At 60.2% G+C, this 56,093-nt stretch carries 60 protein-coding genes (2 of these 60 running past the window's edge); 21 read left to right on the top strand and 39 right to left on the bottom strand.

The genetic code is table 11. The annotated features are described in order from the left end of the window. Window positions 1-1,419 carry the 3' portion of a methyl-accepting chemotaxis protein gene (locus HGP16_RS08790; RefSeq protein ID WP_168839616.1) on the top strand. Its footprint begins 510 nt before the window's first position, so the window shows 1,419 of its 1,929 coding nt (coding positions 511-1,929); the start codon falls outside the window, past its left edge; the stop codon is at window positions 1,417-1,419. A gap of 242 nt (window positions 1,420-1,661) precedes the next feature. Here HGP16_RS08790 and HGP16_RS08785 read toward each other — a convergent pair whose 3' ends face one another. Beyond that, the gene (locus HGP16_RS08785) at window positions 1,662-2,039 is read right to left on the bottom strand and encodes a VOC family protein (protein ID WP_168839615.1); all 378 of its coding nucleotides are present in this window, start codon (window positions 2,037-2,039) and stop codon (window positions 1,662-1,664) included. A 130-nt stretch (window positions 2,040-2,169) separates the two neighbouring features. Between HGP16_RS08785 and HGP16_RS08780 the strand changes: the two genes are divergently transcribed. Further along, window positions 2,170-2,673 carry an NUDIX hydrolase gene (locus HGP16_RS08780; RefSeq protein ID WP_168839614.1) on the top strand — a complete coding sequence of 168 codons (504 nt, stop codon included), beginning with the start codon at window positions 2,170-2,172 and terminating at the stop codon, window positions 2,671-2,673. A 93-nt stretch (window positions 2,674-2,766) separates the two neighbouring features. After that, the gene (locus tag HGP16_RS08775; protein ID WP_168839613.1) at window positions 2,767-3,282 is read left to right on the top strand and encodes an adenylate kinase; all 516 of its coding nucleotides are present in this window, start codon (window positions 2,767-2,769) and stop codon (window positions 3,280-3,282) included. Window positions 3,283-3,385: 103 nt separating this feature from the next. Here HGP16_RS08775 and HGP16_RS08770 read toward each other — a convergent pair whose 3' ends face one another. Continuing rightward, complete coding sequence (locus HGP16_RS08770; protein ID WP_168839612.1) at window positions 3,386-3,706, bottom strand: 2Fe-2S iron-sulfur cluster-binding protein; 321 nt, start codon at window positions 3,704-3,706, stop codon at window positions 3,386-3,388. 29 nt (window positions 3,707-3,735) lie between these two features. Then, window positions 3,736-4,986 (bottom strand): cytochrome P450, encoded by a 1,251-nt coding sequence (locus HGP16_RS08765; RefSeq protein WP_409526820.1) that lies wholly within the window; start codon window positions 4,984-4,986, stop codon window positions 3,736-3,738. A gap of 104 nt (window positions 4,987-5,090) precedes the next feature. Here HGP16_RS08765 and HGP16_RS08760 point away from each other — a divergent pair, with 104 nt between their 5' ends. Next, window positions 5,091-5,972 carry a helix-turn-helix domain-containing protein gene (locus HGP16_RS08760; protein ID WP_246703276.1) on the top strand — a complete coding sequence of 294 codons (882 nt, stop codon included), beginning with the start codon at window positions 5,091-5,093 and terminating at the stop codon, window positions 5,970-5,972. A 152-nt stretch (window positions 5,973-6,124) separates the two neighbouring features. Next, window positions 6,125-7,051, top strand: coding sequence for a cation diffusion facilitator family transporter (locus HGP16_RS08755; protein WP_168839611.1), 927 nt, complete (start codon window positions 6,125-6,127; stop codon window positions 7,049-7,051). 184 nt (window positions 7,052-7,235) lie between these two features. Here HGP16_RS08755 and HGP16_RS08750 read toward each other — a convergent pair whose 3' ends face one another. The 3 genes from HGP16_RS08750 to HGP16_RS08740 form a co-directional block, all read right to left on the bottom strand. Continuing rightward, window positions 7,236-8,399 carry an acyltransferase gene (locus HGP16_RS08750; RefSeq protein WP_312862858.1) on the bottom strand — a complete coding sequence of 388 codons (1,164 nt, stop codon included), beginning with the start codon at window positions 8,397-8,399 and terminating at the stop codon, window positions 7,236-7,238. 254 nt (window positions 8,400-8,653) lie between these two features. Continuing rightward, on the bottom strand, window positions 8,654-10,030 hold the full coding sequence (locus HGP16_RS08745) for a sensor histidine kinase (protein ID WP_168839610.1): 1,377 nt from the start codon (window positions 10,028-10,030) through the stop codon (window positions 8,654-8,656). Next, on the bottom strand, window positions 10,030-10,704 hold the full coding sequence (locus HGP16_RS08740) for a response regulator transcription factor (RefSeq protein ID WP_168839609.1): 675 nt from the start codon (window positions 10,702-10,704) through the stop codon (window positions 10,030-10,032). The genes HGP16_RS08745 and HGP16_RS08740 overlap by 1 nt, the downstream gene beginning before the upstream one ends. Before the next feature lie 264 nt (window positions 10,705-10,968). Between HGP16_RS08740 and HGP16_RS08735 the strand changes: the two genes are divergently transcribed. Together HGP16_RS08735 and HGP16_RS08730 are read left to right on the top strand one after the other, a co-directional pair. Next, entirely contained in the window at window positions 10,969-11,586 is a 618-nt protein-coding gene (locus HGP16_RS08735; RefSeq protein ID WP_168839608.1) for a class I SAM-dependent methyltransferase, read from the top strand. Further along, a complete protein-coding gene (locus tag HGP16_RS08730) occupies window positions 11,583-12,206 on the top strand; it encodes a DedA family protein (RefSeq protein WP_168839607.1) in 624 nt (207 codons plus the stop codon). The genes HGP16_RS08735 and HGP16_RS08730 overlap by 4 nt, the downstream gene beginning before the upstream one ends. A 157-nt stretch (window positions 12,207-12,363) precedes the next feature. Here the strand turns inward: HGP16_RS08730 and HGP16_RS08725 are convergent, their stop codons facing one another. Then, window positions 12,364-13,176, bottom strand: a complete 813-nt coding sequence (locus HGP16_RS08725; RefSeq protein ID WP_168839606.1) for a class I SAM-dependent methyltransferase — start codon at window positions 13,174-13,176, stop codon at window positions 12,364-12,366. Window positions 13,177-13,278: 102 nt separating this feature from the next. After that, window positions 13,279-14,037 (bottom strand): phosphonate metabolism transcriptional regulator PhnF, encoded by a 759-nt coding sequence (phnF, locus tag HGP16_RS08720; protein WP_168839605.1) that lies wholly within the window; start codon window positions 14,035-14,037, stop codon window positions 13,279-13,281. Window positions 14,038-14,258: 221 nt separating this feature from the next. Here phnF and HGP16_RS08715 point away from each other — a divergent pair, with 221 nt between their 5' ends. The 4 genes from HGP16_RS08715 to HGP16_RS08700 all read left to right on the top strand — a co-directional run bounded on the left by HGP16_RS08715 (window position 14,259) and on the right by HGP16_RS08700 (window position 16,737). Next, a complete protein-coding gene (locus tag HGP16_RS08715) occupies window positions 14,259-14,438 on the top strand; it encodes a hypothetical protein (protein WP_205926370.1) in 180 nt (59 codons plus the stop codon). Between the two features lie 7 nt (window positions 14,439-14,445). Further along, window positions 14,446-15,246 carry a PfkB family carbohydrate kinase gene (locus tag HGP16_RS08710; protein ID WP_168839604.1) on the top strand — a complete coding sequence of 267 codons (801 nt, stop codon included), beginning with the start codon at window positions 14,446-14,448 and terminating at the stop codon, window positions 15,244-15,246. A gap of 131 nt (window positions 15,247-15,377) precedes the next feature. Beyond that, a complete protein-coding gene (locus HGP16_RS33910) occupies window positions 15,378-15,539 on the top strand; it encodes a hypothetical protein (RefSeq protein WP_168839603.1) in 162 nt (53 codons plus the stop codon). Continuing rightward, on the top strand, window positions 15,535-16,737 hold the full coding sequence (locus HGP16_RS08700; RefSeq protein ID WP_312862866.1) for an alpha-D-ribose 1-methylphosphonate 5-triphosphate diphosphatase: 1,203 nt from the start codon (window positions 15,535-15,537) through the stop codon (window positions 16,735-16,737). Before HGP16_RS33910 ends, HGP16_RS08700 begins: the two co-directional genes overlap by 5 nt. A gap of 88 nt (window positions 16,738-16,825) precedes the next feature. Here the strand turns inward: HGP16_RS08700 and HGP16_RS08695 are convergent, their stop codons facing one another. Beyond that, entirely contained in the window at window positions 16,826-17,635 is an 810-nt protein-coding gene (locus HGP16_RS08695; protein ID WP_168839601.1) for an SDR family oxidoreductase, read from the bottom strand. 7 nt (window positions 17,636-17,642) lie between these two features. After that, the gene (locus HGP16_RS08690; protein ID WP_168839600.1) at window positions 17,643-18,836 is read right to left on the bottom strand and encodes a phytanoyl-CoA dioxygenase family protein; all 1,194 of its coding nucleotides are present in this window, start codon (window positions 18,834-18,836) and stop codon (window positions 17,643-17,645) included. A 108-nt stretch (window positions 18,837-18,944) separates the two neighbouring features. On the opposite strand from HGP16_RS08690, the gene HGP16_RS08685 reads away from it, so the two are divergent. Continuing rightward, window positions 18,945-19,964: a LacI family DNA-binding transcriptional regulator gene (locus HGP16_RS08685; protein ID WP_168839599.1), complete on the top strand. Its 1,020-nt coding sequence runs from the start codon at window positions 18,945-18,947 to the stop codon at window positions 19,962-19,964. 32 nt (window positions 19,965-19,996) lie between these two features. Here HGP16_RS08685 and greA read toward each other — a convergent pair whose 3' ends face one another. Continuing rightward, window positions 19,997-20,479 carry a transcription elongation factor GreA gene (gene greA / locus HGP16_RS08680; RefSeq protein WP_168839598.1) on the bottom strand — a complete coding sequence of 161 codons (483 nt, stop codon included), beginning with the start codon at window positions 20,477-20,479 and terminating at the stop codon, window positions 19,997-19,999. 132 nt (window positions 20,480-20,611) lie between these two features. Between greA and HGP16_RS08675 the strand changes: the two genes are divergently transcribed. Next, entirely contained in the window at window positions 20,612-21,064 is a 453-nt protein-coding gene (locus HGP16_RS08675; protein WP_246703277.1) for a DUF1801 domain-containing protein, read from the top strand. Between the two features lie 195 nt (window positions 21,065-21,259). After that, entirely contained in the window at window positions 21,260-21,886 is a 627-nt protein-coding gene (locus HGP16_RS08670; protein WP_168839597.1) for a LysE family translocator, read from the top strand. Between the two features lie 348 nt (window positions 21,887-22,234). Here the strand turns inward: HGP16_RS08670 and HGP16_RS08665 are convergent, their stop codons facing one another. From HGP16_RS08665 to HGP16_RS08605, 13 genes are all read right to left on the bottom strand, one after another. Next, entirely contained in the window at window positions 22,235-23,071 is an 837-nt protein-coding gene (locus tag HGP16_RS08665; protein WP_168839596.1) for a bifunctional allantoicase/(S)-ureidoglycine aminohydrolase, read from the bottom strand. A gap of 90 nt (window positions 23,072-23,161) precedes the next feature. Further along, window positions 23,162-23,752 carry an ankyrin repeat domain-containing protein gene (locus tag HGP16_RS08660; protein ID WP_246703299.1) on the bottom strand — a complete coding sequence of 197 codons (591 nt, stop codon included), beginning with the start codon at window positions 23,750-23,752 and terminating at the stop codon, window positions 23,162-23,164. A 208-nt stretch (window positions 23,753-23,960) separates the two neighbouring features. Continuing rightward, window positions 23,961-25,412 carry a sensor histidine kinase gene (locus HGP16_RS08655; RefSeq protein ID WP_168839594.1) on the bottom strand — a complete coding sequence of 484 codons (1,452 nt, stop codon included), beginning with the start codon at window positions 25,410-25,412 and terminating at the stop codon, window positions 23,961-23,963. Further along, window positions 25,409-26,083: a response regulator transcription factor gene (locus tag HGP16_RS08650; protein ID WP_168839593.1), complete on the bottom strand. Its 675-nt coding sequence runs from the start codon at window positions 26,081-26,083 to the stop codon at window positions 25,409-25,411. The genes HGP16_RS08655 and HGP16_RS08650 overlap by 4 nt, the downstream gene beginning before the upstream one ends. 146 nt (window positions 26,084-26,229) lie before the next feature. After that, window positions 26,230-26,574 carry a type II toxin-antitoxin system RelE/ParE family toxin gene (locus tag HGP16_RS08645; protein WP_168839592.1) on the bottom strand — a complete coding sequence of 115 codons (345 nt, stop codon included), beginning with the start codon at window positions 26,572-26,574 and terminating at the stop codon, window positions 26,230-26,232. Continuing rightward, on the bottom strand, window positions 26,561-26,836 hold the full coding sequence (locus tag HGP16_RS08640; protein WP_168839591.1) for a type II toxin-antitoxin system ParD family antitoxin: 276 nt from the start codon (window positions 26,834-26,836) through the stop codon (window positions 26,561-26,563). Before HGP16_RS08640 ends, HGP16_RS08645 begins: the two co-directional genes overlap by 14 nt. 83 nt (window positions 26,837-26,919) lie before the next feature. After that, entirely contained in the window at window positions 26,920-27,576 is a 657-nt protein-coding gene (locus tag HGP16_RS08635; protein ID WP_168839661.1) for a class II aldolase/adducin family protein, read from the bottom strand. 32 nt (window positions 27,577-27,608) lie between these two features. Then, a complete protein-coding gene (locus tag HGP16_RS08630) occupies window positions 27,609-28,997 on the bottom strand; it encodes an FGGY-family carbohydrate kinase (RefSeq protein WP_168839590.1) in 1,389 nt (462 codons plus the stop codon). Further along, window positions 28,994-29,875 (bottom strand): ABC transporter permease, encoded by an 882-nt coding sequence (locus HGP16_RS08625; protein WP_409526824.1) that lies wholly within the window; start codon window positions 29,873-29,875, stop codon window positions 28,994-28,996. Before HGP16_RS08625 ends, HGP16_RS08630 begins: the two co-directional genes overlap by 4 nt. Before the next feature lie 169 nt (window positions 29,876-30,044). Further along, window positions 30,045-31,079, bottom strand: a complete 1,035-nt coding sequence (locus HGP16_RS08620; protein ID WP_168839588.1) for an ABC transporter permease — start codon at window positions 31,077-31,079, stop codon at window positions 30,045-30,047. Continuing rightward, a complete protein-coding gene (locus tag HGP16_RS08615) occupies window positions 31,072-32,565 on the bottom strand; it encodes a sugar ABC transporter ATP-binding protein (protein ID WP_168839587.1) in 1,494 nt (497 codons plus the stop codon). Before HGP16_RS08615 ends, HGP16_RS08620 begins: the two co-directional genes overlap by 8 nt. 72 nt (window positions 32,566-32,637) lie before the next feature. Further along, the gene (locus HGP16_RS08610; protein ID WP_168839586.1) at window positions 32,638-33,645 is read right to left on the bottom strand and encodes a substrate-binding domain-containing protein; all 1,008 of its coding nucleotides are present in this window, start codon (window positions 33,643-33,645) and stop codon (window positions 32,638-32,640) included. Next, window positions 33,609-34,679 carry a LacI family DNA-binding transcriptional regulator gene (locus HGP16_RS08605; protein ID WP_312862860.1) on the bottom strand — a complete coding sequence of 357 codons (1,071 nt, stop codon included), beginning with the start codon at window positions 34,677-34,679 and terminating at the stop codon, window positions 33,609-33,611. Before HGP16_RS08605 ends, HGP16_RS08610 begins: the two co-directional genes overlap by 37 nt. A 178-nt stretch (window positions 34,680-34,857) precedes the next feature. Between HGP16_RS08605 and HGP16_RS08600 the strand changes: the two genes are divergently transcribed. Next, on the top strand, window positions 34,858-35,754 hold the full coding sequence (locus HGP16_RS08600; RefSeq protein ID WP_168839585.1) for a sugar phosphate isomerase/epimerase: 897 nt from the start codon (window positions 34,858-34,860) through the stop codon (window positions 35,752-35,754). Window positions 35,755-35,821: 67 nt separating this feature from the next. On the opposite strand, the gene HGP16_RS08595 is transcribed toward HGP16_RS08600, so the two are convergent. The 8 genes from HGP16_RS08595 to HGP16_RS08560 form a co-directional block, all read right to left on the bottom strand. Beyond that, complete coding sequence (locus HGP16_RS08595; protein WP_168839584.1) at window positions 35,822-36,589, bottom strand: L,D-transpeptidase; 768 nt, start codon at window positions 36,587-36,589, stop codon at window positions 35,822-35,824. Between the two features lie 271 nt (window positions 36,590-36,860). Next, the gene (locus tag HGP16_RS08590) at window positions 36,861-38,201 is read right to left on the bottom strand and encodes a cyclopropane-fatty-acyl-phospholipid synthase family protein (protein ID WP_168839583.1); all 1,341 of its coding nucleotides are present in this window, start codon (window positions 38,199-38,201) and stop codon (window positions 36,861-36,863) included. 505 nt (window positions 38,202-38,706) lie between these two features. After that, entirely contained in the window at window positions 38,707-39,480 is a 774-nt protein-coding gene (locus tag HGP16_RS08585) for an SDR family NAD(P)-dependent oxidoreductase (protein WP_168839582.1), read from the bottom strand. 11 nt (window positions 39,481-39,491) lie between these two features. Continuing rightward, on the bottom strand, window positions 39,492-40,217 hold the full coding sequence (locus HGP16_RS08580; RefSeq protein WP_168839581.1) for an SDR family oxidoreductase: 726 nt from the start codon (window positions 40,215-40,217) through the stop codon (window positions 39,492-39,494). A gap of 18 nt (window positions 40,218-40,235) precedes the next feature. Beyond that, window positions 40,236-41,507, bottom strand: coding sequence for a class II D-tagatose-bisphosphate aldolase, non-catalytic subunit (locus tag HGP16_RS08575; protein WP_168839580.1), 1,272 nt, complete (start codon window positions 41,505-41,507; stop codon window positions 40,236-40,238). Next, the gene (locus HGP16_RS08570; protein ID WP_168839579.1) at window positions 41,507-42,484 is read right to left on the bottom strand and encodes a sugar kinase; all 978 of its coding nucleotides are present in this window, start codon (window positions 42,482-42,484) and stop codon (window positions 41,507-41,509) included. The genes HGP16_RS08575 and HGP16_RS08570 overlap by 1 nt, the downstream gene beginning before the upstream one ends. 29 nt (window positions 42,485-42,513) lie before the next feature. Beyond that, window positions 42,514-43,722, bottom strand: coding sequence for an ROK family transcriptional regulator (locus HGP16_RS08565; RefSeq protein WP_168839578.1), 1,209 nt, complete (start codon window positions 43,720-43,722; stop codon window positions 42,514-42,516). A 65-nt stretch (window positions 43,723-43,787) separates the two neighbouring features. Beyond that, window positions 43,788-44,672 carry a sugar phosphate isomerase/epimerase gene (locus HGP16_RS08560; protein ID WP_168839577.1) on the bottom strand — a complete coding sequence of 295 codons (885 nt, stop codon included), beginning with the start codon at window positions 44,670-44,672 and terminating at the stop codon, window positions 43,788-43,790. 292 nt (window positions 44,673-44,964) lie between these two features. On the opposite strand from HGP16_RS08560, the gene HGP16_RS08555 reads away from it, so the two are divergent. From HGP16_RS08555 to HGP16_RS08530, 6 genes are all read left to right on the top strand, one after another. Next, window positions 44,965-46,395, top strand: a complete 1,431-nt coding sequence (locus HGP16_RS08555) for an ABC transporter substrate-binding protein (protein ID WP_168839576.1) — start codon at window positions 44,965-44,967, stop codon at window positions 46,393-46,395. Window positions 46,396-46,491: 96 nt separating this feature from the next. Then, complete coding sequence (locus HGP16_RS08550; protein WP_168839575.1) at window positions 46,492-47,367, top strand: carbohydrate ABC transporter permease; 876 nt, start codon at window positions 46,492-46,494, stop codon at window positions 47,365-47,367. Between the two features lie 4 nt (window positions 47,368-47,371). Continuing rightward, entirely contained in the window at window positions 47,372-48,208 is an 837-nt protein-coding gene (locus HGP16_RS08545) for a carbohydrate ABC transporter permease (RefSeq protein ID WP_168839574.1), read from the top strand. A gap of 4 nt (window positions 48,209-48,212) precedes the next feature. After that, window positions 48,213-48,419, top strand: coding sequence for a DUF2160 family membrane protein (locus HGP16_RS08540; protein ID WP_168839573.1), 207 nt, complete (start codon window positions 48,213-48,215; stop codon window positions 48,417-48,419). 64 nt (window positions 48,420-48,483) lie between these two features. Continuing rightward, on the top strand, window positions 48,484-49,545 hold the full coding sequence (locus tag HGP16_RS08535; protein ID WP_281408209.1) for a sn-glycerol-3-phosphate ABC transporter ATP-binding protein UgpC: 1,062 nt from the start codon (window positions 48,484-48,486) through the stop codon (window positions 49,543-49,545). Between the two features lie 12 nt (window positions 49,546-49,557). Next, window positions 49,558-50,283: an SDR family oxidoreductase gene (locus tag HGP16_RS08530; protein WP_168839571.1), complete on the top strand. Its 726-nt coding sequence runs from the start codon at window positions 49,558-49,560 to the stop codon at window positions 50,281-50,283. Between the two features lie 77 nt (window positions 50,284-50,360). Here the strand turns inward: HGP16_RS08530 and HGP16_RS08525 are convergent, their stop codons facing one another. From HGP16_RS08525 to bhcA, 7 genes are all read right to left on the bottom strand, one after another. Continuing rightward, the gene (locus HGP16_RS08525) at window positions 50,361-50,600 is read right to left on the bottom strand and encodes a hypothetical protein (protein ID WP_168839570.1); all 240 of its coding nucleotides are present in this window, start codon (window positions 50,598-50,600) and stop codon (window positions 50,361-50,363) included. A 183-nt stretch (window positions 50,601-50,783) separates the two neighbouring features. Next, window positions 50,784-51,554, bottom strand: coding sequence for a 2-keto-4-pentenoate hydratase (locus HGP16_RS08520; RefSeq protein ID WP_168839569.1), 771 nt, complete (start codon window positions 51,552-51,554; stop codon window positions 50,784-50,786). A gap of 221 nt (window positions 51,555-51,775) precedes the next feature. Then, window positions 51,776-52,774, bottom strand: a complete 999-nt coding sequence (locus HGP16_RS08515) for a type I glyceraldehyde-3-phosphate dehydrogenase (RefSeq protein ID WP_168839568.1) — start codon at window positions 52,772-52,774, stop codon at window positions 51,776-51,778. A 76-nt stretch (window positions 52,775-52,850) separates the two neighbouring features. After that, window positions 52,851-53,816, bottom strand: coding sequence for an iminosuccinate reductase BhcD (bhcD, locus tag HGP16_RS08510; protein WP_168839567.1), 966 nt, complete (start codon window positions 53,814-53,816; stop codon window positions 52,851-52,853). A gap of 44 nt (window positions 53,817-53,860) precedes the next feature. Further along, a complete protein-coding gene (gene bhcC / locus HGP16_RS08505) occupies window positions 53,861-55,024 on the bottom strand; it encodes a 3-hydroxy-D-aspartate aldolase BhcC (protein WP_168839566.1) in 1,164 nt (387 codons plus the stop codon). 13 nt (window positions 55,025-55,037) lie between these two features. Beyond that, a complete protein-coding gene (bhcB, locus tag HGP16_RS08500) occupies window positions 55,038-55,985 on the bottom strand; it encodes a beta-hydroxyaspartate dehydratase BhcB (RefSeq protein WP_168839565.1) in 948 nt (315 codons plus the stop codon). Window positions 55,986-55,996: 11 nt separating this feature from the next. Beyond that, window positions 55,997-56,093, bottom strand: the end of a protein-coding gene (bhcA, locus tag HGP16_RS08495) for an L-aspartate--glyoxylate aminotransferase BhcA (protein WP_168839564.1). 1,094 nt of this gene lie beyond the right edge of the window; 97 of the gene's 1,191 nt are visible here — the last part of the coding sequence; its start codon lies beyond the right edge, outside the window; the stop codon is at window positions 55,997-55,999.

The following is a 56,093-nucleotide window of genomic DNA, read 5'->3' as shown; positions in this document are numbered from 1 at the left end:
AAATTTATCGACTACCAGGAAGCCTTGAACAAATCCATCGGCGGCGAAGTTCGAGACGCGGCCGGCGGGTTCAAATCGCTTGCGCTGACTGCGCTTGCAGTTGCGATCCTGTTGGCCACCATGGCCGCTGCCTTGACCGCCCGCTCCATTATCGGACCATTGGCCAAACTCCAGACATCGTTGAAGTCGATGGCCGAAGGAAACATGGCTGGCGATCGCACGCTGGAAAGACGTGGGGACGAAATCGGCATGCTGGCCCGGGCGGTTGCCGCACTCCGTGACGCAATCTCAGCCAAGGCGGCACGCGATGCGGATACGGAGGCGAAGCGAGCTATCGAAGAACGCGAGAGACTTGAGGCGGAGGCCACGGAACGCGAGGCTCTGGCTGGGCAAACCAATACAGCCGTCGCTCAGTTGGCTGAGGCCCTGCGAGAACTGGCCGACGGCGACCTTACCCGCCAGATTGCCGGCCCCTTCATTCCATCGCTGGATCCGTTGCGGGTCGATTTCAACCATGCCGTGGAGAAGTTGCGATTGACGCTGCAGAACGTCGCCGAGAACGCCAGCGCCATCGCATCGGGCGCACAGGAAATTCGGTCGGCATCCGACGACCTTGCAAAGCGGACTGAGCAGCAAGCTGCTTCGGTGGAAGAGACGGCGGCGGCGCTTGAGGAAATCACCATAACGGTTTCGGGGTCCAGTGCCCGTGCGCAAGAGGCCGGCCATCTCGTGCGCAGGACCAAAGAAAATGCCGAACACTCCGGACGTGTCGTCCGCAGCGCCGTCGAAGCCATGGACAAAATCGAGGCGTCTGCGACCGAGATCGGCAATATTATCGGTGTGATCGATGAAATCGCCTTCCAGACCAATCTTCTCGCCTTGAATGCCGGCGTCGAGGCTGCACGCGCCGGCGAGGCCGGTAAGGGCTTCGCAGTCGTAGCGCAGGAAGTACGAGAACTTGCTCAGCGGTCTGCAAAGGCGGCAAAAGAAATCAAAGATCTCATCAACACTTCAAATAGCCATGTAAGAAACGGCGTCTCGCTGGTTGGCGAGACGGGCAAGGCCTTGGAAGAGATCGTCGTCCAGGTTCAACAGGTCGATGGCAATGTCGGGGCCATCGTTGAAGCCTCCAGGGAACAGGCAACGGGCCTGAAGGAAATCAACACCTCCGTAAACACCATGGACCAGGGCACTCAGCAAAACGCCGCGATGGTCGAGCAGGCCACCGCCGCGGCTCATAGTCTGGCATCAGAATCCGAAGCACTGTTCCAACTGCTATCGCAGTTTAAAATAGGCAATCAAACCCAATCCCGTCCCGACAGACGGGCTTTGATTTCAGCCGCCAGCCCGACATCCAAAGCCTTGGCGTCACCGGCAAGGCAGCTTACGGCAAAACTGGCAACTGCGCTGCGCGGCTAGTCCGCCGCGTCGGCGGGATCGCGGGAGGAGTTTTGATAATGCTGCCTCCACGGCCGCATTGTGATTGTCGATCGGTCCACCGTCGAGATCGTCTGCATCATTGATGCCTAGCCGTCGTCTCAATGCCGGTACCGCGCCTGCGCGATACCGGCAATCCCGCCGAATATTTTCGATGGGCACAATCATCCTCTCACGCTCAAGCAGGTCTGAGCGCAAACATCCAATCAGGCTATCAATGGCGCTTAGCCGATCGATTGCGGCTCACCGATCTCCACCGCATGGCCATCGGGATCATAAAAGCGGAACACCCGCTGCCCCCATTCCTGCTGTTCGACGGGATGGATGAGATCGACATGCGGGGCTATCTTGGCGAAGGCCGCATCCACATCGTCATGTTCGAAATAAAGAAGCATGTTTCGGCGCCCATACGGCTCTGAAGTTTCGGCGGCTTTCTTCCAGACCGTTTGCTCCAGCGCTTTTCCGTCATGAATTGCAAAGCCGGTTTCAAAGAGCACGAAACTCCCGAAATCGTGCAGGATCTTGAGACCCAGCAAGCCGCTGTAGAAGGTCCTCGAGCGAGCGATGTCGCCGACGAAAGGAATTGGATTTACGAAACGCATCGTCAAAGCCGGTTTGGTAAGAGGATGAACCGAGAAAGAAACAATCTTCAAACGATTTCAATACATCTCGGGGCAAATATCGATAATCCTGACCACCGACTCCATCTCAGGCGAACTGGAGGGCCGATCCATGACAGAAACCCAGCGAACCATGATCGTCATGGATTCGGGAGAATCTCGCTTCCAGTTACGCGCAGGCGCGTTGATCCGGTCGAACAATCATATCCTCATTCATCGCGCGCTCGGAGATAAGCTCTGGTCCTTGCCCGGCGGCCGCGTGGAGTTTCATGAGGCAGGCGCCGCGACGCTCGCCCGCGAGATCGAAGAGGAAATCGGCTGCACGGCCACCGTCGGCCCCTTGCGCTTCATCATCGAAAACTTCTTCGAACTTTCCGGCCGGCGCGTTCACGAAGTCGGCTTTTACTACGAAGCGGAACTCTCGCGGCCGCTTCCGTTTCATGAAACTGATATCGTGCATCGGGTGAAGGACGGCAGCGCCGAGCTCGAGTTTCGCTGGGCTCCATCCACGAGAGCTGGGCTCGACCAATATGAGCTGGTGCCGCCGACCTTGCGCGATCTCATCGAGACTATTCCGACCGGCATTCGACATTTCGTGCGCCGGGACGCTGTCTGAGCGACAGCGATTGACGTACATTGCAACGACAACGGAATAGTTCATGAACGTGCGGGCATCTCTGCCAGGCTCAAATCTTCAGGTCTCCATTCGATGTCGCGCATCGCCATTCTCGGAAATGCAGGCGGTGGAAAATCCACCCTCGCTCGCAAATTGAGCGAGAGACACGCAATTCCCCATTTCGAGATCGACAGGCTCCTTTGGCAAGAAGGCTGGGTCCCGGCGCCAGTTGAGACCTACACCGAACAGCACGAACGGATCATCGCCGGCGAGAACTGGGTTATCGATGGATTGGGGCACCGGAATTCGATTTCGGCGCGGATAGATCGCGCGACCGAGATCATTCTCATCGACATGCCCCTCTGGATGCATTTCTGGCTCGCCACAGAGAGGCAGATGGCCTGGCAATCAGACAAGCTTGAGCACGCTCCCGGCGGATTTTCGACTATGCCGCCGACACGGGATCTGTTCCGGACCATATGGGAAATCGAGCAGGACTGGATGCCCGACATCCGCCGACTGTGCGCTGAAGCGCAGGATGCCGGCAAGACACTGACGCTGATCCCGAGCGTCGACGAATTGAATGCGCTCATGGAAGAGGCTGGGTGAACCCGTAGGTTCCAGGACCTTCATCCGAACGATCAGCCACGGCCGGTTGAGGGGCAGGTTTTCAACAAGGTGATTATATCGGTCATCTTGTCGGTGTTGGGGCTCAGTGCTGGCTATCCGGCACGACGACACGCATGCCGTCGACGACGCTGCTTGCCAGGATCTGACAGCTGAGGCGGCTGTTGGCGGTCGGCTCCATGACGAACTCGATCATCGTCGCTTCTTCTTCTGAGGGCGGCGGCAGCAGATCGAGATGAGGCTGCTCGATATAGCAATGACAGGTGCCGCAGGCCAAGGCGCCGCCACATTGCGCCACGATGCCATCGATGCCGCTCCTGACGGCGGCCGCCATCACCGTCTCGCCATCCTCGGCCCGCACACGGGTTTCGCGGCCGGCGGAATCGATAAACACGATTTCACACATTGTATTCTCCATGCTTTCGGCAAAACCGATCATGCGGCAACAAGCCTGATATCAAGGCATTTCGGGCCGCGCACCGACAGCCCGCGCTTGTAGGCGGGGTTTTCATCCAGCAGTTCGATGGAACGCGTCCGCTGCAAGAGCGTCGAAAAGATGATCTCCATATCCAGCCGGGCAAGGTGATTGCCAAGACAGAAATGGGCACCGCCACCGAATGCCAGATGGCGATTGGGAGTGCGCTCGACATTGAACCGATCGGGCGCCTCGAATTGTTCGGGATCGCGATTGGCCGCACCATACAGCAGGCCGACCTTCGTGCCTTTCGGTAGACGCTCGCCGGCAATTGTCTTTTCCTCGGTCAGGTAGCGATGAAAGAACGGCAGCGGCGACTCGAAACGGAACATCTCCTGGATGGCGGTCGACATGATGCCAGGCGTTTCCCTGAGCTTGGCGAGCGCGTCGGGATATTGCATGAGGGCATGCATGCCGCTGCCGAGCACGTCGATGGTCGAACCATGGCCGGCCATCAGGATCAGCATGCAGGTGGAAACAAGCTCGTCTTCGGTCAGCTCACCGGCGACATGCGCCTCGGTCAGCCGACAGAGCAGGTCTTCGCGCGGACTGCGCATGCGGTCGGCGATCAGCTCCTTGAGCAGTTCGTAGAATTCCGTTGTGGCACGTTCGGCGGTCGCCTTGCGCTCCGCGCTGCGATCGACGTCGAAATATTGCACGACCTCTTCCGACCACCTGCGCAGCTGCCCGGCATATTCCGCCGGTACGCCGAGAACCGAGCCGATGATGTGGCCCGGAACCCGCGACGCAAGATCCTCGACGAAATCGAACGTGCCGGCTTGCAGGAGACGATCGAGCAGCCGATCGACAAAATCCTGTATCATCCCTCTCTGGCGAGCGACGAGGGCGGGCGTGAATTCACGAAACACCTTGCGGCGCAACCGGTCATGGGTTTCGCCATCGGAATCCAAAAGGCTGAACTGCACAAAGCGCGAATGGTTCGGCATGTCGTGCCAGTTCTGCCGAACCTTCTGTTCCCGTATCTCTTCCGGGGAGAGAAAAAATTCGAGGGAGCGCACGAGCGTTTTGTCACCGGCGGCAGCGGCGACATCCTGATAGCGCGACAGCAGCCACATGTCGAAATGCTCGTAATAGACCGGGCCTGGACGGGCGCGCAGCTCGCGGTAGGAGGCATAGGGGTCGTCCGTGAACGCCTGAGAGAGCGGATCAAATACCGGGGTTGCCATCGCCATGATCAGGACCTCGTCCATTCTGGTTCATCGCCCACAGATTACAGCCTCGAACGGCGAAAAGACATGGATGCGAACCGCAGCTATATGGATAAAACTCTCATCTCCGGATAAGGCCTGACGATATGACCGATGAAGCAATCCCGGACGATATTTCCCCTGTGGACGACGTCTTCTTTCAGACGCCGGGCAAGCTGTCCCGCGCCCTCCCCTATACGCTTCTCGCAGCCGGGCGGCGCATCTGCACGCCTGCGGAAATGCCGATCGCCCATCGTTTCAACCAGCACACCCTCGTCCTCACCCTCAGCGGAAAAGGACTGTTGCAGGTCAACGGTCTCTCAAGCCTCTTGCATGAAGGGACAATCACCTGGCTGGATTCCTCGATACTGTATTCGCATCGCTGTGAACCCCACCATTCGCACTGGTCCTATCTCTGGCTGGGGTTCGCCGGACACGGGCTCGATACGCTGTTCGACAGCCTGGGCGTGATCGCCAATCCGGTCTTTGGCATTTCAAAACAGCGCGATCCGGAGGCGCTGTTCGAAGCCATCCTCCGGGACGTGGAGACGGGCAGTTTCCTCTCGGACAGCCGGTGTTTTGCCCTGCTTGCGCAATTGATCTCGCTTCTGGTTTCCGAGCGCGCGGAACATGGTGAACTGAGCGGCGCGGTCCAACGATTACAGCGGGTGATGGAATTGGTCCGCGCCGACCTCACGCGTTCCTGGACTGTGGGCGAACTTGCCATCGCCGCCAACCTGAGTCAGGCGCAGCTTTTTCGCCGTTTCCGTCAGAGAATGGGGACGACACCTCTCGATTGGCTGCGGCACGAGCGCGTGAACGCCGCGAAGCGATTGCTTGTTATAACCGATGAGCAGGTCGGCAAGATCGCCACCCAATGCGGCTATCCCGACCCCTTCCACTTCGCCCGCGACTTCAAGAGGCTTGTCGGCGTCACGCCGAGCGAATTCAGGCGGCAGGGTCGGAGCGCTCGGCCGCGCGCACCCTGATCGAACAACGCATTTTGCCTTCGCATAAGGAAGAAGCTCTCTTGCTATCGTCGGCCCCCCGGATTGGCTCGGCTTACATGACACGATAAAAGTCTGACCTGCATGCAAAATCATCTGAAACGCATACAGCGTCTCTCTCTGGAGATTGAAAAGTGACAACCGAACAAAGCGTCCTGCGCATCTCCACTATCGTGACCTTCGTTCTGGCGGTCGCCGGCATTGTCTTCGGTCTTCTCTCCGGCTCCTACGCGATCGTCTTTGACGGCGTCTATGCGCTCACGGATGCGAGCATGACGATCGTTGCACTGATCGTCTCCAGTCTGATCGTATCCTCCGCGACGAACACGGCGTCCGGCGGCAGATTCGCCAAGCATTTCACCATGGGCTTCTGGCATCTCGAACCCATGGTGCTCGGCCTCAACGGCGTCCTGCTGACTGGGGCCGCGGTCTATGCCCTGATCAACGCGATCGGCAGCATCATGGCCGGCGGCCGGCATCTCTCGTTCGATCAAGCCATCATCTATGCAGTGCTGACCATGATCATCGCCTTTCTGATGGCCGCCTATGGCAGGCGGGCGAACGAAACGCTGAGATCCAGTTTCATTGCACTCGACGCAAAAGCCTGGGTGATGACGGGCTGCCTGAGCGGGGCGCTGCTGCTCGCCTTCATCTTCGGCTTTTTCATTCAGGGGACGAGCCTGGAATGGATGTCGCCCTATGTCGACCCAGTCGCGCTCGCTCTGGTCTGCCTCATCGTCATTCCCATGCCGATCGGCACGATCAAGCAGGCCTTTGCCGATATTCTGCTGGTGACGCCTTCCGATCTGCGTGAACATGTCGATCGCGTCGCCACCGACATCGTTGGGCGCTATGAATTCGAATCCTACCGCTCCTATGTCGCCCGCGTCGGCCGCGGCAAGCAGATCGAGCTCTACTTCATCGTGCCACCGGACGGACCAGCGAAGAGGCTGGAGGAATGGGACCATATTCGCGACGAGATCGGCGAGGCGATCGGTGACGAGGGGCCAGACCGTTGGCTGACGATCGCCTTCACGACCGATCCGGAATGGGCCGACTGAGCGATAGGGCGGATATTGCGGCAGGATGGTCAGCCTAGAGCGGTTCAGCGATTCCATGGAAAGCTGAACCGCTCTATCTCTTTGTTTTCTCGCAATTCCGGACGGAAAACCGCTTGCGCACTTTTCCTGGAATAGCTCTAGCAGGCGAACCACTCCCGCTCTTCGAACCGATGCCGAACTTTGATTAGGCGCTCTCGGTGTCCGCCGCCGGGAGGGTGCCGGTCGATACGCGCTTCCGCCCTGGGCGAAGCATGAGGCTCTGGACGCGGCTGGTAAGCGGCTTCTCAACGGCTCTGAAGAGCAGCAGGGCAAACAGGACAGCCGCGAGCGTTGCGAAGATAACGAACAGGCCGAGAGGAAGAGCTCCGCCGAGCGTTTTTGCCCAGACGGCTCGCATCGGCCGCAGAATAAAGGGATGGGCGAGATAGAGGCTATAGGAGGCATCCCCCAGGGCGACACCCCATAGGACGAGCCTTCCTTGAGGCAGGACGGGGCCGATTGCGGCCGCAAGAACGAATAGCGCGGCGGGCAGGCCGCTTCGCAGGAATTGCGGCAAGGCCGCATCGTCCCAGGGCGCAGAGATGCGTACGAAGCCCAGAAGGCCGATGGCCATGAGCCCGAGCGCCGCTGCGCCACCGATCCTGATGCCGCTGCGAAAGATCAAGGCGACATGGACACCGAAGAGGAACTCCAGAATGATGGGGCTCGTCCAGAAGGCTATCTGGATATGGCTCGGATCGACGAGCTTTCCGACAAGCGCCATCCCGACCATGGCCACCGACAGCCAGACGACACCGAGCCTTATCGGCAGCAAAAGTGCGGCCGCAAAGAACACGTAGAACAGCATCTCGTAGTTCAGCGTCCAGGCGAGCGCGAGTACCGGCCTGACTTCATCCACGCCGCGCCCGGACGGAATAAAGAAATAGGATGCCAGGACATGGGACACGGAACCGATAGGAACCGCTAGCAGCGAGGGTGCCGCAAGCGCGCCGATAAGCATGATGCTCGTCAGCAGCCAATAGAGCGGAACTACGCGGGCGCAGCGCCGCAGGAAGAAACGCAATGGAGCGCCGCTCTTGCCGAATTCCGAAGCAGCGGTATGGGTCATGATGAAGCCGGAGAGGACGAAGAATATGTCCACCCCGAAACCGAGATTCGATGCGGAGCCATCGACCGCTGCCCGCCCTGTCGCCGCGGCCAGTATCTCGGTTTCGTGCAAGGCATGGGCGACGACGACGGACAAAGCGGCGAGCGCGCGCAGCACTTGAAGGTTCGACAGCAGGCGAGATGACCTGCCGGCATCACTGCCGGCGGCCGAACTCCCAAGTATTTCCCTATAAAATCCCACCAGAAATCTCAGTAAATATCTTCTTGGATTTCCATTTATGGGTTCAGACGATATAACAACTCGTCGCCGCGCGCTTGAATCGGCAGCTTTGCTTTAAATTATAGTTATTCTTCAGTTAAGCTTGCAGATGTTGGCACCGGTGCCCAACCAGTCATATTTCTTGACGTTACCCGCTCCTCCCGGCCGAGGGGAGCATCGAGCTATTGGTTGTGCATTTAGAGGAGCTTGATCGTGAATCATTTGCTGACCAACTCTCAGGCCGGTCGCGCGGTGCAATCGGCAACCCAGTCCAAGGGAAACGACATTCTCAGGCAGGCGCCTTTGGAGCCGGCATTAACCACGGCGACGCTGCCGCCGTGGAGCTGCATAATTTCCCGAACCAGATTAAGTCCTAGTCCGGCGCCACGGCCATCAGGTCCCAGGCGATTGAAGGGCTCAAAAATCTGCTCATGTTCGTCCCTCGCAATGCCGTTGCCCTCGTCGCAGACTTCGATGGAGCCGCTTTTTGCGACGCGTACCGTAATCGTTCCTTGGCGTCCGCCATGGTCTATGGCGTTTTGAACCAGATTCGTCAGCGCTCGTTCCAATGACGTCTGATCGCCCGTCACCACTATCTCATCGCATTCCCGCTCGAAGGCTACGTCATAGCCGGCACCAAGCGCCAGCGGGCCGAGGTCGAATAGCACCTGCTTGGCCATCGCGACTAGATTCACCGGCAGGAAATGGTTCCGCTTCTGGTCGAGGCGCTGAAGGTCGAGAAGTTGACCGGCGAGTGTCGTTAATCGCGCTGCGTCTTCCAGCAGGTCGCGCTTGTCAGTGCCGGCGGGGAGTGCGGAAACGCGCGCGTTCAGGATGGCAATCGGCGTGCGCAGTTCATGGGCTGCCTGGGCCAGAAAATGCTGATGTCGTTCATAGCCCGCATCCAGGCGGCGTAGTGCATCGTTGACCGCACAGACAAGTCCGCTGATTTCGATGGGCACATCGCTCACCTGCAGTCGGACGCCACGCTTGTCAAATTCGATGTGGACGGCTTGCGCTACAGTCCGGCCCAGACCGGTGAGCGCCCGGCGTACCACCAACGGAGTGGCCAGCGACGTCGCTAGCGCCATCAGCACGATGACAGGCAGTATCACCAAGATGAACCCGCCTGAAATACCCTTTGCAAGCCGCTGCGCGGACATCTGCCCTTTTGTACCTGTCAGAATCTGGACCCTCCCGGCGGGACTTTCGATCCATTTGATCACCGCATCGGGTTTTCCGACCAATTCAGGCCGGTCGCTCAGCCGGGCGTCGCTGAGTTGGCCGAGCACCACGACCAGCGGTAAATAGGCGATAGGAATGTTGCCCGCTTGCAGCCGGCGCCCCTCCAGGTCGCGGATGGTGAACCACAGGTCCGGTGCCTTGGCGCGAAGATGAACGAGATCCGGCGTCTCTCGCAGTACCAATCCACCAGCTGCGTCGCGCTCAATCGCTTCGGCCAGCACATCTAGGCTGCCACCTTCATAGTCGTCAAGCAGGTAGCCGGTACTCCAGATCGTCGCAATGACTATGAGAAGGACAACCGCAATCATGCCCGCCTGCAGTGTCACCAGTCTGCTGACGAGCAGCCATTTCAGCGAAGGCTGTCGCATCACACCGTCTCGCGGAGGAGATAGCCGACGCCACGGATGCCGTCGATGGTGATGCCGGCTTGTGCATCGGCGAGCTTGCGACGAACGCGTGAGATATGGGTATCGAGTGCATTTGACTCGATTTCGTCGTTCATGCCGAAGACGGCTTCCATCAAGGTTTCGCGCAGCACCATCCGGCCCATGCGCCGCATCAGCGCTTCAAGCACCAGCAATTCCCGACGCGGCATGCGCAGATGGGCGCCTTGTACGTTTGCCTCACGATGGACGAAGTCGAAAGACATGCGCCCGAGACTGACGATATCGGGCTGCAGATGAACCGGCCGACGCAAGATCGCCCGTAATCGGGCCAGAAGCTCATCGAAGGCAAAGGGCTTGCCGAGATAGTCGTCCGCGCCGCTGTCCAGTCCGGCGACCCGGTCGGCCAGGTCACCCTTCGCGGTCAGCACCAATACAGGCACGACATTGCCCCTGACGCGCAGCAACTTGACCAGCGAGAGGCCATCCCCATCAGGCAGCCGACGGTCCAGCACAACGACATCGTAAATATCGTCGTGAAGGGCGGCCTCCGCCTCCGACAGGCTCGCCACGTCGTCCACAATCATGCCATTGCGAACCAATCCGTTGCGCAGAACAAGAGCCATTGGGCGCTCGTCTTCGACCAAAAGCACACGCATTCAGTAAACTCCATCCCCGCCCGCATCGATAGGGCATTCAAATGGTAGCATCGCTGCATTGAGATAACCTTGCAAAGATCGCCTCATTGCCCCCGATTCCAGCGAGGAACAGCGCGTGCGGCTTTTTGAAGGCCCTCAACATGACAGGTTCTCTCAATCTGGGTGTGTAAGATCTCGCTTGCTCATCTCGAAAGGACGAACCAATGCTCGTTACTCCTAGCCGCCTAACGGCCGATCGTCGTTCCCCGCTTGAGGACGGTCGTCATGTACATCACTGATGCCGCCTCGTTCCTTCTTGCGTGGCTTCGCAACCCACGCGCCATTTCGGCGGTAACCCCGTCAGGCCCGCGCGTCTCGGCTTTAATGACGCAAGGCATTGGGGCAACCACCGGCCCGGTCATGGAACTGGGGCCTGGCACCGGCTCCTTCACTTATTCGCTCCTAGAGCGCGGCGTGCGCGAGGACGATCTCACGCTGGTCGAGCTTAACACCGATTTCGCCGAACTTTTGCAAAGGCGCTTCCCCAAGGCGCGCGTGCTCCGTTTGGACGCAACGCGGATCGGCGAGGCGGACGTGTTCAAAGGCACCTCATTCGGTGTGGTCGTCAGCGGATTGGGTTTTCGTACCATGCGGTCCCGCGAAATCCGCGCGATCCTGGGTGGGGCCTTCAAACATCTCAGGCCCGGCGGCGCATTTCATCAGATCACCTACGGCCCGCGCTGTCCTGTGCCGGATCAGATTCTGGGTCACTTGGAGCTCAGAGAAGCGCGGATCGGCGGAACGATCTGGAACTTGCCGCCAGCTTCCGTCTACCGGATCTCCAGGGCGGCGGATTGCAAAGTCCCGAAATATGCCGAGTTAGCGCGATCGCAGCCCGCATGACGGCTCAGGAACTGGTGGCGCAAGCTCCCGGCACCGTCACACTATTCACGAGCTTTGGGCTGGCTGGCATTTTCTGCCTCGCCATCATGGAGAAATTTGTCCCACTTTTTCCATCCTATATCCTTCTCATGCTTCTCGGGTTGATGATGCCGGATCTTCTTGCGCTTGCCTTATCCATTGCTGCAGTAACGGCAGGTTCCGTCACTGGCGGACTTGGCTGGTATGGCATTGGTTGGGTATTCGGGCCGCGAAGGGTGCGGCGGGTTGTCGCTCGCTATGGCGGATACCTGTTGCTAAAGCTATCCTTCTACGATCGGCTGGCCGGTACTTACCGCCGCAACCATTTCTGGGTAACGCTGTCTGGTCAGGTCATTCCCGCGGTCAGGATCTATCTGGCCCTGCCGGCCGGCGCTTTGCGGCTTGACCCCCGAACCTTCCTGGCGGCGACATCGCTTGGTTGCTTGATGTGGAATGGGTCTTTCCTGTGCCTCGGCTATGCCCTGCGCCGCAGCGGAAGAGACGTAACACAGATCGGCTTGTGGGCCGCAATGGCGATCATTGCGGCCGAGGGCGTAGTCTTGTTCGTCGTGGGCATCAGGAACAAGACCGTCAAAGGCTGAACGCGGACGGCGCTGCCGTCCTCATCGGCTGATATTCCTTAGCGCCGGATGATTTTAGGTCGAATGACCTAAAATCTGAATCCGTGTTGAAATCATATAGATGGAGCATGATGTCGTCCGGAAACCGTTTACACTTTTCGACATTACCCTCCAGGCGTTAGGCCGTGGTCAAGATTATATGCGCCTGAATCTTGGCGGCAACTTCGCCATTGCCATGTCTGTCTGTTATCACGGATGCGGCGTAATCGGTTGCAGCCTCCAGGCTTCCCGCTTCTCTGGCTTCGATTTCGTTGCGAAGAAGCGTTCCCTGACAATAGGCTACGGCCGGTAGGCGCGGCGAGGATGCGCGGCTCTGTTCGGCTCTCGTTTCGATCGTCACATCGGCGAAACCTGCATTCTCGAGATCGCTGCGAATCCGGTCCATATCGTGATAGCCATGCGGGGTACGTGCCAGAAAGCGCGGCGGATCGTTCGGGAAAATCCGGGCCAGCGCGTTCGTCACGTCATCCGCAAAGATATTCTCCTCGATGCGATCCCAGACGTTGAACAGGAAATGTCCCCCAGGCTTCAGAACGCGCTTTGCTTCACGATAGGCCGCGATGCGATCTGGAAAGAACATCGCGCCGAATTGGCAAAAGACGAGATCGAAGGCCGCATTTTCAAACGGCAGCGTCATGGCGTCTGCTTGCCGCCAAATGATGCGGCTGTCTGGCGGTTGCTGCGAAGCCGCATAGTCGAGCATCGGCTGGTTGAGGTCGGTAACGACGTAGCTTGTATCAGGGGACAGCTTGGGCGCCAATGCGCGGGTGACGACCCCGGTTCCCGCGGCAATTTCGAGGACCGCGTCCGGTGCCAGTGACGCTGCCCGTCGCGCAAGATCCGCGGCGAACGGCTCGAAAATCAGCGGCACGATATAACGGTCGTAGTTTTCCGGAATCGAGCCGGCGAATACCTTGTCCGTCTCCAACATTGCCATGATCCCCTGCGCGCCTCACAGGCCGTTACATTAGCATATCGCGCCGGGGGCGTCATTCAGCGTCGCACAGGCGCAAGCCGCGTAGAGCCGATCCGTTCAGCCGGCATCACCGCGCGCAAGCACATCCAGAAGCTGGCTGGTATTGTCGATCGAGAATTGTATGCGCTCGCCCGGCCATACAGACTCGGAATAGGAGATCGGCGTACCCTTGAGATCGACGTCCACTTTTCTCGATACGGCCACCGGCTGGGACATGGACTGGCAGAGCTGCTTGGCCTCCTCGCTTGTCGGCAGACGAACGACGATATCGGTGCGCAGGCGGATATAGTCGGGGATGCCATATTCGGCCAGAATGACGGTTACGCTACGCCCGCTGCGCCGCGCCTCGTCGAAGCCCGGAAAGCGGCGCACCGGATAGTAGGCGTGCGAATAGTTGATCGGCTCCTCGTCGGCAAACCCACGCCGGACGATATGATAGACGGGCTCGCCATGGGGAAGCCGCAAAGCCTCCGCGATCATCTCGGAAGCCGGAACCACCTCTTCATGAATGGCCTGCCCAAGCGGCTCCCTGCCCTGATCGAGCAGGTTCTGGGAAAAGCGCGTGCGTTCCGACAGGCGGTAGTCGAGGCGGCTATCCCTGACAAAGGTTCCGCGCCCCTGCTCGACCAGCACGAGCCCTCGGCTTTCGAGCCGGGAAATGGCGCGTCGTATGCTGTGGCGGCCGACACCGAAACGTTCCATCAGGTCGGATTCGGTCGGAAGCTGCGCCTTGGATGACAGGCGGCCTGTCAGAATATCCTCGGCAATGTCGCTCTCGACCTGTTGCCATTGCCCGTGCAGCAATTTCTTCTCCATGCCTGCTTTCCGAATTCAACCCATGTCATTCGAATGACATATATCGCTACAGCATTAATTTTCAATCTCTGCCCGATGATCGAAATCCACCAAACAACAGCCAAAGCCAATTTCTCCATTGGGCTTTGACCTTTAGTCACACCTCCCTTCACATGAGTGTCATTCGCCATGCTACATAAATATCCGAATGTTTTACTAACCAGTCGGATATCGAGGATAAGATGGTAGGGCTTAATCGTCGTCAATTTATCGCGGGCACGACCGCACTCCTCGGCACATGGATCGCTATGGGGCCGCTGATGGCGACGATCCTATTGTCGATCGTCCCCGTTCTCTTGATGTTCCTGCTGGCACAGCGTTTCATCGTGGACGCACTGGCACCAGGCATTGACGGCAGATAGGCGGAGCATGCCCCGAATAATCGTTATCGGATCGGTAAACCACGATCGCATATGGCAGTTGGATGCTCCGCTGGTTCCAGGCGGACGGATGCAATTTTCGTCCCAAACAACCCGTCTCGGCGGTGGCGCCTTCTATACCGGGCGGCAGTTACTTGAGTTGGGAGCCGATGTCGCCATCGTCTCGCGGCTGATGCAGGACACACAAGGGCAAGCGGCGCTCGAATCGCTGGCAGCAGCCGGCTTCGACACCAGCTACATAGCGATGGTCCCGGGAGAAACCGCGCCACTGGAAATTTTCCTCGAGCCGAATGGAGAGCGGACGATCATCGCGCCGGCCGGACGATCCCAGCCGCTCACGGTCACTGGGAAACTGTCAGGCGCCGGCGTCTATATCAATGCTATTGCTCTCGACAAAAACCTTGTCGAACAGATCGACGCCCAGCCCCTCGTTATCTCGCAATTCCCCCTCCGGCCCGCGACATCCCGCCCTTCCGATTATGTCATTTCCTCGCGTGACGACGTTGCGGATGATCTGACGCTTGCCTGGCAGCGCGCCGGGCAGATCGCCGGTCCGCGCCTGAAGATGCTCGTGCTCACCGACGGCACGCGCCCGATCACGCTGTTTGACGGCTTAAAGGCCGTTGAGGTCGAACCGGCAGCGAAGGTCGACACGGCAAACACGATCGGCGCCGGCGACCGCTTTGCAGGGTCTTTTCTCTTTGCCTTGGTGGAAGGGCAGGCGCCAGCGGCGGCCGCCTATGAAGCAAGCCGCATCACGGCGGAATGGCTACGCCGGCGCGGCGACTGAGGATTTCGCGGCGCCTCAGAAATCGCTCCTTATGCCTGAAAACGTCGTGGACAATTCATTCGAATGATTATAGTTCTCATTCGAATATTTGAAGACTCGCCACAACGAATCCCAAGGCCGAGGACAAGACGATGACTGAGGAGAAGACCGGCAATCCAGTCAGCGCATCCTATACCCACGCACAGGCGCTGGAAATTCTCGCCGCCGGCCGGTCGGCGCAGCTCAAAGCGTCCGGCGTTGCGATGATCGGTGTCTTTCATCATCCGGACGATGTAAAGGCATTGATCGATTAGGAATTGCACCTGCAAGCCATCAAGATCGAGGACGAGCAAGACGATGTGGCTGAGTAATTTTGAAATTGTATTGCAGGACCGCGTGATTGAGCGCGGCGCCATCAGGATCGAAGACGGGCTGATCGCCGATATCAGCGAACGGCGTGTCGACGGGGCAGAGGTAGATGGTCATGGACGGCTTCTGCTGCCCGGCTTCGTCGACATGCATGGCGATATGATCGAAAAATGCGTGGAGCCGCGCGTCAATGTCCGCATGCCGCTCGAACTTGGCGTCTACGACCTCGACAAGAAGCTTGCCGCCAACGGCGTGACGACAGCCTATGCGGCGGTTGCCTTCACACCCGCTACCTATGGCCATGTGCGCTCCGCGGAAAATACCCGCGCGATGGTCGAAACGCTCGCATCCATGCGCGAGGAGTTGCTGATCGACCACCGGGTCCATGGCCGCTTCGAGGTGACCTTCCTGCCTGCGTTGAAAGAAGCGAAGACCCTGATTGATGCCGGTGCGCTCCATCTGATTTCGCTCATGGACCATACACCGGGCCAGGGGCAATACCGCGATATCGAGCTGCACATCGCCAACACGGCGAAGGCCAAGAAGATCAGCGAGTCACAGGCGGCCGAGCTCGTGAAGCAGCGCATGGCTGCGCGCAGCGAACATGGCGACAGCATGGACATCATCAACGGACTGGCGGAATTGGCACGCGAGAACGGCGTCGCGCTGGCCTCCCATGACGATGACACAATCGAGAAGGTCGCGCTCCTGCATAGTCTCGGCGCGGCGATCAGCGAGTTTCCGATCAATATCGCGACGGCGACCGAAGCAAGGCGGCTGGGATTGGCGACGGCCATGGGCGCACCGAATGCGCTGCGCGGCCTTTCCTATTCCGGCAATCTTTCCGCACGCGAAGCCTATGAAGCCGACGTGCTCGATATTCTGGCGAGCGACTATCATCCATCGGCCATTCTGCCGGCCGTGATCGCTCTTGCGGAAATCGGCAAAGGCGGTCTGCCGGCCTCGGCCGCATTGGCAAGCGCCAACCCGGCAAAGGCACTCGGCCTCAACGATCGTGGCCGCATCGCTGAGGGGCTGCGCGCCGATCTGGTGATTGCCGAACGTGGCCGCGTGCCGCGGCTTCGCAGCACGATCCGCGGCGGCAGGATGGTTTGGTCCGACGGTTCCATCAAGAGCTTCTAAGCTCAAGGCAAGACCGGCTCGCACTCCCCGCCGGCATGCGACGCCGGCCCTCAGCGGAAGGGATTTCCCTCCCGCCAATCTATCCGTGTCACATCGCTTTCTGTGGATGCGGCGATCCCTCATAGGCGCCCCAGATCGACTGATCGAAGTTGATCGTGGCACCGGTCATCAGGCCGGATTCCTCTGACGACAGGAAAGCGACGGCGCGCGCGACCTCCGCCGGGTCGACGAGCCGGCCGAATGGCAGAGCTGCAGCCGCCTTTGCCAGCCAATCCTCCGCGGCACCATGATATTCGCGTTGAATGCGATCCTCGCCGTCGCTCGACATCCAGCCGATATTCAGCGCGTTGACCCTGATCCGGTTTCTGAGCAACGCGAAGGCGGTATTTCGGGTCAGCGTGTCGAGCGCGCCCTTGGAGGAGCAATAGGCGCTGATGAAGGGCTGGCCGGCCATCGACGACATCGAGGAGATGTTGACGATGGTGCCTTCGATGCCATTGGCGATCATATTCTTGATCGCGTCCTGCATCAGGAAGAAGGGTGCACGCACGTTGATGGCAAACATCCGGTCGAACAGATCCGGATCGGTATCGAGAATGGTGCCGCGGTCGGTGATGGCAGCGACATTGACGAGCGCATCGATGCGGCCGAATTTTTCGACCGCCGTCGCGATGACTTTGCGGCAGTCCTCGACCTCGCCGAGATCTGCCGTAACGAAATCAACCGGCATCTTATAGCGGTCACCAATTTCCCGCGCCTTGGCTTCGCCCTTGCCGGTGCTGCGGCCGCAAATCGTCAGACCGGCAGCACCCCGTTCGGCAAAGAGCCGCGCAACTTCCGCACCCAGGCCTTGCGTGCCGCCGGTGACGACGGCAAATTTTCCATCCAGTCGGCTCATCGGATCCTCAAGCCTCCCTGCGTGCGGCATGGGCGGCGATCAGTTCGGCAAACCGCCCGGCGTCCGTCCCGGCATCGATCGCCTCAGCCATGATCTGCGCCTGGGTCTTCGGTGCGAGACCGCCGACAGGCGGATCGCTGTCGAGATTGGTCGGGAAGGCGTAGCCCTCGGCCGTCGATGCGATCACATTGGCGATCTCGGCACGGCTCAGCGTGCCGGCATCGAGCGCGGCGAGAAGGGAGGGATAGACCGTGATCGACATGCGGGTACGGTTGACGCTCTCCATCGCCCGCCCGAAGGCCGACGACACCTGCAGGAGATTGGCCATACGGTAGATGTCTTTCGAGACATTGTTGCCGGCTCCATGCATGACCGCCGGATTGAAGAAGACGGCATCCCCCTTCTTCAGCGGCAATTGCACGTGATGCTCGGCGAAATAAGCCTGGAACTCCGGACGACCAAAGGCAATATAGCCTTCGAAGAAGGTCTGCGAATAGGGCAGGAACAGCGTCGGCCCGCTTTCGAGCGGCATATCGCAATGCGCGACCGCTCCCTGCAACGTCAAAAGCGGTGAAACGGCATGGATATGGCCGGGATAGGCCTGCATCTGCTGCGGCGACATGAAGCCCAGATGATAATCGCGATGCGGCTTCTGTGCAGTGCCGCCTGGATTGACGCGGTTCATCTGCGCGGTCATCTGATAGCCGACGCCAAGCCAAGCTTCCGACACCATGGCGACGGTGGTCGAGGCGTAGTAGCGGGCAAAATTCTCGGGGTCCGACAGGCAGTGCTTTTCCAGGGCATTCCAGATACGGTCATTGGCGCCGGGCTTGGCGAAGTGGTCGCCAGCGCCTTTGCCCCTCTCCTTTTCCTCACGGACAATGGCTTCGAATACAGTGGTTGCGCGATCGACAACTGCCGTATCCGGCATGGCATCCTTGATGACGACGATGCCGGGGCCTGAGGTGAAGGCCTCGACCCACTCGGCCATCAGGGCGCGGCGTTCGTCTTCATTTCCGGCGGCGCTGCGAACCTTGTCACCATCATAAATGAGGATGTTTTTCTCGATCCCCGGCGCCGACGGCCAGTCCGTCGGATTGGCGGTCTTTTCGACCACGCTCTTGAAATGATCGAAATTGCCGCAATCGGCCGAAAGCCAAACCTTTTGGCTGCGCCGGCTGGCGACCGTCTGAGCGTCCATGGTGATCTCCTCCCAAAGTGACGTTGGACTTATGGGATTGATCCTAGTCTTGGCCCGACCTATGAGAAAGATACAAAACACCTCAAAAACACCTCAGAAGGAGCCGCCTTGAAATCGCCTTTCCCATTGAAAGACATTGCTCTGCAGGCCGGGCTCAGCCTTGCGACCGTCGACCGGGTAATGCATGAGCGCGACGGCGTGCGCACTGTTACCCGCGCACGGGTTGCAGCGGCGATTGCCGAGCTCGAGCGGCAATATGTGCAGTCCGGCCTGGCTGGACGGCGCCTCGTGATCGATGTCGTCATGGATACGCCGCAGCGCTTTTCCGCTGCCGTCCGCGAAGCCTTCGAAGCGGAATTGCCCGGCATGCGGCCCGCCTCGTTTTCAGCGCGGTTTCATGTGGCCGAGACAATGAGCGAGCAGGAGCTTCTATCGATCCTGCACACCATACGCCGGCGCGGCAGCCATGGTGTCGTCCTGAAGGCGGCCTCCACACCCGCCATCGTCGAGTTTGCCGCCCAGCTCATGGCGGTGAAAATCCCTGTGGTCACGCTGGTGACCGATCTGCCGGAAAATTCCCGCATCGGCTACGTCGGAATGGATAATCGCGTGGCGGGCGCGACCGCCGCCTATCTTCTCGGCCGCATGACCGGAGGGCTGACGGGCAAGGTGCTGGTAACACTGTCGAGCAAGCTCTTTGCCGGCGAAGACGAGCGCGAACAGGGATTTCGTGAAGTGCTGGCGGAGCGCTTTCCTCATCTTTCGGTCGTCCGCATTTCGGAAGGTTTCGGCGTGGACCGCACGACCGAGCTTCTTGTCCGCGATGCGCTGGAACGTGAGCCGGATATTCGCGCAGTCTACTCAGCTGGCGGCGGCAATCGCGCCATATTGAAGGCCTTTGCCGAAGCCCGGCGCGAATGCACGGTCTTTGCGGCGCATGATCTCGATCAGGACAATGTCAGGCTGCTTGCCGCCGGCGAGATCACCTTCGTCATCCACCACGATCTGCGCCATGATGCCCGCAGCGCCTGCCAGCTCATGCTCGCCTATCATCGGATGCTGCCGGCCGACTTCCAGGTGGCGCCGTCGCGGGTCGCGATCGCCACGCCCTTCGAGCCCGCACGCTAGTTCAACGTCGGCCGTTGCATCGGAGATGGAGGCTATTCGATCGCGGTGATTTCCAGCTCCTCCTTGCCGAGGCTTACGACATCGCCAATCTTCTTTCCCATCAGCAATCTTGCGACGGGTGAAACGTATGAAATCGATCCCGCCCTCGGATCGGCCTCATCCTCTCCGACGATACGATATTTCTGCACGCGGCCGTCTTCCCGGCTATAGGTCACCGTGCTCCCGAAGGCGACGACCTCGAACGAGCCGGGAGCCGGCACGACGTCGGCCGTGCGGACCCTTTCAGCGAAATAGCGCGCATCGCGCAATGGGATGGCGCTTTGCCGCCGGCGTTCATTGATGTCTTCGATGGCATTTGCTGTTTCATAGGCTTTTCGCGCTTCCTGAAGCTGTAGCTCCAAAGCCTTCAATCCCGCCTCCGTAACGAGGTTCGGATGCGAAGAAATGGGCCTGTCGGGCAGCACGGTTTCCGCTGCCGCTTCGGCACTTTCTTCCTTCATGAACGCTGTGCTCAATTTCAAACTCCATTTCGGCGCTTCGTATTCTTTTGACATTCCCGACGACGCCCAGCCGGCCAGCCCTCGAACGGCTCGGCCTGAACGATGGGGACGATCGGCAAATCAGCCCTATACTATAGACCAAATGCGATGGCCGATAGAAAGCCCGGGTCGCCGACAAATGCGCTGCCGACGCAGGCGGCATTGGAACCGAGACTGCTTTCAGGCAGCAATCCACAGATCGCCAAGGGTGATGGCGACGCGCCGGTTCAGGCCGATATCGCCGCCATGCCGGGCTGGAAGAGCGAGGTCGGACGCCGGATCGATGCGCTCGTCGTAAGGCCGTCCCCGACGTTCGAAAGGCGGTCAAATGGAATTCGCCACTCTATGGCATGGACGGCGACGGCTCTGGGCATCCATTGCTTCACGAAATACATCAAGGTCGCCCTCTTTCGCGGCGCAGCGCTGCATCCTATCCCGCCCGGAGCTTCGAAAAGCAAGGAGACGCGCTACCTCAATATCCATCAGGACGAGACGCTCGACGAAGCGCAGTTTACCGATTGGGTAAAGCAAGCAAGCCGGCTGCCCGGCGAGAGTATGTAAATCTTTGCCGAATGCATGCCGGGCGATTGATCGGCAATCAGGTCGCGGGCCGCCGGTTGCCGTCGCCAAATCCCAGATCCAAAGTGACTGTTGCAACAACCCTCAAATCGATTAGTCTTCAACAGCCAATTGTGGCGGGTGCAAATCATCGCTTTCGCGGGCTTTGCCCGCAAATTATCAGCGTGAGAAAAATCGATGGTCAGCCTCGGTGTTTTGACGACCTATATATTGGTAGTGCTCGGTCTGATGGTCATTCCAGGGCCTGCCACGCTGCTCACGCTTGCCAGAGCCATCAGCGGCGGCAAGCGTGCCGGGTTGGCAACCGGCCTTGGCATTGCCGCCGGCGATCTCTTCCATACGATGATGGCGACCTTCGGATTGTCGGCGCTGCTCGCCACATCCGCGCTGGCCTTCGAAGTCGTCAAGTTTGCCGGCGTCATCTATCTGATCTATCTCGGCTTCAAGGCTTTCTTCGAAAAGAGCGGCAGCATTGACGTGCCGACCGCACAGGCCATCACGCCCTTGCGCGCGTTTCGGCAAGGTTTTTTCACCGAGATCCTCAACCCGAAGACCGCCCTTTTCTTCCTCGCTTTCCTGCCGCAGTTCATTCATCCGGAAAGCGGCTCGGTCATCGCGCAATTCGCGCTGCTCGGCGCCATCTTCGTCGCCCTCAGCATCGGCGTTACCTCGCTTCTGGCAATCGGAGCCGGCTCGATCGGCGGCTGGCTGCGCCGCAACCGCACCATCGGACGCTGGCAGGGGAAAGTCATCGGCACGATCTATATGGTCCTGGGCGTGAGGCTTGCCCTGCAGCAGCAGTGATGTGCTTTCGTGTAACTAACTGAAGATCAGCGACCGCCTATCAGCGATTGGGCCGATCGGGCAAAGCAAGCTGTCGCCAAGGGACTGCAGCTGCGGCCAGGCTCGACAGCCGCCAACATTTCGCTGCCTGCTCGCAGCACCATCCCGAATCCATCTCGACGCGCGCCGGAAAATTAACCAAACGCTGATCGAGATCGGGTTGCCCGCGGGAGATGACGAGCAAAAACCAGACGACAGGAACTGATAGGCGATAATATTCGTGTCGAGCGCGATCTCACTCGGGCAATAACCGCCGAAGCATGCGAAACCCGGTGCCCAAAACGCGCGGGTTCCCAAGCATCCTCAAGCTTAACGGCGCGAACCGAAGGGACGGAGCGCCATGTGGCGGTTGACATCCTTGTAGAGCAAGTAGCGGAAGGCACCGGGGCCGCCAGCATAGCAGGCCTGCGGGCAGAAGGCACGCAGCCACATGAAATCGCCGGCTTCCACCTCGACCCAATCCTGGTTCAAACGATAGACGGCCTTGCCTTCCAGCACGTAGAGGCCATGCTCCATGACATGGGTTTCCGCAAAGGGAATGACGGCGCCGGGCTGCAGGGTGACGATCGTCACGTGCATGTCGTGACGCAGATCGGAGGGATCGACGAAGCGGGTGGTCGCCCAGCCTCCGCCGGTACCTGGCATGGCCGACGGCGTGATGTCCTTCTCGTTGAGGATGAGCGGCTGCGGATGATCCAGTCCCTCGACAGCCTCATAGGCCTTGCGAATCCAATGGAAGCGGGCATGCACGCCCGCGCGGTTGTGCAGCGACCACTTCAGGCTTGGGGGGAGGAAGGCATAGCCGCCCGGCTGGAGGATATGCTTGCCGGAAGGCAGGGTCAGTTCGATCTCGCCATCGACGACGAAGAGCACGCTTTCGGCCTCGGCATCCTGTTCCGGCCTGTCGCTGCCGCCACCCGGCGCCACCTCCATGACATATTGCGAAAAGGTTTCGGCGAAACCCGAGAGCGGCCGGGCGATCACCCAGCAGCGGGTGACGCTCCAAAAGGGCAGATAGCTCGTGACGATGTCTTGCATCACTCCCTTGGGAATGACGGCATAGGCCTCCGTGAATACCGCCCTCCCCGTCAGGAGATCGCTCTGCGGCGGATGACCGCCAAGAGAAGAATAATAGTTTCTTTGCATCGTCTGGACCCTTCATTCTCATAGTTTCGCCGAGGCTGCGGCATGCGCCTCCGCCATATAGCGGATTGCGCTAAAAGCGGAAATGCCGCGTCACGTGGCCCCTGCTTTCTCAAGCAATTCTACAATCTTGCCGTAGCCACGGCTGCGCGCATGCTGAAGCGGCGTTAGGCCGTCATTATCGGCGAGATTGACGTTCGTGCCGGCACCGATCAGCAGTTCAACGATCCGGACGTGAGACGGGCCGCCGTCACCGAGGATGATCGCCTCCAGCAGGGCCGTCCAGCCGAGCCGGTTGACGTGATCGACATCGACCCCGGCCTTGATCAAGGTATCGACCGTTTCGACATGGCCGCGCTCGGACGCGGGAATGAGCGCCGTACCGCCATAGCGATTGATGCTTTTAAGATCCGCGCCGTGGGCGAGCGTGAGCTTTAGAATATCAAGATGGCCGCGAGCACCGGCATAGAGATAGGGACTGTCCTCAATCTCGTCCTTGGCGTTGACGTCTGCTCCTGCCTCGATCAGCGCCCGCGCGGCCTCCACTTTGTTGCCATGCGTCGCGACGAGCAGTGCCGTCGCGCCGCCTGCGTCTCGCGCCTCGATGGCAGTGCCGTCGACGAGCAGGTCCCGGATGGCGGTGACGTCGCCCGCCGTGGCTTCCTTGTGTAGTCGAAGATCCATTGTATCGCCGAAGGCAAGGAAAGGCGTGCAGACAGCCGTCAGGAAAAGCCAGGCCGACAGCAAAAGTTTCAACATGCCTCATCCCGTTGATGTGTTTGCCCAAACCTAGCAGGGAACCCCGCTTCAGAAAATCAAATATCCAAGCCGGGACCGCTGAGAAAATGAAAACACTTTCACGATTTTCCGTTGCAATGACCCAGGCATGACCTCACCGTTTTCCTCGCCAGCCCCTGTCCGCCGCCACGACCGAGGGAGGAATGGAGCCGATCTCCAGCCGCACGCAGAAGCCTTGGCCGGCGTCGGGGAACAAAACTCTTCCGCTGTGAATCTCGGCCGCCTTCTTGACCAAATTCAGTCCCAGGCCGGCTCCGGAGGAACTGGCATTGATGCGGCGAAACGGCTCAAAGACACGATCGCGCTCTGCGAGCGGTATGCCGGGACCTTCGTCGCAGACATCGATCGTGCCGGCTGACCCGACCCGAACGACAATCGCGCCTTTTCCCCCCGCATGATCGATCGCATTTCGGATCAGGTTGACGACCGCCATCTCGATCGTCGAGGTCTGGATCACAAACACCGCTTCCTCGGGGCTCGGCTCGAAGTCGAAATCGTAGCCGGCATCCATCGCGATCGGCGCGAGGTCGGCGGCGATGTTCTCGACCACGATATTCAGATCTTTCTTTTCCGCGCGCAGCTCGACCGCGCCGATGGCCTGCATTTCCAGAAGCTGATGCGCAACGCGGGAGAGGCGGTCGATATCGTCCCGAAGCTGATGGCTCACCTCGGCATCGGGGAGAAGATCGGCCCGCGTCCGCGCAATCGCAATCGGCGTTCTCAGCTCGTGCGCGGCGTCGGCGAGGAAGCGATTATGCCTTTTATACCCTTCATCCAGCTTCGAAAGCGCATGGTTAAACGCGTCCACCAAGGGAATGATTTCGGTTGGCACCTTCGAACGCTCAAGCCGGGCTGAGCGGGTATCGAAATCGATCGCCTGTGCCTGTGTTGCCGTTTCGACGAGACCGCTCAGCGACCGGCCGACGGCGCGCGGCGTGACGAGCAGCGTTGCGATACCCGTGAGCGCCAGTATGGGAAACACACCGATGACGATGACGAATGCCAAAGCCGGCAAGACCCTGAACCATTCGATTTCGCCATGGGGACCCTTGGCGACCTCGACACGCATATTGATCCACACATTGAGGCCATCATTGTCAAAGCCCCGTTCGGTGGCCGCCATGATCTGCAGCTTGCCGACGGAAGTCTCCCGGTTCTCGACCGTGGCATGCGCGCCATTGCCAGCTTCCACCCTCGCCCGGTCGATCGTCCAGGGAAAGCTTTGCTTGAGAGCGGCTGCCGGTATCTCTCCATATTGAAAGAGGATCCCCTTATCGTCGCGGACGGTGAACCAGAGCTCCGGATAGCGCTGCTTCAGCTCGACGACCTCCTGCGTCTCGGCTACCTGCAGCTGCCCGTCATCGTCCTTTATGACCTGTTGCGCGACGACGCGGACCGCCTCTTCGTTGGCATCCTCCAGCTCCGGATTGATGATCCAGATCCAGCCGACGAGAAGAACGAAAAAGAGAACGAGAATAAAGGCCTGCAAGGCGATGAGGCGCTTTATCAGCCCCCACCGCAACGACCGGCTGCGCTCTGTCTTCATGCCTTGGTCCGGATTAGATAGCCAATGTTTCGAACGGCTCTTATCTCGACCGTGGCTTCGGCCAGCAGGAGCTTCTTCCGGATTCGCGAGATGTGCGCGTCCAAGGCATTCGATCCGATTTCGTCCTCCAATGCGTAAACCGCCTCGATCAGGTTCGGCCTCGTAACGATACGGTTCGGACGGCGCATCAGCGCCTCCAGCACAAGGTATTCGCGTCGGGGAAACTCGACAAGCGACCCGGCAATGGAGATTTCACTGCTTCGCGGATCGACACTGAGATTGCCGAAACTCAGATATCTGTCTGAAAGTGCCGGGCCGCGTCTCTGGAGAGCTCGCAAACGGGCGAGCAATTCCTCGATGGCGAAAGGCTTGGCAAGATAATCGTCGGCCCCGCTGTCAAGTCCGTCCACACGATGGTCGACAGTGCCGAGAGCGGTCAGGACGAGGATCGGCACGGGATGCCTGCGTTGACGAAGCGCAGCAACAAGATCGAGGCCCTCGCCATCCGGCAGGCGACGATCGAGGACTAGGACATCATAGGTCCCGACGCGGGCCATGGCATCCGCATCGGCAATCGTTCGGACGTGATCGGCGAGCACATCGCGGCGCCTCAATGCCTCGAGCAGTGCTCGAGCCATTTCGGGCTCATCCTCAAGAAGCAAAATTCGCAATGACTTCCCCCCAAAGAACGGCCTTGCCATCCCTTGCCCCACTGACAGCCAAAGATTGCAGCTACATTACACGCAGATTTACGAAGTGGTATCGGCTTGCGCCGGTTGCTGCCGGCAGCAACCGGCGGGACATGGCCGGAACGTCACTATCTTTCCAGCAAGCGCGCGAGCATCCGCCTGATGTGATCCTGGCCGCCAAGGAAAATCGCGGCAACGACAATCGCCCGAGGCTCCTCGACCGGCAGAAACCAGATCGCAGCCCTGTCACGCCGCAGGAAGCGGATGCCGGGATGGACATCCGATCGCAACGTTCCGATGCATGGCGTCTCGACCAGCCGATCGATCGCCAGACGAAGCGCGCGAACACGCTCGGCGGCGCGCTCGAGAGCTTCCTCGGGCGCATCTCCGAGGTTCAAATAGGCCGCGAACAGATGGTCGAAGATCAGCTCGAAATCGCGATCAGCCTCTCTTGAATATTCAAGATTCCACACGAAGAGCTCGCCGCTTCCGCTCGATCATGCTTTCGATCCGCTCTTCCATGTCCGTTCCAGAGATTTTCGGCCCATCGACCCGGCGTTGGATGAGCGTGCGGAGCGCCTCCGTCACTGCGGCCTCCGTCTCCGTTTTTTGCCGCAGCAGCTCCAGACCCTGCTGGAGGACGGAGCTCAAGCTGGAATAGCGTCCCGTCTCGACGAGCGAGCGGGCAAATGCATCTTGCTGATCCGTCAACGATATCGACGACTTGACGCTCACTGGCTATCTCCTTCAAGCGTTAAAGTGCGACCCAGTCGCATATATGTCAAGGCGTCGTATCAAGGAGACCTCGATCTTTGGGCCTATTGACGGCGCTTTGCCGTATCGTTGACGCCGCCCAGATCCGGCGCCATCCCATAACTCATATTCTTCATCTGCTGGATGACGCGCGCCATCTCCTCGTCATCGAGAATGGGAGGCTCGCCGAGCGTCAGTGCCTGAACATAAAGACGCGACAGGGTTTCGACTTCGATGGCAAGGGCAAGCGCGGCCGCCGGCGTCTTGCCGAGCGAGATCTGACCATGCTGACCAAGCAGGCAGGCGAGCCTGTCCTGCAGCGCCTCGATGGCCGCGTCCGAAAGGGCCTGCGTGCCGAAGGTGGCATAGCGCGCGCAGCGGATCGTCGTGCCTCCCGCGACGCCAGTCATATAGTGGAAGCTCGGGATGGTCTTGTGGTGCACGGCAAGCGTGGTCGCGTAGACCGAATGGCAATGGAGAACGCACTCGATGTCCTGGCGGGAGGCAAGGATATCGCGATGAAAGCGCCATTCCGACGACGGCCGGCGCTCACCCTCGTAACTGCCGTCAAAATACATCTGCACCAGGTCCCGTGGCTGCATCGCGTCATAGGGAAGAGATGTGGGCGTGATCAGGAAGCCCTTGGGATTGCGCACAGACATGTTGCCCGCCGTTCCCTGATTGATGCCGGACGCGTTCATCCGGCGGCAGATTTCTACCATTTCCTCGCGCTGGGCGTTGTCGTCGTAAGTCGTCACGATATTTGCTCCATGGTCTTGATCAGCGTCTGCCAGCGGCGCTGATAGGATGAAAGGTCGGGAAAGCCGGCAATATCCGGCGCCTCTGCGGCCAACGGCGCCGGCGAAATGCGCTTTTCATGGGCGGCGAGCATGGCGGCGCCCGTGGCCGTGCCGGTCGTGCTGCGGCTCACAAGCACCCGCCGGTCGGGCAGGAGGGCGGCAACAGCGGCGCCATAGAGGGGATCGACGACAAAACTCCCGTCGAGCACCACCGTTCCCGCTGCAGGCAGATCCCCGATGCAAGCCGCCGTCAGCAGCGCCGAATAGAGCATGGCGAGCGTGAAACGGACGTCCCCATCGTCGGCAAGCGCGCCCACCAGTCGGCCATGGTGCGCCGTGCCGGGAAAGAGCCCATCGTCCGAGCCGAAGGTCGGCAGCGCAAAGGTGCCTGAGGCGACGATCCGCCGCAGAGCCTGCATCGAGGCCGGGCCTGAGGCCTTTGCGGCAACGGCGGAAAATTCACGCCCACCCATGGTCAGCATGCCGGGCATCGGATTGCCGAACACATCGGCATTGCAGGAATGACCGGGCAGCTCGATATCGAAATCAACGCCGAGGCGATCCGTGAGCGCGACGATCCACGTGCCCGTCGAAATGACCGTAAAATCGGAGAGATCGGCGGCCTGGTAACGGTAGACGTTTGCCGAGGAGTCGTGCACGCCGCACAGGATGCGCGTCGTTGCCTTCAGGCCGCAGCGCCTGGCAAGCTCCGGCTTCAGGCCCCCCAGTGTCTCCCAGGCCCGCCGCATTGGCGGCATCAGGCGCTGCCAGCCGCGGCTTGCAACGAGCGCGGCCGGCCGCCCGTCGGCCGAGGCCCAAAGATGCGACTGGGCCGCCAGGCTCGTAACCTCGCTTGCCAAGACCCCGGAGAGGCGGAAAGCCCAATATTGCGGGGTAGCGAGATAGGCGCTCGCAGCAGCGAATGTCTCTGGCCAGTGCATTTCCTGCCAGAGCATTTGCCGCGCGAGATGCGCCGCGCCCAACATGATGGCGCTTGCCCTTTCGCGATAGGGACCGACGATCGCCCTGTAGCAGGCGTCGACATCGGCGGGAATGGGCTGCTCGTAGTCGATCATCGGCATTGCCGCGCCCTGCCTATCGACCAGCACGCCCCCGGAACCATGCGCGCAGGTGACGATCGCGCCTATGTCATGCCGTTTGCCCAATGCTGCCAGGTTATCGATGAGCCAGCTTTCCAGCTCGTCAAGGTCGTGATGGCGATAGGGCGGCGCCTCCTTGACCCTGTTTGGCGTCGATAGCGTTTCCAGCACATGACCGTCATCGGTTGCCGCCGACAGCTTCACATTCGTCTTGCCTATGTCGAAAACCGCGACGATGCTCATTTCGGACCGAGAAAACGTGTTGGCAGCAGTCCCATGAGATAGGGCCTCGCCGTCTGAACCAGGGCGACGAAGATGAGAATGCCGCCCCATATCGCGACCGTCAGATAGTTGCTGAGGCCGAACTGGTTGAAGCCCGAGGAGATGACCTGCAGGATCGCAAGCGCCAGCATCAGGCCGCCGGCCGTACCAAAGCCGCCGAACGGGTCGACGCCGCCAAGCACCGCCGCAAGGATCGTTACCAGCAGATAGGATTGCGCATAATCCGCACTTGCCGAATTGAACGTCGCCAGCATGACCAAGGCGGCAAAAAAGCAGATCAGGCTCGACATGACGTAGACGCCGACCAGCACCCGGCGCGTGTCGATCGCCGAATAGCGCGCGGCCTCGATGTTGGAGCCGATCATGGCGCAGGCGACGCCGAAAGCGGTACGTCGCAAAATGAGACTGACGACAATGGCCACGACGATCAGCAGCAGGAATATCAGCGGCACGCCGACGATAGTCGTCGTGCCGATGCGGCTGAAGCCGTCCGGTATGCCTGAGAGCGCCATGCCGCGCGTGAGATAGATGCTGATCCCGTCGATCAGCGATTTCGTGCCGAGCGTGATCAGGATCGGATGGACGCCGGTATAGGCGACCAGCAGACCGGTCGCGAGGCCGATGAGCAGGCACAATGCGAGACCGGCGGCAAGCGCCAGAACGATCACCGCGGTTGCCGTCCCGATGCCGCTGTCAGGCGTGATCAGGCTCTGCATGGTGAAGGCCATCAACAGCGCGCATTGGTTCGTCGTCGCGATGATCGCCAGATTGAGGCCGCCTGTTATCAGCGGCGCCATCATCGCCAGGGACAGGAGTCCGAGCAGCGGCAGCTGGTACATGAAGGACTGCAGCGTGCCGAGCGAAGCGAAATTCGGAATGAAGAGCGAGAAGCCGAAAATCAGCAGGACAAGCAGAACGATCAGACTCGTATGCGCACCGGGAACGCCCGTCCGCACGCGCGCCACCAGGTCCGCCAGGCTGCTGTTGAGGTTATAGAGAAGTGGGTTCTCAGCCATTGGACGACGCTCCGGCGATGATTCGGTGGCGGCGGCCCGGACGCGAGCTGATCACGGTGATCGAGGTCGAGACCAGAATGGTAATGCCGATGACGATCTGGAAGAAATAGGAGGAGACGCCGAGCAGGTTGAGCCCGTTCTGCAGGACGGCCAGAAGCACAATGCCAAGCAGCACGCCAGGCACGGTGCCGATGCCGCCCGTCAGGCTGGCGCCGCCGAGCACTGCGGCGGACAAAACGGCAAGTTCGGTATTGTACATGGCGTTGGGCACGCTTTCGCCGACCCGGTGCGCCTGCAGCAGACCAGCGATCGCCGCCAGCAATCCGAGATAGCCATAGGCGACAAATTGCAGGCGGCCGATATTCATGCCGATGCGCCGCGCGGCCTCACCATTGCCGCCCATGGCATAGAGCTGACGCCCGACGGAAGACCGCGTCATCCACGCCCACGTGAACAGTGTCACGACAACCATGGCGACGATCGGCAGCGTCACGCGGACGATATCGCCCGATGCCGTCTCCATGCGCCAGAACACGATGCGGTTCGTCCACCAGTCCGGCAGGGTGTAGATCGATTTGCCACCCGAGAAATACATGAGCAACGAGAAGCTGACGCTCATCATGGCGATCGTGGCGATGATCGACGTGATGCGCACATAGTGGACTAGCAGCGCATTGAGGCAGCCGAGGCCGACGCCGATCGCCAGACCGCAGACGATGACGGCGGGTGCGGAAAATCCGAACTGCGTTGCCAGCAATGCCGCGCAATATTGCGCTACGGAAGCAGTTGCCGCAAAGGAGATGTCGATACCGCCCGAAACCAGCACGACGAAAAGCCCCATCGCCATGATCGCCTGCACCGAATAGGTTTCGAGCAGGTCGATGATATTGGCGAGCGTCAGGAAGTCTCGCGCCGTCAGCGAGAAAACAAGCACCACCAATGCGATGACGGCCAGCAGCCACGTTTCGGGGCGGCGCTTCAATTGCGCGGCGAAGGATGATCCGGCCGTCTGGCTCTGCTCATGCATAGATGCGCTCCTTCATATCGGCCTCGCTGACGTTTCCCGGCACCGCTGCGCCGACGATGCGGCCGGCGCGCATGTGCAGGATGCGGTCGCAGGTGGCAAACAGTTCCGACACTTCGTCGGAGATGAGGATGATGGCGACGCCGTGGCGGGCGAGATCAGCCACCACGTCGTAGATGCCCTGCTTGTTCTTGATGTCGACGCCGACGGTCGGGGAATCGAGGATCAGAACCTTCGGCCGCGTGGCGAGCCATTTCGCCAAAACGACCCGCTGCTGATTGCCGCCCGACAGCGTCTGCACGGCACGATCGGCCGAGGGCACCTTGATGGCCAGCCGCTTTACCCAATCTTCGGCAAGCTGCTTGCGCGTCTTGTCGGGAATAAGCCCCAGCCGGTTGGCCATGCCTCTCATGACCGCGAGCATGATGTTGTCGCCGATCGACTGCTGCAGGATGACGCCGAGGCTCAGACGATCCTCGGAGACATAGGCAATGCCCGCGCGCACCGCGTCACGATTGGAACGAAGCCCAAGCTGTCGCCCCTCGAGGCGGATGCTGCCACGCTCGGCGCGATGCATGCCGAACAGCGTCAGGGCCAGTTCGGTGCGGCCCGATCCGAGCAAACCGGAGATACCCAGCACCTCGCCCCGGCGAAGAGTGAAATCGATGTCGGCGAACTCGCCACGCCGCGACAGGCCGCTGACCTCGAGAACGGGCGCAGCCATGCCCATATCGCGGGCGACGATCGCATGATCGATGTCGAGCCCGGTCATCAGATGCGCGATCTTCTTCTCGCTCATCTGATCGGCAGGCCAGGTGCCGACCTTGCGGCCGTCGCGCATCACGGTGACGCGTTCGGCAATCTCGACAACTTCGTCGAGCCGGTGGGAGACGAAGACGACAGCAATGCCGTCCGCCTTGAGTCGTCCGACGATCCCCAATAGACGGTCGACCTCCGTTCGCGTCAGCGACGCCGTCGGCTCGTCCATGAAGATCAGCCGCGCCTCGGCGGCAAGGCCGCGCGCGATGGCAACGATCTGGCGCTCGGCCACAGAGAGATCGGACACCGCGAGATCGAGGTCGAGCGCAAAGCCGAGCCTTGCCAGCACGGCGCTGGCCTTCTCGCGCATCTGCTTCCAGTTGACGGACTTTACGAGCCGGTCGAGATGGCTCTCGACGGCGATGTTTTCGACAACGGACAGGTTGGGGAACAAGGAAAGATCCTGAAAGATCACCTGGATTCCCAAAGCCTTGGCACCGGCTGGATCGAGCGGAAGAACCGGCCTGCCCTCGATTTCAATCATACCCGCCGTGGGCGGGTGCACGCCGGCCACGGTTTTGATGAGCGTCGACTTGCCGCAGCCGTTTTCACCGACGAGGCAATGGATCTCGCCGGGCCGAACGTCCCAGTCGACCTCCTCCAATGCGCGCACGCCGCCGAACCGCTTGGACAGTCCGGTCAAACGCAGAAACGGAATATCATCGCTCATCGATCCGCTCCGATTGTGATGGATCGGCCGGCGGCGGCACCTACGCCAACCGCCGGCCCTCGGGAGGAACGCCTAGAGACCGAGCGCTACGAGCCGATCGATATTTTCCTTATCGAGCGACTCCAGCTTCTGGGCCTGAATGAGCTTCTTGTCCGGATAGACGCGAACCTTGCCGACGCCGGTCAACTCCATATTGTCGGTCGGCTCCTTGCCGGCGGCCAGCAGGGAGGCGAGCTGGACGAAGATCTCGCCTGCCGTCATCGGGTTCCAGATGAAGCCGCCACGGATCGTGCCGGACTTCACGTATTTGACGCCCTGCCCCGGCGAGAAGCCGCCGACCAGCGCGATCGACTTGGCTTTTTCGCGATCGTCGAGAACGCGCGCCGCACCGATCGGACCCTGCGAGCCGAATGTCAGGATACCCTTGAGATCCGGATGTGCGCGCAGCTGATCCTGCGTGGTCTTGATGCTTTCATCCAGGCTCTCGGCCACGCCGAAGCGGTCGCCGAGCATCTCCATCTTCGGATATTTCTGCTTCTGATAGGCAATCGCCGCGTCGGCCCAGGCATTGTGCAGCGGAACCGTCAGCGAACCGACATAGACGATATACTTGCCTTGCTCGCCCATCTGCTTGGCGAGCAGGTCCATATGTGCCTGGCCATAGCCTTCGATGGTCGTCAACTCGAAGTCCCAATCCGCCTCCTTCTGGCTCGGGCCTTCATGAGCCAGCACCTTGATGCCGGCAGCCCGCGCACGGCCGAGAACGGGATCGAGCGCGGCGGAATCGTTCGGCACGATACCGATGACGGCGACCTTGCGCGCGATCAGATCCTCGATGGCACGCACCTGCTGCGCGGCATCCGCCTGCGTCGGCCCGACCATCCAGGCATTCGCCTTGAATTCCGGTGCAGCCTTCTTGATGCCGACTTCCATAGCGTTGAACCAGGGAATGCCGCCGATCTTGACCACGACGCCAACCTGCGGCTCGGCTGCCTGGGCAACTCCGATCGTTGCGCCAAGCGTACCGGCGACGACGGCGCCGCCTATTCCGGTGAGTATGGTTCGTCTTGTAATTTCCATTTTTCTCCTCCCAGTTTCATATTACCCGCCTCCTCAAGCGGGCTCCGCGGCGTCGAACCGCGGATCTCGACGGCGCAGCGCAGGCGCCGTGTAACCGGTTTTCCGGCAGAGCCGGTCATGCGCCGCAAGAGCAGCGCCCAGGCCTGTTCGGCCATTTCCTCGATGGGCTGGCGCACGGCCGTGATGCCGGGCGCGACCAGCTGCATCCATTCCATATCGTCGAAGCTCGCAAAGGCGAGGTCACCGGGCACGGAAAGCCCGATCTCCGCCATGGCGCGATAGGTCAGGAGCGTCGTGCCATGATCGAGTGAAAACAGCGCGCCCGGCAGCGGGCGTCGGCGAAGCCGCTCTTCGAGACGCTGCGCGCCATTGGCATCATCGATGCCGATCTCCAGCATCTCGACATGCATGCGCCTGACTGCCGCCTGTACACCCTCCCAGCGTTCGCGCACATTGCTGATCGAAAGGCTGCTGCCGACAACCATGCAATCACGATAACCCTGCTCATCGAGATGGGCGGCGATCGCACCGGCGGCCGGACCATTGTCGACCGCGATGAGATCGAACCCCGCCGCATCCGGTATGCGGTCGGCAAGGACGACCGGAGCGAAAAAGCCGTTCGGCAGCCGCTCGGCAAAGGCGCCATCGCAGGGAATGACGATCAAGCCGGCCGGGCGCCAGGCGCGAATCTTGCGCAGGCGATCGGCCTCTTCCTCGGCATTGTTGCGCGCAGACACGACGACCAGATCATAGTCATCGAGGCGCGCCAGATGCTCCAGCGTGGAGACGAAAGAGGCAAACATCGGATTGGTAAGATCAGGCACCACCACGCCGACAAGCTGCGTCTTGCGCGAGCGCAACCGCGACGCACCGAGATCGACAACATAACCGAGTTCGCGCACGGCATCGTTCACGCGCCTGGCAAAATCGGGGGAGACCGTCGGCTTGCCGTTCAGAACATTCGAAACGGTCGCTACCGATACGCCCGCCCTGTCGGCCACCATCTTGATGGAGGGAGTTCGCGATTTCGACACTTTTCCCTCCTCCACTAACAATCTCCGATTGATGTCACGAAAATTCTGGTGAAACGTTTTATTGTAAGCTATGCCTGTATAGACACTGTGTCAATGCGAGTGAATTCAAGTATAAAACGATTCATGTCTTTTGCATTGCAGCATTTCCTTTTGCATCCACGAAACCGGGAGGACGATCATGAACAAGCTGGGAGTTCACGCGCTGGTCTGGGAGGCTGGCTGGAGCCGCGACGAATGCGCCCGCGCAATCGCAAATAGCGCCGAGGTAGGCTACGATTTCATCGAGGCGCCAGCGCTCGATCCGAGCCTGATCGATCCTGAATTCACTCGCCGCCAGCTGGAAAAGAACGGCATCGGCATCAATTTCTCGCTCGGCCTCGATTTCGACAGCGACATTTCAAGCGGCGACAAGGAGAAGGGTCGCCGCGGCAAGGAAAAGCTGGAACAGGCGATTGCCGTCTGCCGTGATTGCGGCGGCGAATATATCGGCGGCATCCTGCACTCGGCCTTCGGGAAATATACCGAACCGACGACCGCCGCGGGCGTCGCGCAATCGGCCGACATTCTGCGTCAAGTGGCCGAGACGGCAGCGAAAAGCAACATCACGCTCGTTCTGGAAGTGGTCAACCGTTACGAATCCAATGTCCTCAACACGGCGGCCCAAGGCGTGGAAATGTGCAAGCGCATCGCTATGCCGAACGTGAAGGTACATCTGGACGTATATCACATGAACATCGAGGAATCCGACATTCAGGCCGCCATTCTCGAAACCGGCGATCATCTCGGCTACTTCCACACCGGCGATTCCCATCGCGGCTATATGGGCTCGGGCACGATCGATCTTACCGGCGTCTTCCGCGCTCTTGTCCGCTCCGACTACAAGGGGCCTATCACCTTCGAATCCTTCTCTTCCCGCGTCGTCGGCCAACCACTCGAAGGTATTCTCGGCATCTGGCGCAACCTCTGGGATGATGGCCGTGACCTTGCCGAACACGCGCTGATGTATACGAAGGCGCAGCTCAAGGCCGCCCAGGAAGCCCAGCGTCAGAGCCAGCAGCGCAGCCGCCTGCCTTAACGGCCGACCCGCTTGAACATCCCTTGAACGGCATTCCATCAAGCAGTTGCAGCGGCTCCCCGCTCATTCAGGCGGAAACACCCTTGCTTTGCAGCGGGGACTGATGAACCACAATGCGCGCGTGATAGGGAATGCGCTCATAAAGGTCTATGACATCCTGATTGACCAGGCGAACGCAGCCTGATGATGATGCCTTGCCGATCGAGCGCCATTCTGGCGAGCCATGCAGACGGTAGAGCGTATCCTTGCCGTTCTGGAAGATATAGAGCGCACGGGCACCCAATGGATTCTTGATACCCGGATCCATGCCGCCATTGGCCACCGAATATTTTGCAAGTTCCGGCTTGCGCGCGATCATGTCGCCCGGCGGTTTCCAGCGCGGCCAATGCTGCCGCCAATGGATGATCCCCTCGCCTTCCCATGCAAAGCCGTCGCGGCCGATGCCGACGCCATATCGCATGGCGGTGCCGCCGCGTTCCACGACATAGAGGAACCTCGACGCGGTATCCACCACCACCGTGCCGGCCGGCTCCCCGGTCGGATCGGGAACGCGCTGCCGGTAAAATTTCGGATCCAGCTTTCGATAGGGAATGGCCGGAATGACATGGCCGCCATCGACCAGAGAGGCATAGCGGGCTTCGAGTTCCGGATCAGGTGCGATTGCGCTCTCAGCCTGCGAAGCGACGGGAACGACAGGCGGCATGCGAGCCGGAGCGGCAATCGGCGTCGGAACCGGAGCGGTCGTGGCACACCCCGCAAGCGATGCGGTCGCGGAGATGGATCCGAGTATGAAAGCCCGTCGTGAGAGGCTCTTTTCGTTCTTGGCTGAGCGCATTTCTTTCCTGATAATCCTCGCAATTGGTGCCGCCCTTTCAGGCAATGAAAGCTGAAAGGCAAACATGTCTCATCATCCTACGGCGATAACCCCATAGCCAATTGCGATCTATGATGGCAAGTCCGCCAACACGATGAGCACACGCCCCCGCACTTTCGAGAACGGCCCAACGCACGCCGCCCGTCGCCGGAGACGATCTCGTGCTTGCCGATGCCGGCTGGCGTCAATCCGTGCGACGAGGTAACGCCAGCTGGCACAGCGAAAGCTGTTTTCAAAGGTTCCGGGAAGACTCCGTACCGGATTGATTTTGCTGACGCGGCTTGCGCTCGTCATGCACTGTCAGATCCCGTCTCGCCCGCGCGCTTGCGGCTTCGATCGGCTGCGACTTCCCCTGCTCGGCGATAGCCGTCCGCGCCCGCTCGATATCGACCATGTAGTCACGTGCCAGCGGCAGAGCAGAGACATCCTTCGTCAGCTGCAATTGCCAGTTCATGTGACCCATGCGGCGGAAGGCGAGTTCGGATCCGATCAGATAGAATTCGAACATCCGACAGAATCGTTCGTCATAAAGCTTGGCCAGCGTGGCCCTGTTCCTCATGAAGCGCTCCCTCCATTGCTCGAGGGTCTTGGCATAGTGGAGACGCAGGATTTCGATGTCGGTCGTCCAGAGCCCGGATTTCTCGACCACGGACAGGACTTCGGAGACCGCCGGCGAATAACCGCCGGGGAAAATATATTTTGCGATCCAGGGATTCGTGCTGCCTGGCCCGTCGGCCCGGCCGATCGCGTGGATCAGCGCAACGCCATCTTCCTTGAGCACCGCGCGGATCTTGTCGAAGAAGGTCCGATAGTGATTGATGCCAACATGCTCGAACATGCCGACGGAGACGATGCGGTCGACGGGCCGGGTCCAGGAGCGGTAGTCCAGCAGCTCGAACGTCACCATGTGCTCAAGACCGGCATCCTTCGCCCGCGCTTTCGCGGCCAGCAGTTGCTCTTCCGAAAGGGTGAGGCCTGTTACCCGTGCTCCAAATTCCCTGGCGAGATAAAGCGCCATGCCGCCCCAGCCGCAGCCGATATCCAGAACCTCGAGGCCTGGACGATCCAGCATGAGCTTCGATGCGATATGCCGCTTCTTCTTGAGCTGCGCCTCTTCGAGCGTCTCATCGCCAACAGGGAAATAGGCGCAGGAATACTGCCGGTCCTCATCCAGCATCAGCGAATAAAGGCGCGCATCGAGATCGTAGTGATGGGCAACGTTGCGCTTCGAGCGTCCGGCGAAATTCAATTGATCGAGATGTCGGCGCAGCCAGCGAACCTTGTCCATGACCTTGCTGAAAGGGTGGGTGCCACCTTCCATCATATTCAGGACGAGCAAGTCCATCATCTGAAAGAAATCGCCCGAGCCCGGCTCGACGTCGCCATCCATATAGGCCTCGCCGAGTCCCAGGGCAGGATTGAGGAGAAGACGGCGCTTTGCGCGGGCGGTTTTTATTTTCATCGCTGCGCGCGGTTCCGATCCCGTACCGAAATCGCGCGTGGAACCATCGGGAAAAGTGACCGTAAGCGTTCCGATTTTGATCAAACTGGAAAGAGCTGCTTCTAGGAACATGAAAACTACCTGTTTATCGTTTCCTTGCGGGCGGCTCCGCTGCCCGAGGGCGACCGAGAAACCCGAGACGGTATTTCGACGCACAAAGCGTACTACCTAATCTGGTAGAATAGCCAAATCATTTGTGACATCAAGGTTGCGTAAACTTGATTGTGGCAATGCCCGATGCGGTTGTATCGTCATCGTCGCCTCGATCCGCCAGGATGACGAATTCGAGACCTTCGCTTCACATCCGCGAAGCTTCGTCTCCACGCGGGACTCGGATAGTCCATCGCTCCTCCCGAAAGCGGAAAGCGCCGCACGAAACAATTCCGGGAAAAATGCCCGGCGGCTTTCCGGTCGGAGCTTGCGTAAAAACAATAGGATGGATCGGCCCTGAAAGCCCATGATACACGCCAGTCTCGTCTGCGGACGAGACTGGAGCATGATGAAACCAGCCGTTCCAACGGCCGCTTCTATCTGGATGGAAGTAAAGAGCCCGCTCCTCCTCCATCAAACGGAACACCTACCAGCAGGTAAAGCCGGCATCGACATTGACGATGGCACCCGTCATGAGGCTTGCGGCGCCCGATGCGAGGAAGAGGACCGCGCTGGCGACTTCCTCAGGCGTGCCCATCCGCCCCATCGGCGTGTCGGCAAGCCAGATCGGAATGCGATCGCGATTGGCCTCGACCGCCATGACCATCGGCGTCTCGATATAGGTCGGCGCGACGGCGTTTACCCTGACGCCGTGCTCAGCCCATTCGGCCGCCATCGAGCGTGTGAGATGATGGACCGCCGCCTTGGACACGTTATACGGCGTCTGCGGCTGCGGCCGGTTGCAGATGGTTCCGGACATCGAGCCGAGATTGACAATGGCGCCGCGCTTCATCGCGACCATGTGACGGCCGAAGGACCGCGAGCACCAGAAAACGCCGTTGACATTCACATCCATCATGCGCAGCCAATCGGCATCCGTGACGTCCTGCGAGGGGATGCCGCTTTGGCCGATCCCGGCATTGTTCACCAGGATCGTCGCGGCGCGGCCGCCATCGGCAAGCTCCGTGGCGATCGCCTCCATCCGCGCGGAATCGGTGACATCGCCGATCCGCAGATCGATGTCGTAGCCCCTATCCCGCAGGGCGAGCGCCTCTCGGGCGTCGGCCTCGCCGCGCTCGATGACGACAACGGCTGCCCCGGCCTCGGCCAGCGCCTCCACACAGCAAAGGCCGATCGCACGGCCACCGCCGGTCACCACCGCACGCTCGCCGTCCAGGCAAAATTTTTTCAGGTAGCTCATGGTTCGGCTCCTCAGATGTCGAAAGCGCTCGGCAGGACCACGACGTCGCGGATCGTGACGTTGCGCGGACGCGTCAGCATGAACATGATCGCATCGGCCACTTCCTTGGGTTCGATCAGGGCGCCGGCCTCCTTGGCCTTGCGCAGATTTTCTTCCGGCCAATCGGCGAGCAAGGCGCTGATAACGGGGCCCGGAGAAACCGAACCGACACGGATTCCGCTCTTCAGAAGCTGACGCCGCATGGTCTGCACGAAGCATGTCATCGCCCATTTCGACGGCGAATAGACAGGCTCCCAGGGCACCGGCGAATGGCCCGCGACCGAACTCGTGACGATGATGTCGCCGGTTCCCCGCTCGATCATATGCGGCGCCACGGTTCGCACGTTCTTGATGACGACATTGACGTTCAAGTTGAGCATCCGGTCGATGGCGTCGAGATTGGCCTCCACCAGGTCGCCGCCGATATAGGTGCCGGCATTGGCATGCAGGATGTCGAGATGGCCGACCTTCGCGAGGATGTCATCCAGCAGCGAGGCGCATTGTTCGGTATCCAATAGGTCGATGGCGAGCGGAATAGCCCGGCCTCCCAGGCGCTCGCAAACAGATCCCAACGCCTTTTCGTCGCGATCGACCAGAACGACCGTCGCCCCCGCCGCGATCATGGCCTCCGTGGAAGCCAATCCGATCCCGGATGCTGCCCCGGTGACCGCAGCCACTTTTCCCTTCAATTCGTCCATTTTCTCCTCCTTGGGTGGTTAAACTGCCCCGCAAGCGGCGTGATAGTCCGCAAGGCTGCGGGTGACCCGCCAGATCAGGACCTCTTGCGGGTCCAGCGGCGCATCGGCAAAATGTTGCGCGACCGGCATATGCTGCCAGAACAGCGGCAGCGGTATGGTCCGCCCCTGCAGGACATCACATAGTTTCTCGACAGCAGACTGGGCGTCCGCCGAAGCCCAGTAGTAGCGGATGCGGTCGGACAGCGAATAATGCCGCAGCCAGCGCTTTTCACCTCCGGTCCCATGATAGTGCTGGCTCCAGTTCTTCGGATGAGCCAGCATCAATGCTTCCATGGCAGCGTAAAGCGGCCGCTCGCCGTAATTGGGCACGAGATCGGAAGCGATCAGATCCAGCCCGTAAAGGGCCTCGCGCAGCACGAAAGTCAGTTCGGGACCAACTTTCAGGATGGGAAACCCATCCTCCACGAGGGCTGTCAGCGCCGCCGCACCCTGGTAGTCGGTCGAGTGGGCTTCGAAAACGAATTGCCGTTCATCCGTCAGCACTGACTTCAGCTCGGCTATCTTGCTACGGTCGTAGACAATGACATTGTGATTGCCAAATTCGACGCCGGGCTGGACGACCAGTCCGATGGCACGTCCAAACCCCTCGTGCAAACCCGCTTGCTCAAACACGCGCCGGTGGACGTCGATCGTCTTGCGGGCAGCCGAGGCCGCCGTCGGCTCGATGGTCGTTAGAGCATGATCGGCACCGCCGGGTGGCGGGACCTCCGTGCCGATCACATAGACCGGCATGGCACCGCCGCTCCTCCGCGCCGAAGCTTCGGCCACAGCAGCGAGACGTGCCGCGCGACGAGCCGTGGTCTCGTCGTCGAGCGAGGCGGGCTCGCCCTTGCAGCCCATCGAGGCGTCCAGGTGGATTTTTCGAAACCCGGCATCGACATAGGCGGCGACCATTTTCTCCGCCTCGGCCATGGCGTCTTCAGCCGGACGATCCCGCCATGGATTTGGGCCGAGATGATCCCCACCCAGAACGATGAGCTGCTCCAGGCAGCCCTCCTCCTTGGCGATCCGCCGGACAAGGGCGGCGAAGTCGCCCGGCGTCATGCCGGTATAACCGCCCAGATGATTGACCTGGTTGCAGGTCGCCTCGATCAGCACCGTGCTCGAATGCAGGCGACCATGCCGGAGCGCGGCTCTGAGCACCAACGGGTGCGCCGAGCAGACCGAGGTGATGCCCTTCGGCCGGCCTTCGGCTCTCAGCGTTGCCAGTTCGTTGAGATGGATCTGCATCAGGAACGCCTCGCGGTAGCGGCTATGAACGCATCGAGTTCCTCGCGGGTGCCGGCACCTTCCATCGGGCCGACGACGGTGACATTGCGGGCGCCGGCAGCAGCCGCATAGGTCAGAGCATCTTCTGCCGGCATGCCCAGGCGGCGGCAGGTAAGATAGGCGCCGCCGAAGCAATCGCCGGCGCCGGTCGGATCGACTTCCTTGACGATAAAGGCCGGAGCATCGATGCGCTCGCCCTTGCTGTTGAAATAGGTCGCCCCATCCGCGCCCCGCTTCAGCACGATCTCCTTGACCCCGATGTCGAACAGGCGGCGGATCGCATTCGCCTCGCCTTCAACACCAGCCGCCCGCTCCAGTTCCTCTCCGGATGGCAGCAGCAGATCGGCGGCAGCGACGAGCTTGGCAAAACGTCGTTCGGTGTCCTCATCGAGCTTGAGTTCCTTGCGGATGTTCGGATCGACCGAGAGCGTGCCGCCACGAGCCTTCACGATATCGACAGCCTTGTCGATCACCTCACGTGCGCTCGGAACCGACAGCGCCGAGCCCATGACATGCAGATGGCCGCCGCGGCCGATGAGATCGCCGACACCTTCGCTCCAGCCGAAACGCGCAGCGGCCGACTTGGCGATGTTGTAGACGAAATCGCGGGAGCCGTTCTTACGATAACGAACGAAGGCGCTGCCAGTCGGGTAATCCGGATCGATGGATATTGCCGAAAGGTCGACGCCATCACGCTTCAGCCTTTCGATATTCACCCGGCCGAAATCGTCGGCGCCGACAGCGCCGATCATGGCCGCACTGCCGCCGAGGCGCCCGCATTGGGAAATGAAAATCGCCGGCGCGCCGCTGGCGAAAGGCCCGATCAATGGCTGGGCTTCGACGAACCCATCGCCGACGGTCGTGGCGACGATCTCCACGAGAATTTCCCCGACGCATATTGTCGGGCCGAGCTGGTCAGGAGCCAGTGCTGAAGTCATCGCAGTCCTGCTTTCGATACCTGTTGTTGTCAAACCGCCGAGCGCTGCAGCATGCCGTCGTCACCGCTGAACTCCTCGTTCTCCAGCGAAAGGAAGCGCTGGTGCAGCATGCACGCCGCTCCGAATGCGGACCCGAACTCCGCGTCTTCGTCAACGACGATTTCGGGATTGGGAAAGGGAATATTCTGGCCTTCGGACATATGGACGGCCACGCGAGCGGCAACCATCGGATAGAGAGATGCGACCGAGCCGCCGAGCACGATCCTGCCTGGGTCTATCAGCCGGCAGGCCTGCAGCAGCGCATATGCCAGATGACGCGACCATGTCTCCGCAATGTTGACGGCCGCCGGAACACGATCGCGAACGCCGACCAAAAAGTCCTGCAGGTCGGCGTCGTTCCTCCCGACAGCCTCGCGATACTGCTTGATCAGCACTTCGCGCCCGATCAGCTGTTCGAATTTCTGCCCGCCGCTTCCGGACACGAGAGTGTGGCCGATTTCGCCGGCCAGGCCGTGGCCGCCGCGAAACAGCTTGCCGTCGATGATGATCCCACCGCCGACGCCGGTCTCCATGAGCAGGAAAAGCGTCACGCCTGCGATGCGGCTGCGATAGCTGTCCCCTATGGCAAAGGCATTCGCATCGTTCTCTATCGCGATCGGAACCTCGACCGGAAATGCAGACCGGCAGATCCCCCTCAGTGGCACGTCCCGCCATCCGAGAATTGGCGCAAGGCTCACCGAGCCGTCGGGCCGGATATGCGCCGGCGTCGATATGCCCAGCCCCCTGCACCGCACCATCATCTCCTTGGTCATGTCGCCGACGATCAATGCTATGCCATGTTCGACAGCCCTCTCGACCGTCGAAGACAGCGTGTCGAAGGCAACCTTGCGGCAAACCCTGACTTCTGCGGCAAGATCGATGACCACGGCGGATATGTGCTCCACGCCGATCTCGATGCCGACGAAAAACGCGGCATCGGGAATGAGCTCCAGCATGATGCCCGGCCGCCCCGCGCGGGATTGCTCGCCGCGCCTGCTGCCTGCCTCCAGCTCATGAACAAATCCGCCTTCCGTCAACTCGGCGACGATCTCACCGGAGGACGAGCGGTTCATGCCGAGCTTTCGCGCCAGATCGGCGCGGCTCATGCCGCGATGGCTGTAGATTGCCTGCAGGGCCGCAACGAGATTGCTCTGGCGAATTCTACGCGGCGAACTTCCGATGGAGACGGTGTCGTTCATATTCCAATCCCTTCAAATCGACCCGCGCCAACCTATACGGCCGGAGCGGGTCACACGAAGGATTATCAGGGACGGGCGCTTGTGGCACGCCGGCGCTTGGCCTCGTCATATTTGAGCTCGATATAACGCTTCGCATGGGCGGCAAGAGGATCGTTATCGGTCCATGTATCGCGCCAGATCGCGCAGGCGAGCGACAATCCCTCGTCGACGACGGCAGTCGAAAAGCTCTCGAACACGATGTCGCGCTTGTAGTCGATATCGAGCAGGGCGTCGAAAATGAGGTCGAAGTCGATGACGCCATCGCCGAGATAGCCTCGATTGCTTTCGCCGATGTGGAAGTAGCCGATCTTGTCGCCGGCCAGGCGGATCGCCGCGGCGGGATTGGCCTCCTCGATGTTCATGTGGAAGGTGTCGAGATGCAGGCGAACATGATCGGAGCCGGTCTCGGAGATGAATTTCAGCCCTTGCGCGGTCGTATTCAACAGATTGGTCTCGAACCGGTTCACGATTTCGAGGACGAGATCGACTTTCGCTTGCCCGGCCACTTCGGCCGTCGCGGCAATGGCGCCGACACTGTTGTCCCAGCCCTTCCTTGTTGGCTGGCGATTGTACTTGGTGTGTGCGGAATAAAGGATGCCGCCCAGCTTGTTGCCGCCGATGTCCCTGACTGCGCGCACCGCGTCGGCCAGCATCCGCTTGCCCTCCGCAACGACCGAGGGATCGTCGCTCGACACGTCCTTGTCGAGCGGCAACCCCATCGTCACGCCGATCTCCACGTCAAGCGACTGCGCGAGCCTTGCGAGCCGGTCCAGGTTGAATTTTTCGGGGCGAAGATAGGCGAACTCGATGGTTCCATAACCGTGCTCGGCCGTCTTTCGCAGGGCCATCTCAAGCCCTTCCTGGGTTTGGCCGCCCGTCCATACAAATGAATGGATTCCCAAGCGTCGCATCATCATGTCCTCGTGATTTTTCGTCCAAGCTTTATCCAAAGTTAAGTTATTTAGTATGGCAAAGCAACAAACAAATTTGACGAAACGAACTTTATTGCAGCGATAATACCTTTGCATTGCAGCATTTTATGTCAAAGCTAATATTTCTTCCCCCTTCGTTGATCATATCGACAACCAAAACAACGGGATAGCTCCATAATTTGCATGTTAAAGCAACAAATATTGCAAACGATGGAATTTCGAGCTAAGAATTCTTCGGCGAATGATCTCGCTGTAATCTGGGAGGATTGAAATGAGATACGCTATGAAAGCCAGCGCCATCGCGCTGACGCTTAGCCTTGCCGCCGCCTCGCCGGCCTGGGCAGACTTCTGGTCCGACGCCGGAGCAAAATTCAAGGGCGTGACGCTGCATGGAGTGACCGAGTCTACGCCCCCTTCCAACTACATCAAGGATGTGCTGGCGCCTGAGTTCGAGAAGAAGACAGGCATCAAGGTCGAAATCGAAACGACGTCCTGGGACCAGATGTACGACAAGGCGATCAAGGACATGGAAGCCGGCACCGGCATCTACGACGTCGTTTATATCGAGCAGGACATCGTCTATTCCTATATGGCGCGAAACTTCCTGACCGACATCACCAAGGCGCTGAAGGACCAGCCGGATCTGAAGGCGCCGACCTACGATGCCGCCAATTTCACCAGCTTCTCCAACTACTTCAAGGATGCGAACGGGGATCTTTACGGCGTTCCGATGGAGGCCTTCCTCAAGACCTATCTCTATCGCAAGGACCTGTTCGAAGATCCGGAAATCCAGGCGGCTTTCAAGCAGAAGACGGGCCATGATCTGAAACCAGCGACCACGCACGAACAATATACGGAAATTGCCGACTTCTTTACCCAGTGGGGCAAGGATCACAACATGCAGCTGTGGGGCTCGACGGCGCAGGCCCATACGGGCCATCCGGCCTCATGGTATGAATTCTTCGAGTCCGTCGCGCCGACCTTCGGCGTCTACAACTGGGGCATCGATGCGCAGAAGGACTATGCGGCAACCGTCGAGCATGGCGGCCAGATGAACAGCGACAAGGCGAAGGCCGCGCTGAAATGGTGGCTGCATCTGCGCGACATCGCACCGCCGGAATCCTCGCAATCCACATGGACGGAGGTCGCCACGACCTTCGCCGCCGGCCGGGTGGCGCAGGGCCTGGTCTATGGCGAGAACGCGGCCTGGATCGCGACCGATTCCTCGCAGTCGAAGGTCACGGGCAAGGTCGGCTTTGCCCTGCCGCCGCTCGAGCCGGGCGTGCTGGAGGCCGCCGAAACCGGCAAGGGCTACGTCGGCTACTATGACGGCGGCGCCTTCGGCCTGCCCGTCACCTCCAAGAACCAGGAGGCCGCCCTGCTCTTCCTGCAATTCATCGGCCAGAACGATGTGCAGCCCGACTGGGCGATTGCCGCGCCGCGCGTCACCAATACCGCAACCTTCGACGACCCCAAGGTCAAGGCCATGGATGTCAAGCTTGGTGGCTTCTATACGATGCTGAAAGATCAGGGCAAGCTCTTCGCCGGCGCCCCGCCCTATCCGTTCCACGCCCAGGTGCGCGAAGCGACGGCTCCGATTTTCTTCGATATCCTGACCGGCAAGATAGGCCCCGACGAGGGCCTCGACCAGATGGCGGCAAAGACCGAGGAAGAGCTGACCTCGCTCGGCTATCGCAAATAGCCTTCCCTTCCGAGCGGACAGGCCGCGGTCAATCGCGGCCTGTCTCCCATTGCTGCGAAACGGGCATATTAGCAACCGCCACAGGGGGATAGGGCGATGCATTCACAGAAGCTCGGCTGGCTCTTGCTGTCACCAACCATAGTGATCCTCGGGCTCTTTGGCATTTTTCCGTTCGTCTATGTCGTATGGGTTTCCTTTCATGCCTGGAATCCCTTTGCCGCCAATCCCCACATGGTCTTCAACTGGGCGGAAAATTACCGCAAGGTCGTTTTCGATCAGCAGTTCCTGGCGTCCCTGGGCATCACGGCGGCATTCGTCTTCTTCGCCGTGGTCTCCGAGATCGCGCTCGGCTACGTGCTCGCACAGGCACTCCTGAAGGATTTCCCCGGCAAGGCGATATTCCGCACCATCCATACCCTGCCGTTGATCATGGCGCCGATTATCGTCGGATCGGTCTGGAAGCTGATGACGACGCCCTCGATCGGCATCATCCCATATCTGCTGCACAGCTGGTTCGGCTTCGATCTCAACATCGGCCAAAGCGCGCTTGCGGCCTTCATTGTTACCGTGATCATGGATATCTGGCATTGGACGCCGCTGGTGACGCTTTCGCTGATCGCCGCTCTCGTTTCATTGCCGCCGGATCCGTTCGAGCAAGCGCAGATCGACGGCGCGGGCAAGAGCCAGATCTTCTGGCACATCACGCTTCCGATGATCCGGCCGGCCTTGATCGCCACCGTCTTCATCAGGCTCATGGATGCGCTTCGGACCGTGGACGAAGTGCTGATGCTGACCGGTGGCGGCCCCGGCTCCGCGACGCGCTACATCGGCGTGCACATCTTCAGGGAAGTCTTCCCCAAAACGAACTACGGCTACGGTTCGGCCATCTCGGTCGTCGTGCTGTATCTGACCATCGTCGTCTGCTGGCTGCTCTATGTCAGCCTGATCGCGCCGCGAGCCAGGAAAGGTTGAAGCGATGAAGACCCGCAATCCTTGGCTTCTGGTCGTCATGTGGATCGCCATCAGCTTTGCGACCCTCTTTCCCATCTACTGGCTCTTCGTCATTTCGGTGAAGCCGACGGTCGAGCTGTTCTCGACGCCCGAAGTCATCCTGAGAAGCCTGTTCTGGAAGAACTATACCGACGTCCTGAACAATCCGACGCTGCGCGGCTACATGGTGAATTCGCTGCTCATTTCATCAGGCAACGCGCTGCTGGTGACGACGCTCGGCTTTCTCGCCTGCTACGCGCTTTCGCGGTTCGACCTTGCCGGCAAGGAGAGCATCTTCTTCTGGACAATCACGAACAGGATGGCGCCGCCGGCCGTATTCCTGCTGCCGCTCTTTCTGCTGCTCACGCAGGTCTACAAGATCGGCAGCTTCTCGTTTGCGGATTCGCGGATCGGCATGATCCTTGTCTACTGCTCGTTCAACCTTCCCTTTGCGATCTGGACGCTTCGCCCGACCGTCGAAGGCATTCCGAAAGAGCTTGACGAGGCAGCCTATGTCGACGGCGCAAGCACATGGACCGTTCTGTCGGATATCATATTCCCGCTGGCGCGGCCCGGGCTGGCGGTGACGCTGATCCTGACCTGGGTATTCGCATGGAACGAATATCTGCTCGCGGCGACCCTGACCAATTTCAGGGCGCGCACCTTGACCACCGGGCTTTCGGAATATGTCACGACGACGGGCACGCAATGGGGGATCATGGCAGCGATATCGGTCTTCACGCTCATTCCAGCTCTCATCGTCTTCACCGTCGTGCAGCGCCACATCGTTGCGGGCCTGACCTTCGGTGCCGTGAAAGGATAACCCCATGTCTCCAGAATCCGAAAGCAGCGAGCGCAAGGCAGGGTTCCTGCCCATAGAGACGAATTGGTTCGACCGGCTGTTCATCTCGGTCGTCATCTGGGTGGCCCTGTCGCTGCTCTGGATGCGCTTTATCGAACCATTGGGGCTTTCGATCTGGATAGCGACGGCGATTTCCGCCGTGCTCGGCGCCTACATCATCCGGCGCGGATAAGGCAATGAATGCCGGCGACGACCAGGAAAATACAGCATGCACTGCGGCATCTGGGAGGAAAACATTGGCAAACGTACAGATTAGCGACGTCACGAAGAAATATGGCGCCCTTCAGGTCATGCATGGTGTCAGCGTCGACATCGATGACGGCGAATTCGTCGTTCTGGTAGGCCCTTCCGGATGCGGAAAATCGACGCTGCTGCGCATGGTCGCGGGTCTTGAGACGGTGAGCGGCGGCCATATCCGGATCGGAGGCCGTGTCGTCACCAACGCCCCGCCGAAGGAGCGCGACATCGCCATGGTCTTTCAATCCTATGCGCTCTACCCACACAAGACGGTCGCCGAGAACATGGGTTTTCCGCTGAAGATGGCGAAACGCCCCAGGGCGGAAATCGATGAAAAGGTGCGCCGCGCCGCCGAAATCCTCGATCTCTCCCGTTACCTCGATCGTTATCCGAAGCAACTGTCCGGCGGCCAGCGCCAGCGCGTCGCCATGGGCCGCGCCATCGTGCGCGATCCGCAGGTCTTCCTCTTCGACGAGCCTCTTTCGAACCTCGACGCCAAGTTGCGCGTGACCATGCGGGTCGAAATCAAGGAATTGCACCAACGGCTGAAAACCACCACCATCTACGTCACGCACGACCAGATCGAGGCCATGACGATGGCCAGTAAGATCGTCGTGATGCGCGACGGACGGGTGGAGCAGGTGGGCAGACCGCTGGAGCTATACGATTTTCCGGCGAATATCTTCGTCGCGGGCTTTATCGGCAGTCCTTCGATGAACTTCCTGAAGGGCCGGATCGGCAATCGCGACGGCCGGCAGGTCGTCGTCACTGAGCAAGGTGTCGTTCTGCCGGTGGAGAAGGTGAACGCCGAAGACGGCAGGCCGGTGACCTATGGAATTCGGCCCGAACACATTACTATCGGCGATGGCGGAATCCCCGTCGAGGTCTCCGTATTCGAACCTACCGGCTCCGAGACGCTGATCTTCGGCCGGGTCGGCGGAGTGCCGATCGATGCGCTCATTCGCGAACGGATCGAAATCGCGCCGGGGCGAACAATGCATTTCCGTATTGACCCACGCCATGTTCATATCTTCGATGAAGAAACCGACAAGAGATTGTAAGAGGACGTTCTGATGAATTTCGAAGGGAAGAGGGTGATCGTCACCGGCGCGGGCAAGGGCATTGGCCGCGTGACAGCGGAAATACTTGTGAAGCGCGGTGCCCGCGTCGTGGCCCTGACCAGAAGTGCGGCGGACGTTGCCTCGCTGCGCGACGAACTGGGCTGCGAGGCCATTCAGATCGATCTCGCCGACGCCGAAAAGACACGTGAGGCGGCATTGGCCGCGCTTCCGGCGGATTATCTCGTCAATTGCGCGGGGACGACGGAACTGCAGTCGTTTCTCGAAACCACGGTCGAAGCCTTCGATCACCTGTTTGCCGTCAATACCCGTGCCCCGATGATCGTCGCGCAGGAATTTGCCCGCTCGCTGATCGAAAGAGGCCTTTCCGGTGCGATCGTCAACGTATCCTCCGTCGCCGCCTTCGTCGGCATACTGGATCATGCGGCCTATTGCGCCTCGAAAGGTGGGCTGGACGGCCTGACGCGCGTAATGGCGAAAGAGCTGGCGCCGAAGGGCATTCGCGTCAATGGCGTCCATCCGACCGTCACGCTGACACCGATGGCCATCAAGGCATGGAGCGATCCCGAAAAGGCAGCGCCGATGCGCGAACGGATCCCGGTGGGTCGGTTTGCCGAACCCGCTGACGTCGCCGAGGTGATCCTGTTCCTGCTTTCGGACGAGGCAGCCATGGTCAACGGCATCTCCATGCCGGTCGACGGCGGCTATATGATCGCCTGAGATCACGCAGCCATATGATTGCTATTGCGACGGCGCGTGGATTTCAGCGATATGGAACGGCAGCATCTTTGCCGCCATTAAGCAGCCTCTTCGTAGATCAGGTCGGGCGCAACGATCCATTCTCCGCGCCTGAGCGACAGGACATCAAGGCGGCCTTGACGGTCCCTGATGGCAACTCCGACGAAACGGTAGCGACTGCCGTTCCTGTCGATGATGGCGCTGGAAATCGGCCGACCATGGATGTAGCCGACGACGGGACCGTCCTCTCGCGCGGCGGACAGCAGGAAATATTCATGAGGAATGTTTCGGCTCACCATCAGCGACGATCCTCACGCGGCAAGGTCAGCCCCGCACGCGCCGCATCTTTCTGCTCGGTCAAGCGATCGCGGCCTCCCTGAATCGGAGGTATTTTTGAGCGGGGACGCCTGCTCTTCTTGATCTCGACCACGAATGGCCTCTGTTGCGGCTGCATTATCAGTCCTTTCGACTTTTGAACCAGGTCAATTAAACAGGCACTCGACCTGACCGAGCGGCCCGAAGTCGGCCGCCAGATGCTGTCCGGCGCGGACCTGGAGGATCGGCGTGCAGGAGCCTGTCGCCACGATGTCGCTCGGTTCGAGCTGCCTGCCGTTCGCCGCAAGCTCTCCCGCCAGCCAAGCAACCGCATTCAGCGGATTACCCATGACCGATGACGAATTGCCTGAAAGCATGGTTTGCTGGAACAGGAACGTCGTGACCTCGATCCCGGCGAAGTCGCCGGCCTCGCCTCTTTCGGCATGCTCGCCGCAGAGGGTTGCAACGTGCAGACCGAAGTCCGCGATCGCCGGATTGGCGCCGGCAATCACCTGCCGCGTCCGCCTGCCGATAACGCCGATTGCCGGACGGCAGCTCATGATGGCGTCGGCCACGCCGCTAAGGGAAATTCGCTCCCTCTCATCCGGAAATGATCGCAGCATCGTAAAGACGAACTCGCACTGTACACCGATTGTTCCCGGCGGCAGCCGGAAGGTCTGGACTTTCCGTTGCAGGGCGAAGGCGGGGATTTCGGAATAGATCGGCCCCTTTAGCCCGAGCATGCGGCGCGCCGGATCGCTCGTGCCGACAAGCGCGTAGCCCTTGCGTTCGAAGCCGAGCGCGTCCTGCGCTATCGCCTGGGTATCATATGCCTCGCGCTCCGAGGCTATCAGATCGAGCGGAAGATCGCACAGCTCCTCGCGACGGCGGCTCTTTGCGAGAATATCCGCCGTCGTGTCCTTCAGTTCGAAATACATCTTCGCGCTCCAATCCTACCATTGGCTGTAGGACAAAGATGGCCCGACATGCATAGCCGTTCCATTCATCGGGAAACGCGAAAAAATTAAAATCTCATAGTGGTCGGTTCCCCGTCGCCACGCGCGGGCGCGTCACCCTTCGGCGACGGGTCGGATACGGTGAGATGCCGCTGCCATTTCCACGCCTACCCCTCCTCCAGGATCGGCCGGCGCCGCCGCCCCTAATTTAGCCGCCCGATATATCGAGCCATGTCGATCATCCGGTTGGAGAAGCCCCATTCGTTGTCGTACCAGCCGAACACCCTGAGGAGACCGCCGGCGGAAAGCGACATCTCCGGTCCGCTTAAAACGAGCGATTCAGGCCGACCGCGCAGATCGACCGAAACCAATGGCTTCTCGATCCAGCCCAGTACCGGTGATCCCTCGGCGACTTGCTTCAGCCTTGCCCGCATGGTGCCCAAGTCTGACACATGCCTGACAGCAACGGTCAGATCGATCGCCGAAACGCTGGCGGTCGGCACTCGAAGGGCGCGGGCTTCGATGAGGCCGGCGAGATGAGGAAGCACGTCGCCGACGATCGCATGCGCGCTCGTTGTCGTCGGCACCATCGAAAGGGCGGCCGCGCGGCTGCGCGATAGTTCCGACCGCGGCTGATCGATCGTCGGCTGGCTTGCCGTGTAGCAATGAACCGTGGTCATCTGACCGCCGATGATGCCGAATTCCTGGTCGACGATGCGCAAAAGCGGCGCCAGCGCATTTGTCGTGCACGATGCGTTTGAAACCACGGGCTGATCGCGGAAGGCTTCCTCATTCGCCCCCAGCACCAATGTCACGTCGGCTGCGGCGGAAGGGCCGGAAATGAGAACTCTCCTTGCTCCGGCCGCAAGTCCCCGCTGCGCCACGGTCCTGGATTTGGCATGGCCGGTGCACTCCAGAACAACGTCGACGCCGCGAAGATCGAGTTTGCTGATATCGGGAGCATTGTGAAACGGTATCGACGCCCCGCCGACGATAAGAAGCTGATCCTCGAAGGAGACCGGTTCTGCCCAGGGACCGTACACGCTGTCGAATTCAAAGAGATAAGCGCATGTCTCCAAATCGGCGATGTCGTTGATCAGCGCGACTTCGATGTCGCGACGCTCCCGCAGAAGGAGACGCAGGACGGAACGCCCGATCCTGCCAAATCCGTTGATTGCAATCCTTATTGCCCGGGCCGACATGCGAATCTCCACCTATTCGATCAAGCGGAAACTGTAGACGACATCACCGCCTCATGCCTCCCCCAAATGCGCCGCGTCAGAAATCGACCTCAATTGCCACGCCTTTCGCCAAAGCGAGCTCGACGGCGGCCGAAGCAACGGCAAGGTCTTGAAGGCCAACACCCGTACCATCGAACAACGTGACCTCATCCTGCGAGGTTCGTCCGGGATGCGTCCCATTGATCACGGCGCCGATTTCGACGATGGCCTCCTTACGGATCAAGCCTTTTTCGATGGCATGCTGCGTTTCGCCGATCGTTATGGCCTGCTCGACTTCATCGGTAAAGACGGTTGCAGCATCGATGAGCTCGGCCTCGACCTCCTGCTTGCCCTTCGTATCCGTGCCCATGCAGGCGAGATGCATGCCGGCGCGGACCTGCGAAGCTTTAAGAAGTGGCGCAAAGGACGAGGTGATCGAGATGATGACATCCGCCTCCGCTCCCAGTTGATCGCGATCGACTGCCTCGAAGGGAAGGCCCTCCTCCTTGGCAACCTCCTCCAGACGGCTCAGCATGTCGGGATGCGGGTTCCAGGCGAGGATCTTTTCGAATGCGCGCTGCTCAAGGGCTGCGCGCAATTGAAACGTCGACTGGTGACCCGCGCCGATCATGCCGAGGATCTTCGCATCTTTTCGGGCGAGATGCTTGATCGAGATTGCCGATGCGGCAGCCGTCCGCAGCGCGGTCAGCAGATTGCCGCCGACCACGGCACGGCATTTTCCGGTATCGGCGTCGAACAGGAAGATGGTGGACTGGTGGTTGGTAAGGCCTCTGCTTGCATTGTTTGGCCAGAACCCGCCGGACTTGAGACCGAGCGCCAGGCTCTTGCGATCGAAGCCGGACTTGAAGCCATACAGCGCATCGGCGTGCCCGATTGCCTCCCGGATCACAGGAAAATTATAGGCCGACCTGTTCGCCATCGAGGCGAAGACCTCTTCGACCGCCTTGAAGCAATCAGAGGGCGTGACCAACTCGGCGATGGCATTTTCGGGAATGATGATCATTGCACTTCCGCCTGGTTTGCCGGGGGCCGAAGCCTCCTATTTCATCAGTAAGCCTTGCCGCGGGCCGACACCGGCCAAAGCGTTTCCACCTTGCCGTCGCGCACGCCGACATACCAGTCGTGAACATTGCAGGTCGGATCGCAATGGCCCGGAACCAGGCGGAGCTTCTCGTTGATCTTGAGAACGCCGTTCGGGTCGTCGATAACGCCGTGCTCGTCGGAGCATTTGATGTACTTCACGTCATTGCGACCGTAGACAAAGGGGAGGCCTGAATCGACCGATTGCGCCTTGAGGCCGGCGTCGCAGATTGCCTTGTCGGGCTTTGCATGGCTCATGACGCTCGTCAGGATGAAGAGGGCATTCTCCCATTCGCCCTGGTCGATCCTCTTGCCGTCCTTGTCCTGGATGCGGCCGTAATCGGCATCCATGAACGCATAGCTGCCGCATTGCAGCTCATTGTAGACGCCCGAATTGCTCTCGAAATAATAGCTGCCCGTGCCGCCGCCGCTGACCAGTTCGGGTTCCAGGCCCTCGGCCTTGAGGGCATCGACGGCATCCTTGACCTGGGCGATGGCCGCATCGAGCTTCGCCTTGCGGTCGTCATATTTGTCAATGTGCTGCATCGCGCCCTGATAGGCCTGTATGCCGGCAAACTTGAGACCCGGTGCCGCATGGATGGCATTGGCGAGTTCGACGACGGCTGACGTTGTCGTGACGCCGCAGCGTCCGGCGCCGCAATCGATCTCCACGAAGCATTCCAGCGTCGTGCCGTATTTCTGCGTCGCGCTCGATAGCTCTTCGACATTTGCGAGGTCATCGAGGCAGACGATGATGCGTGCGCCGTGCTGCGGCAGAAGCGCCAGACGGTCGATCTTTGCCGGATCGCGAACCTGGTTCGACACCAGAACATCCTTGATGCCGCCGCGAACGAAGACTTCCGCCTCGGAAACCTTTTGGCAGCAGACCCCGATTGCACCGCCAAGTTCCTGCTGAAGCCTGAGGACATCGACGGATTTGTGCATCTTGCCATGCGCCCTGTGCCGCATGTTGTGCGCCTTGGCATAGTCGCCCATCTTGCGGATGTTGTTCTCGAGCGCATCGAGGTCGAGGATCAGGCATGGCGTCTGGATTTCGTCGACGCTCATGCCGGGAAGAGCCGGCACGTCGTAGCCGACTTCCATGCCGGCGAATTTCGGTTCCATGTTCATTGCTCTTTCTCCCTTATTGCCAAGGCAATGTGTCGAGGTCGACGTTTCCGCCGGTGATGATGACGCCAATGCGCTGACCGGCGAAAACCTTCCTGTTCTTGATGATCGTCGCCAGCGGGACGGCGCTGGAGGGTTCCATGACGATCTTCATCCGCTTCCAGATGAGCTTCATGGCATCGACGATATCCTCTTCGGAAGCCGTCAGGATATCGGTCACGTGGTTTCTGACGAAATGCCAGGTCAGATCCTTGAGCGGCACCTTCAGACCGTCGGCAACCGTATTCGGCGCATCGTCGGCAATGATGTAGCCAGCCTTGAAGCTGCGATAGGCATCATCGGCCTGCTCGGGTTCGGCAGCATAGATCCTGATGCTCGGCGCGAGGTTCGATAATGTGAGGCAGGTCCCCGACACCATGCCGCCACCGCCGATCGGCGCCACCACGACATCGAGCCCGTCGACCTGTTCGATCAGCTCCATCGAGCAGGTCGCCTGGCCTGCGATAACGCGCGGATCATTGTAGGGATGAACGAATTCGGCACCCGTCTCGGCGACGACGTCGGCAAAGACGGCCTCACGCGAGGAGGTCGAAGGCTCACATTCGACCACCCTGCCGCCATATCCCCTGACGGCGTCCTTCTTTGCCTGCGGGGCGGTCCGCGGCATAACGACGGTGCAAGGAATGCCCCGCCGCCCGGCGGCGTAGGAAAGGCACGTTCCGTGATTGCCGGATGAATGCGTTGCAACGCCGCGGGCCGCCTGCTCGTCGCTCAGGCCAAAGACGGCGTTGGATGCGCCACGGGCCTTGAATGCGCCGGCTTTCTGGAAGTTCTCGCATTTGAAGAACAGTTCGGCGCCGACGAGCAAGTTGATGAAGCTGGAGGTGAGGACCGGTGTGCGATGGATGTGGGGCTTGATGCGCGTATGCGCGGCCACCATGTCGGCCAATGTCGGTATGTACATCGTGTAGCTCCTCAGGCCGCGGCCTGAATCTTGGACAGGCGGTCGTTGCGATAGTGTTCCTGCGCAGCCGCAACGCCCGAGCCGAGTTTGACGTTGAGACCAAGATCG

The organism is Rhizobium sp. P40RR-XXII, assembly GCF_012641405.1.
Classification (GTDB): Bacteria; Pseudomonadota; Alphaproteobacteria; order Rhizobiales; family Rhizobiaceae; genus Rhizobium.
Note: the sequence above shows the minus strand (reverse complement) of the source record. Positions and strands in the feature narration are given on the sequence as shown.

Bases quoted from the DNA above. Each gene is read 5' to 3' on its own strand.
- HGP16_RS08695 (WP_168839601.1), bottom strand. From the start codon at position 17,635: ATGAGCCGACTGGATGGAAAATTTGCCGTCGTCACCGGCGGCACGCAA.
- HGP16_RS08675 (WP_246703277.1), top strand. From the start codon at position 20,612: ATGGCCGATAGAAAGCCCGGGTCGCCGACAAATGCGCTGCCGACGCAG.
- HGP16_RS08600 (WP_168839585.1), top strand. From the start codon at position 34,858: ATGAACAAGCTGGGAGTTCACGCGCTGGTCTGGGAGGCTGGCTGGAGC.
- HGP16_RS08520 (WP_168839569.1), bottom strand. From the start codon at position 51,554: ATGTATTTCGAACTGAAGGACACGACGGCGGATATTCTCGCAAAGAGC.
- HGP16_RS08655 (WP_168839594.1), bottom strand. From the start codon at position 25,412: ATGAAGACAGAGCGCAGCCGGTCGTTGCGGTGGGGGCTGATAAAGCGC.
- bhcC (WP_168839566.1), bottom strand. From the start codon at position 55,024: ATGAACATGGAACCGAAATTCGCCGGCATGGAAGTCGGCTACGACGTG.
- HGP16_RS08710 (WP_168839604.1), top strand. From the start codon at position 14,446: ATGCCCCGAATAATCGTTATCGGATCGGTAAACCACGATCGCATATGG.
- HGP16_RS08725 (WP_168839606.1), bottom strand. From the start codon at position 13,176: ATGTTGGAGACGGACAAGGTATTCGCCGGCTCGATTCCGGAAAACTAC.
- bhcB (WP_168839565.1), bottom strand. From the start codon at position 55,985: ATGTACATACCGACATTGGCCGACATGGTGGCCGCGCATACGCGCATC.
- HGP16_RS08785 (WP_168839615.1), bottom strand. From the start codon at position 2,039: ATGCGTTTCGTAAATCCAATTCCTTTCGTCGGCGACATCGCTCGCTCG.
- HGP16_RS08760 (WP_246703276.1), top strand. From the start codon at position 5,091: ATGACCGATGAAGCAATCCCGGACGATATTTCCCCTGTGGACGACGTC.
- HGP16_RS08625 (WP_409526824.1), bottom strand. From the start codon at position 29,875: ATGTACCAGCTGCCGCTGCTCGGACTCCTGTCCCTGGCGATGATGGCG.
- HGP16_RS08560 (WP_168839577.1), bottom strand. From the start codon at position 44,672: ATGCGACGCTTGGGAATCCATTCATTTGTATGGACGGGCGGCCAAACC.
- HGP16_RS08585 (WP_168839582.1), bottom strand. From the start codon at position 39,480: ATGAGCTACCTGAAAAAATTTTGCCTGGACGGCGAGCGTGCGGTGGTG.
- HGP16_RS08660 (WP_246703299.1), bottom strand. From the start codon at position 23,752: ATGGATCTTCGACTACACAAGGAAGCCACGGCGGGCGACGTCACCGCC.
- HGP16_RS08550 (WP_168839575.1), top strand. From the start codon at position 46,492: ATGCATTCACAGAAGCTCGGCTGGCTCTTGCTGTCACCAACCATAGTG.
- HGP16_RS08575 (WP_168839580.1), bottom strand. From the start codon at position 41,507: ATGCAGATCCATCTCAACGAACTGGCAACGCTGAGAGCCGAAGGCCGG.
- HGP16_RS08730 (WP_168839607.1), top strand. From the start codon at position 11,583: ATGACGGCTCAGGAACTGGTGGCGCAAGCTCCCGGCACCGTCACACTA.
- HGP16_RS08690 (WP_168839600.1), bottom strand. From the start codon at position 18,836: ATGGACGCTCAGACGGTCGCCAGCCGGCGCAGCCAAAAGGTTTGGCTT.
- HGP16_RS08775 (WP_168839613.1), top strand. From the start codon at position 2,767: ATGTCGCGCATCGCCATTCTCGGAAATGCAGGCGGTGGAAAATCCACC.
- HGP16_RS08570 (WP_168839579.1), bottom strand. From the start codon at position 42,484: ATGACTTCAGCACTGGCTCCTGACCAGCTCGGCCCGACAATATGCGTC.
- HGP16_RS08525 (WP_168839570.1), bottom strand. From the start codon at position 50,600: ATGGTGAGCCGAAACATTCCTCATGAATATTTCCTGCTGTCCGCCGCG.
- HGP16_RS08580 (WP_168839581.1), bottom strand. From the start codon at position 40,217: ATGGACGAATTGAAGGGAAAAGTGGCTGCGGTCACCGGGGCAGCATCC.
- HGP16_RS08630 (WP_168839590.1), bottom strand. From the start codon at position 28,997: ATGAGCATCGTCGCGGTTTTCGACATAGGCAAGACGAATGTGAAGCTG.
- HGP16_RS08515 (WP_168839568.1), bottom strand. From the start codon at position 52,774: ATGTCGGCCCGGGCAATAAGGATTGCAATCAACGGATTTGGCAGGATC.
- HGP16_RS08770 (WP_168839612.1), bottom strand. From the start codon at position 3,706: ATGTGTGAAATCGTGTTTATCGATTCCGCCGGCCGCGAAACCCGTGTG.
- HGP16_RS08590 (WP_168839583.1), bottom strand. From the start codon at position 38,201: ATGTTCCTAGAAGCAGCTCTTTCCAGTTTGATCAAAATCGGAACGCTT.
- HGP16_RS08555 (WP_168839576.1), top strand. From the start codon at position 44,965: ATGAGATACGCTATGAAAGCCAGCGCCATCGCGCTGACGCTTAGCCTT.
- HGP16_RS33910 (WP_168839603.1), top strand. From the start codon at position 15,378: ATGACTGAGGAGAAGACCGGCAATCCAGTCAGCGCATCCTATACCCAC.
- HGP16_RS08610 (WP_168839586.1), bottom strand. From the start codon at position 33,645: ATGGAAATTACAAGACGAACCATACTCACCGGAATAGGCGGCGCCGTC.
- HGP16_RS08545 (WP_168839574.1), top strand. From the start codon at position 47,372: ATGAAGACCCGCAATCCTTGGCTTCTGGTCGTCATGTGGATCGCCATC.
- HGP16_RS08620 (WP_168839588.1), bottom strand. From the start codon at position 31,079: ATGCATGAGCAGAGCCAGACGGCCGGATCATCCTTCGCCGCGCAATTG.
- HGP16_RS08595 (WP_168839584.1), bottom strand. From the start codon at position 36,589: ATGCGCTCAGCCAAGAACGAAAAGAGCCTCTCACGACGGGCTTTCATA.
- HGP16_RS08530 (WP_168839571.1), top strand. From the start codon at position 49,558: ATGAATTTCGAAGGGAAGAGGGTGATCGTCACCGGCGCGGGCAAGGGC.
- HGP16_RS08735 (WP_168839608.1), top strand. From the start codon at position 10,969: ATGTACATCACTGATGCCGCCTCGTTCCTTCTTGCGTGGCTTCGCAAC.
- HGP16_RS08665 (WP_168839596.1), bottom strand. From the start codon at position 23,071: ATGCAAAGAAACTATTATTCTTCTCTTGGCGGTCATCCGCCGCAGAGC.
- HGP16_RS08540 (WP_168839573.1), top strand. From the start codon at position 48,213: ATGTCTCCAGAATCCGAAAGCAGCGAGCGCAAGGCAGGGTTCCTGCCC.
- HGP16_RS08765 (WP_409526820.1), bottom strand. From the start codon at position 4,986: ATGGACGAGGTCCTGATCATGGCGATGGCAACCCCGGTATTTGATCCG.
- HGP16_RS08715 (WP_205926370.1), top strand. From the start codon at position 14,259: ATGGTAGGGCTTAATCGTCGTCAATTTATCGCGGGCACGACCGCACTC.
- HGP16_RS08670 (WP_168839597.1), top strand. From the start codon at position 21,260: ATGGTCAGCCTCGGTGTTTTGACGACCTATATATTGGTAGTGCTCGGT.
- HGP16_RS08565 (WP_168839578.1), bottom strand. From the start codon at position 43,722: ATGAACGACACCGTCTCCATCGGAAGTTCGCCGCGTAGAATTCGCCAG.
- HGP16_RS08615 (WP_168839587.1), bottom strand. From the start codon at position 32,565: ATGAGCGATGATATTCCGTTTCTGCGTTTGACCGGACTGTCCAAGCGG.
- HGP16_RS08745 (WP_168839610.1), bottom strand. From the start codon at position 10,030: ATGCGACAGCCTTCGCTGAAATGGCTGCTCGTCAGCAGACTGGTGACA.
- phnF (WP_168839605.1), bottom strand. From the start codon at position 14,037: ATGGAGAAGAAATTGCTGCACGGGCAATGGCAACAGGTCGAGAGCGAC.
- HGP16_RS08780 (WP_168839614.1), top strand. From the start codon at position 2,170: ATGACAGAAACCCAGCGAACCATGATCGTCATGGATTCGGGAGAATCT.
- bhcD (WP_168839567.1), bottom strand. From the start codon at position 53,816: ATGATCATCATTCCCGAAAATGCCATCGCCGAGTTGGTCACGCCCTCT.
- HGP16_RS08635 (WP_168839661.1), bottom strand. From the start codon at position 27,576: ATGGTAGAAATCTGCCGCCGGATGAACGCGTCCGGCATCAATCAGGGA.
- HGP16_RS08740 (WP_168839609.1), bottom strand. From the start codon at position 10,704: ATGCGTGTGCTTTTGGTCGAAGACGAGCGCCCAATGGCTCTTGTTCTG.